This window comes from Polynucleobacter sp. HIN5 (assembly GCF_030297555.1).
GTDB lineage: Bacteria > Pseudomonadota > Gammaproteobacteria > Burkholderiales > Burkholderiaceae > Polynucleobacter.
This window is the reverse complement of the sequence record NZ_AP028136.1, coordinates 1-57,671: the sequence shown is the minus strand read 5'-3', so window position 1 is coordinate 57,671 and position 57,671 is coordinate 1. Positions and strand designations below refer to the sequence as shown.

55 protein-coding genes, 7 tRNA genes and 3 rRNA genes (1 of these 65 running past the window's edge) are annotated in these 57,671 nt (G+C 48.0%); 4 read left to right on the top strand and 61 right to left on the bottom strand.

Annotated features, from left to right (window positions below; translation table 11 throughout):
• The 38 genes from rplE to QUE61_RS00140 form a co-directional block, all read right to left on the bottom strand.
• On the bottom strand, positions 1-62 hold the start of the coding sequence (gene rplE / locus QUE61_RS00325) for a 50S ribosomal protein L5 (RefSeq protein ID WP_286225438.1). 481 nt of this gene lie to the left of the window's left edge; the window shows 62 of its 543 coding nt (coding positions 1-62); the start codon lies at positions 60-62; the stop codon falls past the left edge of the window.
• A gap of 14 nt (positions 63-76) precedes the next feature.
• Entirely contained in the window at positions 77-385 is a 309-nt protein-coding gene (rplX, locus tag QUE61_RS00320; RefSeq protein ID WP_286223777.1) for a 50S ribosomal protein L24, read from the bottom strand.
• 10 nt (positions 386-395) lie between these two features.
• Entirely contained in the window at positions 396-764 is a 369-nt protein-coding gene (gene rplN, locus QUE61_RS00315) for a 50S ribosomal protein L14 (RefSeq protein ID WP_108507591.1), read from the bottom strand.
• 220 nt (positions 765-984) lie between these two features.
• Positions 985-1,254, bottom strand: a complete 270-nt coding sequence (gene rpsQ / locus QUE61_RS00310; protein ID WP_108507590.1) for a 30S ribosomal protein S17 — start codon at positions 1,252-1,254, stop codon at positions 985-987.
• A 13-nt stretch (positions 1,255-1,267) separates the two neighbouring features.
• Entirely contained in the window at positions 1,268-1,462 is a 195-nt protein-coding gene (rpmC, locus tag QUE61_RS00305) for a 50S ribosomal protein L29 (protein ID WP_108507589.1), read from the bottom strand.
• A gap of 13 nt (positions 1,463-1,475) precedes the next feature.
• On the bottom strand, positions 1,476-1,892 hold the full coding sequence (gene rplP, locus QUE61_RS00300) for a 50S ribosomal protein L16 (RefSeq protein ID WP_108507588.1): 417 nt from the start codon (positions 1,890-1,892) through the stop codon (positions 1,476-1,478).
• Between the two features lie 2 nt (positions 1,893-1,894).
• Entirely contained in the window at positions 1,895-2,737 is an 843-nt protein-coding gene (gene rpsC / locus QUE61_RS00295) for a 30S ribosomal protein S3 (protein ID WP_286307011.1), read from the bottom strand.
• A gap of 8 nt (positions 2,738-2,745) precedes the next feature.
• Positions 2,746-3,078, bottom strand: coding sequence for a 50S ribosomal protein L22 (gene rplV, locus QUE61_RS00290; protein ID WP_199908528.1), 333 nt, complete (start codon positions 3,076-3,078; stop codon positions 2,746-2,748).
• Positions 3,079-3,085: 7 nt separating this feature from the next.
• Positions 3,086-3,364 carry a 30S ribosomal protein S19 gene (rpsS, locus tag QUE61_RS00285; protein ID WP_108507586.1) on the bottom strand — a complete coding sequence of 93 codons (279 nt, stop codon included), beginning with the start codon at positions 3,362-3,364 and terminating at the stop codon, positions 3,086-3,088.
• A gap of 18 nt (positions 3,365-3,382) precedes the next feature.
• Positions 3,383-4,213, bottom strand: coding sequence for a 50S ribosomal protein L2 (rplB, locus tag QUE61_RS00280; RefSeq protein ID WP_286307010.1), 831 nt, complete (start codon positions 4,211-4,213; stop codon positions 3,383-3,385).
• Positions 4,214-4,215: 2 nt separating this feature from the next.
• Entirely contained in the window at positions 4,216-4,530 is a 315-nt protein-coding gene (rplW, locus tag QUE61_RS00275; RefSeq protein WP_108507584.1) for a 50S ribosomal protein L23, read from the bottom strand.
• Positions 4,527-5,147: a 50S ribosomal protein L4 gene (rplD, locus tag QUE61_RS00270; RefSeq protein ID WP_108507583.1), complete on the bottom strand. Its 621-nt coding sequence runs from the start codon at positions 5,145-5,147 to the stop codon at positions 4,527-4,529. Before rplD ends, rplW begins: the two co-directional genes overlap by 4 nt.
• Positions 5,148-5,156: 9 nt before the next feature.
• Positions 5,157-5,807, bottom strand: a complete 651-nt coding sequence (gene rplC / locus QUE61_RS00265; RefSeq protein ID WP_286307009.1) for a 50S ribosomal protein L3 — start codon at positions 5,805-5,807, stop codon at positions 5,157-5,159.
• A 185-nt stretch (positions 5,808-5,992) separates the two neighbouring features.
• On the bottom strand, positions 5,993-6,304 hold the full coding sequence (rpsJ, locus tag QUE61_RS00260) for a 30S ribosomal protein S10 (RefSeq protein WP_108507581.1): 312 nt from the start codon (positions 6,302-6,304) through the stop codon (positions 5,993-5,995).
• 98 nt (positions 6,305-6,402) lie between these two features.
• On the bottom strand, positions 6,403-7,593 hold the full coding sequence (gene tuf / locus QUE61_RS00255; protein WP_108507569.1) for an elongation factor Tu: 1,191 nt from the start codon (positions 7,591-7,593) through the stop codon (positions 6,403-6,405).
• 39 nt (positions 7,594-7,632) lie between these two features.
• On the bottom strand, positions 7,633-9,735 hold the full coding sequence (gene fusA, locus QUE61_RS00250) for an elongation factor G (RefSeq protein ID WP_286307008.1): 2,103 nt from the start codon (positions 9,733-9,735) through the stop codon (positions 7,633-7,635).
• Positions 9,736-9,758: 23 nt separating this feature from the next.
• Entirely contained in the window at positions 9,759-10,229 is a 471-nt protein-coding gene (rpsG, locus tag QUE61_RS00245) for a 30S ribosomal protein S7 (RefSeq protein WP_108507579.1), read from the bottom strand.
• A gap of 117 nt (positions 10,230-10,346) precedes the next feature.
• The gene (rpsL, locus tag QUE61_RS00240; RefSeq protein ID WP_108507578.1) at positions 10,347-10,724 is read right to left on the bottom strand and encodes a 30S ribosomal protein S12; all 378 of its coding nucleotides are present in this window, start codon (positions 10,722-10,724) and stop codon (positions 10,347-10,349) included.
• 175 nt (positions 10,725-10,899) lie between these two features.
• Complete coding sequence (gene rpoC, locus QUE61_RS00235) at positions 10,900-15,168, bottom strand: DNA-directed RNA polymerase subunit beta' (RefSeq protein ID WP_286307007.1); 4,269 nt, start codon at positions 15,166-15,168, stop codon at positions 10,900-10,902.
• Between the two features lies 1 nt (position 15,169).
• Positions 15,170-19,270, bottom strand: a complete 4,101-nt coding sequence (rpoB, locus tag QUE61_RS00230; protein ID WP_286307006.1) for a DNA-directed RNA polymerase subunit beta — start codon at positions 19,268-19,270, stop codon at positions 15,170-15,172.
• Between the two features lie 225 nt (positions 19,271-19,495).
• Positions 19,496-19,873 (bottom strand): 50S ribosomal protein L7/L12, encoded by a 378-nt coding sequence (gene rplL, locus QUE61_RS00225; RefSeq protein WP_108507575.1) that lies wholly within the window; start codon positions 19,871-19,873, stop codon positions 19,496-19,498.
• 36 nt (positions 19,874-19,909) lie between these two features.
• The gene (gene rplJ / locus QUE61_RS00220; RefSeq protein ID WP_286307005.1) at positions 19,910-20,500 is read right to left on the bottom strand and encodes a 50S ribosomal protein L10; all 591 of its coding nucleotides are present in this window, start codon (positions 20,498-20,500) and stop codon (positions 19,910-19,912) included.
• Between the two features lie 221 nt (positions 20,501-20,721).
• The gene (rplA, locus tag QUE61_RS00215; RefSeq protein WP_286307004.1) at positions 20,722-21,420 is read right to left on the bottom strand and encodes a 50S ribosomal protein L1; all 699 of its coding nucleotides are present in this window, start codon (positions 21,418-21,420) and stop codon (positions 20,722-20,724) included.
• A 2-nt stretch (positions 21,421-21,422) separates the two neighbouring features.
• Positions 21,423-21,854 (bottom strand): 50S ribosomal protein L11, encoded by a 432-nt coding sequence (rplK, locus tag QUE61_RS00210; RefSeq protein ID WP_108507572.1) that lies wholly within the window; start codon positions 21,852-21,854, stop codon positions 21,423-21,425.
• 115 nt (positions 21,855-21,969) lie between these two features.
• Positions 21,970-22,527 carry a transcription termination/antitermination protein NusG gene (gene nusG, locus QUE61_RS00205; RefSeq protein WP_371817070.1) on the bottom strand — a complete coding sequence of 186 codons (558 nt, stop codon included), beginning with the start codon at positions 22,525-22,527 and terminating at the stop codon, positions 21,970-21,972.
• 21 nt (positions 22,528-22,548) lie between these two features.
• The gene (gene secE / locus QUE61_RS00200) at positions 22,549-22,926 is read right to left on the bottom strand and encodes a preprotein translocase subunit SecE (RefSeq protein WP_286307003.1); all 378 of its coding nucleotides are present in this window, start codon (positions 22,924-22,926) and stop codon (positions 22,549-22,551) included.
• 23 nt (positions 22,927-22,949) lie between these two features.
• A tRNA-Trp gene (locus QUE61_RS00195) sits at positions 22,950-23,025 on the bottom strand.
• Between the two features lie 9 nt (positions 23,026-23,034).
• Positions 23,035-24,225 (bottom strand): elongation factor Tu, encoded by a 1,191-nt coding sequence (gene tuf / locus QUE61_RS00190; protein ID WP_108507569.1) that lies wholly within the window; start codon positions 24,223-24,225, stop codon positions 23,035-23,037.
• A gap of 64 nt (positions 24,226-24,289) precedes the next feature.
• Positions 24,290-24,364: transfer RNA gene (locus QUE61_RS00185), tRNA-Thr, on the bottom strand.
• Between the two features lie 49 nt (positions 24,365-24,413).
• Positions 24,414-24,487, bottom strand: a tRNA-Gly gene (locus QUE61_RS00180).
• 73 nt (positions 24,488-24,560) lie between these two features.
• Positions 24,561-24,646 (bottom strand) — tRNA-Tyr (locus QUE61_RS00175).
• Between the two features lie 106 nt (positions 24,647-24,752).
• A 5S ribosomal RNA gene (gene rrf / locus QUE61_RS00170) occupies positions 24,753-24,866 on the bottom strand.
• 112 nt (positions 24,867-24,978) lie between these two features.
• Positions 24,979-27,850, bottom strand: a 23S ribosomal RNA gene (locus tag QUE61_RS00165).
• Positions 27,851-28,087: 237 nt separating this feature from the next.
• Positions 28,088-28,163: transfer RNA gene (locus tag QUE61_RS00160), tRNA-Ala, on the bottom strand.
• Positions 28,164-28,191: 28 nt separating this feature from the next.
• Positions 28,192-28,268, bottom strand: a tRNA-Ile gene (locus QUE61_RS00155).
• A gap of 58 nt (positions 28,269-28,326) precedes the next feature.
• A 16S ribosomal RNA gene (locus QUE61_RS00150) occupies positions 28,327-29,859 on the bottom strand.
• The 16S, 23S and 5S rRNA genes sit together here with 5 tRNA genes alongside, the layout of an rRNA operon.
• A 415-nt stretch (positions 29,860-30,274) precedes the next feature.
• Entirely contained in the window at positions 30,275-30,919 is a 645-nt protein-coding gene (locus QUE61_RS00145; protein ID WP_286307002.1) for a BON domain-containing protein, read from the bottom strand.
• A 1-nt stretch (position 30,920) separates the two neighbouring features.
• Positions 30,921-31,529 carry a phosphoheptose isomerase gene (locus QUE61_RS00140; protein WP_286307001.1) on the bottom strand — a complete coding sequence of 203 codons (609 nt, stop codon included), beginning with the start codon at positions 31,527-31,529 and terminating at the stop codon, positions 30,921-30,923.
• Positions 31,530-31,627: 98 nt separating this feature from the next.
• On the opposite strand from QUE61_RS00140, the gene rsmI reads away from it, so the two are divergent.
• On the top strand, positions 31,628-32,524 hold the full coding sequence (gene rsmI, locus QUE61_RS00135; RefSeq protein WP_286307000.1) for a 16S rRNA (cytidine(1402)-2'-O)-methyltransferase: 897 nt from the start codon (positions 31,628-31,630) through the stop codon (positions 32,522-32,524).
• On the opposite strand, the gene QUE61_RS00130 is transcribed toward rsmI, so the two are convergent.
• Positions 32,525-33,049, bottom strand: coding sequence for a c-type cytochrome (locus QUE61_RS00130; RefSeq protein ID WP_286306999.1), 525 nt, complete (start codon positions 33,047-33,049; stop codon positions 32,525-32,527).
• 98 nt (positions 33,050-33,147) lie between these two features.
• Here QUE61_RS00130 and QUE61_RS00125 point away from each other — a divergent pair.
• A tRNA-Arg gene (locus QUE61_RS00125) sits at positions 33,148-33,223 on the top strand.
• Between the two features lie 182 nt (positions 33,224-33,405).
• Positions 33,406-34,440: a fatty acid desaturase gene (locus QUE61_RS00120; RefSeq protein WP_286308356.1), complete on the top strand. Its 1,035-nt coding sequence runs from the start codon at positions 33,406-33,408 to the stop codon at positions 34,438-34,440.
• A gap of 220 nt (positions 34,441-34,660) precedes the next feature.
• Here QUE61_RS00120 and QUE61_RS00115 read toward each other — a convergent pair whose 3' ends face one another.
• Positions 34,661-35,305 carry an MBL fold metallo-hydrolase gene (locus QUE61_RS00115; RefSeq protein ID WP_286306998.1) on the bottom strand — a complete coding sequence of 215 codons (645 nt, stop codon included), beginning with the start codon at positions 35,303-35,305 and terminating at the stop codon, positions 34,661-34,663.
• Between the two features lie 43 nt (positions 35,306-35,348).
• Here QUE61_RS00115 and gcvH point away from each other — a divergent pair, with 43 nt between their 5' ends.
• Positions 35,349-35,741, top strand: coding sequence for a glycine cleavage system protein GcvH (gene gcvH / locus QUE61_RS00110; protein WP_286306997.1), 393 nt, complete (start codon positions 35,349-35,351; stop codon positions 35,739-35,741).
• Here gcvH and priA read toward each other — a convergent pair.
• The 21 genes from priA to dnaA all read right to left on the bottom strand — a co-directional run bounded on the left by priA (position 35,738) and on the right by dnaA (position 57,637).
• Positions 35,738-37,819, bottom strand: a complete 2,082-nt coding sequence (gene priA, locus QUE61_RS00105; protein WP_286306996.1) for a replication restart helicase PriA — start codon at positions 37,817-37,819, stop codon at positions 35,738-35,740. The two genes, gcvH and priA, sit on opposite strands and share 4 nt — an antisense overlap.
• A 260-nt stretch (positions 37,820-38,079) precedes the next feature.
• Positions 38,080-39,189: a uroporphyrinogen decarboxylase gene (gene hemE, locus QUE61_RS00100; RefSeq protein ID WP_286306995.1), complete on the bottom strand. Its 1,110-nt coding sequence runs from the start codon at positions 39,187-39,189 to the stop codon at positions 38,080-38,082.
• Positions 39,190-39,195: 6 nt separating this feature from the next.
• Positions 39,196-39,612 carry a F0F1 ATP synthase subunit epsilon gene (locus tag QUE61_RS00095; RefSeq protein WP_286306994.1) on the bottom strand — a complete coding sequence of 139 codons (417 nt, stop codon included), beginning with the start codon at positions 39,610-39,612 and terminating at the stop codon, positions 39,196-39,198.
• Positions 39,612-41,012, bottom strand: a complete 1,401-nt coding sequence (gene atpD, locus QUE61_RS00090; RefSeq protein WP_286306993.1) for a F0F1 ATP synthase subunit beta — start codon at positions 41,010-41,012, stop codon at positions 39,612-39,614. The genes QUE61_RS00095 and atpD overlap by 1 nt, the downstream gene beginning before the upstream one ends.
• Positions 41,013-41,049: 37 nt before the next feature.
• A complete protein-coding gene (atpG, locus tag QUE61_RS00085) occupies positions 41,050-41,919 on the bottom strand; it encodes a F0F1 ATP synthase subunit gamma (RefSeq protein WP_286306992.1) in 870 nt (289 codons plus the stop codon).
• An 11-nt stretch (positions 41,920-41,930) separates the two neighbouring features.
• Positions 41,931-43,472, bottom strand: coding sequence for a F0F1 ATP synthase subunit alpha (gene atpA / locus QUE61_RS00080; RefSeq protein ID WP_286306991.1), 1,542 nt, complete (start codon positions 43,470-43,472; stop codon positions 41,931-41,933).
• Between the two features lie 46 nt (positions 43,473-43,518).
• A complete protein-coding gene (locus tag QUE61_RS00075) occupies positions 43,519-44,055 on the bottom strand; it encodes a F0F1 ATP synthase subunit delta (protein WP_286306990.1) in 537 nt (178 codons plus the stop codon).
• Positions 44,056-44,526: a F0F1 ATP synthase subunit B gene (locus QUE61_RS00070; protein WP_286306989.1), complete on the bottom strand. Its 471-nt coding sequence runs from the start codon at positions 44,524-44,526 to the stop codon at positions 44,056-44,058. It lies immediately after the preceding gene.
• A gap of 52 nt (positions 44,527-44,578) precedes the next feature.
• Entirely contained in the window at positions 44,579-44,845 is a 267-nt protein-coding gene (gene atpE / locus QUE61_RS00065; protein ID WP_108468215.1) for a F0F1 ATP synthase subunit C, read from the bottom strand.
• Positions 44,846-44,885: 40 nt separating this feature from the next.
• A complete protein-coding gene (atpB, locus tag QUE61_RS00060; RefSeq protein ID WP_286306988.1) occupies positions 44,886-45,755 on the bottom strand; it encodes a F0F1 ATP synthase subunit A in 870 nt (289 codons plus the stop codon).
• 35 nt (positions 45,756-45,790) lie between these two features.
• Positions 45,791-46,291 (bottom strand): ATP synthase subunit I, encoded by a 501-nt coding sequence (locus QUE61_RS00055; RefSeq protein ID WP_286306987.1) that lies wholly within the window; start codon positions 46,289-46,291, stop codon positions 45,791-45,793.
• A gap of 59 nt (positions 46,292-46,350) precedes the next feature.
• Positions 46,351-47,259 carry a ParB/RepB/Spo0J family partition protein gene (locus QUE61_RS00050; RefSeq protein WP_286306986.1) on the bottom strand — a complete coding sequence of 303 codons (909 nt, stop codon included), beginning with the start codon at positions 47,257-47,259 and terminating at the stop codon, positions 46,351-46,353.
• A gap of 7 nt (positions 47,260-47,266) precedes the next feature.
• Entirely contained in the window at positions 47,267-48,037 is a 771-nt protein-coding gene (locus QUE61_RS00045) for a ParA family protein (protein ID WP_286306985.1), read from the bottom strand.
• A gap of 5 nt (positions 48,038-48,042) precedes the next feature.
• Positions 48,043-48,702 (bottom strand): 16S rRNA (guanine(527)-N(7))-methyltransferase RsmG, encoded by a 660-nt coding sequence (gene rsmG, locus QUE61_RS00040; protein WP_286306984.1) that lies wholly within the window; start codon positions 48,700-48,702, stop codon positions 48,043-48,045.
• A complete protein-coding gene (gene mnmG / locus QUE61_RS00035; protein WP_286306983.1) occupies positions 48,699-50,618 on the bottom strand; it encodes a tRNA uridine-5-carboxymethylaminomethyl(34) synthesis enzyme MnmG in 1,920 nt (639 codons plus the stop codon). Before mnmG ends, rsmG begins: the two co-directional genes overlap by 4 nt.
• A 96-nt stretch (positions 50,619-50,714) precedes the next feature.
• The gene (locus tag QUE61_RS00030) at positions 50,715-51,506 is read right to left on the bottom strand and encodes a sulfite exporter TauE/SafE family protein (protein ID WP_286306982.1); all 792 of its coding nucleotides are present in this window, start codon (positions 51,504-51,506) and stop codon (positions 50,715-50,717) included.
• Between the two features lie 24 nt (positions 51,507-51,530).
• Positions 51,531-51,758, bottom strand: a complete 228-nt coding sequence (locus QUE61_RS00025) for a DUF3717 domain-containing protein (RefSeq protein WP_286306981.1) — start codon at positions 51,756-51,758, stop codon at positions 51,531-51,533.
• 12 nt (positions 51,759-51,770) lie between these two features.
• Positions 51,771-52,256, bottom strand: coding sequence for an SET domain-containing protein (locus QUE61_RS00020; RefSeq protein ID WP_286306980.1), 486 nt, complete (start codon positions 52,254-52,256; stop codon positions 51,771-51,773).
• Between the two features lie 4 nt (positions 52,257-52,260).
• Positions 52,261-54,759 (bottom strand): DNA topoisomerase (ATP-hydrolyzing) subunit B, encoded by a 2,499-nt coding sequence (gyrB, locus tag QUE61_RS00015; RefSeq protein ID WP_286306979.1) that lies wholly within the window; start codon positions 54,757-54,759, stop codon positions 52,261-52,263.
• 36 nt (positions 54,760-54,795) lie between these two features.
• On the bottom strand, positions 54,796-55,911 hold the full coding sequence (gene dnaN / locus QUE61_RS00010; RefSeq protein WP_286306978.1) for a DNA polymerase III subunit beta: 1,116 nt from the start codon (positions 55,909-55,911) through the stop codon (positions 54,796-54,798).
• Between the two features lie 247 nt (positions 55,912-56,158).
• Positions 56,159-57,637 carry a chromosomal replication initiator protein DnaA gene (dnaA, locus tag QUE61_RS00005; RefSeq protein ID WP_286306977.1) on the bottom strand — a complete coding sequence of 493 codons (1,479 nt, stop codon included), beginning with the start codon at positions 57,635-57,637 and terminating at the stop codon, positions 56,159-56,161.
• Positions 57,638-57,671 lie beyond the last annotated feature (34 nt).

The following is a 57,671-nucleotide window of genomic DNA, read 5'->3' as shown; positions in this document are numbered from 1 at the left end:
AACTGCTGCATCAAGTTTGCAATGACTGTATTTTTGTAATGCTCTTGTAAACGGGTGCTCATAATTTCTCCGAACCTTAAGCGCTAAGCGTCGCGCCAGTGGTTTTTAAATAACGCACTTTTTTACCATCCACTAACTTAATGCCGACGCGGGATGGTTTGCCATTCGCATCAACTAATGCGATATTGGAAGCGGCAATGGGCATGGTCTTATCAACGGTTCCGCCAGTGGTTCCATCATTAGGATTGGGCTTTACATTCTTTTTATAAATGTTCACGCCCTCAACCACAAATTTGTTTTCAAGAATTCCGGTAACCGTGCCTTTTTTACCCTTATCACGCCCAGTAAGAACAATCACGGAGTCGCCTTTACGAATCTTTTTCATAGTGACCTCTTTAAATAACTTCTGGGGCAAGAGAAACAATTTTCATGAAACGCTCGGTGCGTAGCTCACGCGTAACTGGTCCAAAAATACGGGTACCAATCGGCTCAAGCTTTGCATTTAGCAAAACAGCAGCGTTCTCATCAAATTTAATTAAGGATCCGTCAGGACGACGAACGCCTTTCGCAGTCCGAACAACTACTGCGTTATAAATGTCACCTTTTTTAACTCGACCACGAGGAGCGGCAGCTTTTACGCTCACCTTAATGACATCACCAATATTGGCATAACGGCGCTTTGAGCCACCCAATACCTTGATGCACAAAACTTCGCTCGCGCCAGTGTTATCGGCGACTTGCAACCTGCTTTCAGTCTGAATCATTTTGTCTAATCCCCAACTTGTACGCCAATGGCGTCAGTCTTGGTTCCGTCTATGAGCCCATTGCATTGCTACAAAATGGCTCGGATTTAATAAAAATTACTTATAAATCAACAGCTTAATAAAACTATATGTTTCCGTCATTTGATCTATTTAATAACGGAAAGCTTTTGATTCTACTACAAAAAACTGTATCTTGACAATCTCTTGTCAAAATTTCAACTTAAATTCCTTTGGAAGCCTCAACCAGGCGGGTTACCACCCAAGCCTTCGTTTTGGCCATTGGTTTGCCCTCAGTAATTTCCACGGTGTCGCCCATCTTGTATTGATTGGTCTCATCGTGTGCGTGATACTTTTTTGACTTACCAACGTATTTGCCAATTACAGGATGCTTCACCTGACGCTCAACTTGAACAGTCACGGTTTTTTGCATCTTGTCGCTAACGACACGACCAACGAGGGTGCGGCGCAAGGGTTTGGAGATTTCTGTCATATCTCGATCCTAATTATTTCTGAATAGTCTTTTGGGTGATAAAGGTTTTAACGCGAGCAATATCACGCTTCACCTGTCCCAACTGACTGGTATTTTGAAGTTGCTGAGTTGCTTTTTGCATCCGCAGCTTGAAGTGGGTTTTTAGCAACTCAGACAGCTCTTGGTTAAGAGCGCCTAAATCTTTGCTTTGCAGTTCTTTGCTTTTCATGATGGGTTCCTGATTAAGCGCCGATTTGACGAATCACAAACGTGGTTTGAATAGGTAACTTGGATGCGGCCAGACGGAATGCCTCTCTTGCAAGAGTTTCATCAACTCCGTCCATTTCATACAAAACCTTACCTGGCTGAATCTCGGCTACATAGTATTCAGGGTTCCCTTTTCCGTTACCCATACGCACTTCAGCAGGCTTTTGTGAAATTGGCTTGTCTGGGAAAATACGGATCCAGATTCTTCCACCGCGTTTGATGTGACGGGTCATTGCACGTCGTGCAGACTCAATTTGACGTGCCGTTAAACGACCGCGACCAACCGCCTTCAAACCAAAATCTCCGAAGGCAACCGAACTGCCGCGTGTTGCGACACCGGTATTGCGACCTTTTTGTTCTTTACGATATTTGCGACGCTTTGGTTGCAGCATGCTTACTCTCCTGCCTTCTTCGTTTCTGTGCTGGCGATGGCTTTACGAACCCGCTTTACAGTGGGCTTCACCGCTGGCTTCTCTTCACCGGGCTTCGCTGACGAATCAGCGCCGGCTACACGCCGCACAGTCTTAGCAGGTGCGCGACGTGGTTTTTTCTCCTCGGCTACCGGGGCCTCTGGTGCTGCATTTTGAGTCAATTGCGCATCTGCGCCACGACCCAAGGTGTCGCCCTTATAAACCCAAACCTTGACGCCAATAATGCCGTATGTTGTTTCTGCCTCTGATGTGGCGTAATCAATGTCCGCCTTCAAAGTGTGGAGTGGAACGCGGCCCTCGCGATACCATTCGCGGCGCGCAATTTCAGCACCATTCAAACGACCAGAGGACATAATCTTGATGCCCTGAGCACCAAGACGCATGGCACTTTGCATCGCACGCTTCATGGCACGACGGAACATAATGCGTTTTTCAAGCTGCTGAGTAATTGAATCCGCAATCAACTGGGCATCGACTTCGGGCTTACGAATCTCTTCAATGTTGACATGGACAGGTACACCCATCCGTTTTTGCAATTCTTTACGGAGAACTTCAATGTCCTCGCCCTTCTTACCAATTACGACACCAGGACGCGAACTAAAAATAGTGATTCGTGCATTTTTAGCAGGACGTTCAATTAAAACCTTGCTAACAGAAGCATTCTTTAGCTTCTTCTTCAAGTAATTACGAACCTCAACATCCTCTTTGAGCATGTTGGCAAAGTCATTACTATTGGCATACCAGCGGGATGTCCAGTTACGGCTTACCGATAGACGAAATCCATTTGGATTAATTTTTTGGCCCATGTCTTTCCTTAATTACTCAAGGTCACGCTAATGTGACAACTTTGTTTCTCAATACGGTTACCACGGCCTTTGGCGCGAGCAGTAAAACGCTTTAATGATGTTGCTTTGTCAACAATTACAGCGGACACTTTGAGTTCATCAATGTCGGCACCTTTATTGTGCTCAGCATTAGCGATGGCAGACTCAACCACCTTCTTCATGATGAAAGCAGCTTTTTTGGGGCTGAAATTCAAAATGTTCATAGCGCGTGAAATCGGCAAACCACGAATTTGATCTGCCACTAAACGTGTTTTTTGGGCAGAAATTCGTGCACCGCGGTGAATAGCTTTAACTTCCATCATCATCCCCTTACTTCTTCACAACTTTCTTGTCGGCAGAGTGTCCTTTGAACGTGCGCGTCAAAGCAAACTCACCAAGCTTGTGTCCAACCATGTTTTCAGAAACATAGACCGGAACGTGCTGTTTACCGTTGTGAACAGCAATTGTTAATCCAATGAAGTCAGGAAGAATGGTCGAACGACGTGACCATGTCTTAATTGGCTTCTTATCTTTATTGGCCTGAGCGGTCTCAACCTTTTTCACAAGGCTGGCATCGCAGAAAGGACCTTTTTTCGCAGAACGAGTCATTTATCTATTCCTTATCCATTAACGCTTTTGACGACGCTGAACAATCATGGTCGTTGTACGTTTATTGCGACGGGTACGATAGCCCTTCGTTGGGGTTCCCCATGGAGAGACGGGTACACGACCTTCGCCAGTTCGTCCTTCGCCACCACCATGTGGGTGGTCGATTGGGTTCATGGCTACACCGCGAACTGTTGGGCGAATACCGCGCCAACGGGTTGCACCTGCTTTACCAATCTGACGCAAGCTATGCTCTTCATTGCCAACTTCACCAATGGTGGCACGGCAATCGATCAAAATACGACGTACCTCGCCGGAGCGCAAACGAACCTGGCCATACACGCCTTCGCGTGCCAACAAAACCGCCGAACTACCAGCGGAGCGAGCGATTTGCGCACCCTTTCCAGGCAACATCTCAACACAATGGATCGTGCTACCAATTGGAATGTTACGAATCGGTAAATTGTTTCCTGCTTTGATCGGAGCCTCAGCACCGTTCATTACCTGCTGTCCAACCGTCATCCCCTTGGAAGCAATGATGTAACGACGCTCACCGTCCGCAAAGACTAGGAGAGCAATATTTGCACTACGGTTTGGATCGTATTCTAGGCGCTCAACCTTGGCAGAAATACCATCTTTGTCGTTGCGCTTAAAGTCAACCATGCGGTAGTGATGCTTGTGACCACCGCCTTTGTGGCGCGTCGTAATGTGGCCATTATTGTTACGACCAGCTTTTTGGAACTGTGGCTCAACCAAGGCTGCAAAAGGCTTACCTTTATGCAGGTCAGGATTGACTACCTTGACCATTGAACGACGACCTGGTGAGGTCGGTTTGGTTTTCATGAGCGGCATAATTAATTTGCCTCCGCTTCAAAGTTAATTTCTTGACCAGGCTTCAGATTGACATAGGCCTTCTTGGCGTGATCGCGTCGACCCTCAAATCGGCCAAAGCGCTTTGGCTTACCTTTTTGATTAACGATTTGCACAGACTCCACTTGAACTTTGAAAAGCAATTCAACGGCTTGCTTCACATCGAGCTTATTTGCATCGCGCGCAACTTGGAAAATCACTTGCTCATTCTTTTCGGCGACCATGGTTGCTTTTTCAGAAACAATGGGTCCAAGCAAAATTTGCATGAGACGATGATCGTTTTTACGTGTTTGGCTCATTTCAGCAACTCCTCCATCTTGGCGATCGCTGCTTTGCTCACCAATACTTTTTGAAACTGAACTAATGACAAGGGGTCTGCATGCTGAGGTTCAACCACAGCAACTTTGTGCAAATTGCGCGATGCAAGATAAAGATTCTCGCTAACCTCATCCAAAATAATTAATACCGACTCAAGACCCATACCCTTGACTTTCTCAGCCAACAACTTGGTCTTGGGCGCATCCAAATTAAATTGGTCGACCACATTTAAACGACCTTCGCGTGCCAACTGAGAAAGGATCGAGCGCATACCAGCGCGATACATTTTCTTGTTGACCTTGTGCGAAAAATTTTCTTCTGGAGAGTTCGGGAATATCCGACCGCCTCCACGCCACAATGGCGAAGAGCTCATACCAGCACGAGCACGGCCGGTACCTTTTTGGCGCCATGGTTTTTTTGTGCTGTGCTTTACTTGCTCACGATCTTTTTGTGCACGATTACCACTACGTGCATTTGCTTGATACGCAACCACGATCTGATGAACAAGTGCTTCGTTGTACTCACGCTCAAATACTTCGGGTGAAGCTTGTACACCAGCACCTAGCTGGCCGTTGTCTTGGAGAAGTTTCAGTTCCATGTCCTCTCCTTATTTCTTAGCTACAGCTTTAACAGCTGGAGTAACAAGTACTTTTCCACCAGGAGCGCCGGGAATAGCGCCCTTGACCATAATGAGATTGCGCTCCGCATCAATGCGAGCAATCACCAGATTCTGAACGGTACGGGTTACATCACCCAAATGACCGGTCATGCGCTTACCAGGAAAAACACGGCCTGGATCTTGCGCCATACCAATAGAGCCTGGAACATTGTGTGAACGGGAGTTACCGTGACTCGCGCGACCAGACGCAAAGTGATAGCGCTTAATTGTTCCAGCGTAGCCCTTACCAATCGTAACGCCTTGTACGTCTACCTTTTGGCCAGCTGCAAAAACATCAACGCCAACGATTTGGCCAGGCTTCATCTCGGCCAATTTTTCAGCATCCACATGAAATTCATTTAAGGCATTGCCAGCCATCACACCTGCTTTTGCAAAGTGTCCGGCCATCGCCTTGGTTACGCGGCTAGCGCGGCGTGTTCCGTGAGCCAACTGAACGGCATCATAGCCATCCGTTGCCTGGGTTTTCACTTGAGCAACCCGGTTATCGCTCACATCAATCACGGTGACAGGAATTGCTTCCCCTTCATCCGTAAACAGACGGGTCATGCCGACCTTACGGCCGATCAAGCCTAAGCTCATATTCTTACTCCAATGCTGACTTCGATTGGTCAGCGGAAATTTAATTTAACCTGTTTTAAATAAAAATGTTTATATAAAACAAGCACTTACAATTTATATACTACAAAATATACTCTTCAAAACTACGAAAAGCCTTCAATTCTAGCCTAAAAAGGCAAAACTAACAAACTTTTATGCAATCTAGCTTACTGCAGCTTGATTTCAACATCCACGCCAGCAGGCAAATCCAACTTCATCAGGGCGTCTACCGTTTTCTCGGTAGGATCGACAATATCCATCAAACGGAGGTGCGTACGGATCTCCATCTGATCCCGTGAAGTCTTGTTCACATGGGGAGAACGTAACAAATCAAAACGCTCAATGCGAGTTGGCAAAGGAATTGGGCCCTTGACAACGGCGCCAGTGCGCTTCGCAGTATCGACAATCTCGGCAGCGGATTGGTCGATCAATCGATAATCAAATGCCTTCAAACGAATTCTAATTTTCTGGTTTTGCATAGTTATTCCAAAGAGCAGTGCGGTGCTGCCGCGTTAATCATCCAACTAAAGAACAAGGGAATATCTGCAGCACAAATATTCCCAATCGTGCAAAACAATTAAGCCAAAATCTTCGCAACCACACCCGCACCGACGGTACGACCGCCTTCACGGATTGCAAAGCGCAAGCCCTCTTCCATCGCGATGGGGGCAATGAGCTTTACGGTGATGGTGACGTTATCGCCAGGCATCACCATCTCCTTGTCCTTTGGCAACTCAATCGAGCCAGTGACATCGGTGGTACGGAAGTAAAACTGAGGACGGTAGTTGTTAAAGAAGGGGGTATGACGACCGCCCTCATCTTTGGACAATACATAAACCTCAGCGGTAAAGTGGGTGTGGGGGGTAATCGAGCCGGGCTTAGCTAATACTTGGCCACGCTCCACTTCCTCACGCTTGGTACCGCGTAAGAGGATACCGACGTTATCACCGGCTTGACCTTGATCGAGCAGTTTACGGAACATCTCGACGCCAGTGCAGGTGGTCTTCAGCGTTGGCTTAATACCGACGATCTCAATCTCTTCACCGACTTTCACAATGCCGCGCTCGACACGACCGGTCACCACCGTGCCACGACCGGAGATCGAGAACACGTCTTCGACTGGCATCAAGAATGCGCCATCAATCGCCCGCTCGGGATTGGGGATATAACTATCTAAGGCTTCGGCAAGCTTCATGATGGCGCCCTCACCGAGCTCACCCTTGTCGCCTTCTAAGGCGAGCTTGGCAGAGCCCTTGACGATGGGGGTATCGTCGCCTGGGAACTCGTACTTGGAGAGCAGCTCACGTACTTCCATCTCCACGAGCTCTAAGAGTTCAGCGTCATCCACCATATCGCATTTGTTCATAAACACGATGATGTAAGGCACGCCCACTTGGCGGGCCAAGAGGATGTGCTCACGGGTTTGGGGCATGGGGCCGTCAGCGGCCGAGACCACCAAAATGGCGCCGTCCATCTGCGCTGCACCGGTAATCATGTTCTTCACGTAGTCGGCGTGGCCTGGGCAATCGACGTGCGCGTAGTGACGATTCTTGGTCTCATACTCGACGTGGGCGGTATTGATCGTAATACCACGGGCCTTCTCTTCAGGGGCCGCATCGATCTGATCGTAGGCTTTGGCTTCACCACCAAAGAGCTTGGAGAGCACGGTGGTAATTGCTGCAGTTAAGGTGGTCTTACCGTGGTCGACGTGACCAATGGTGCCAACGTTCACATGGGGTTTAGTCCGTTCAAATTTTTCTTTTGCCATTTTGGGTGCCTTTTATTTAGCTAATCAATGTTCAAAAAATTACTTTGCTTTTGCTGCAATGACAGCATCAGCGACGTTCTTAGGTGCTTCTGAATAATGCTTAAATTCCATGGTGTAAGTTGCGCGGCCTTGCGTTAATGAGCGCAAACCGGTTGAGTATCCAAACATTTCTGCAAGGGGGACCTCAGCGCGCACAATCTTGCCGCCACCAGGGATGTCATCCATGCCTTGCATGATGCCGCGGCGAGACGATAAATCGCCCATCACGTTACCCATGAAATCTTCAGGCGTCTCAACCTCTACCGCCATCATTGGCTCAAGCAGAACCGGAGTCGCTTTACGCATCCCGTCTTTAAACGCCATCGACGCCGCCATCTTGAATGCATTCTCATTCGAGTCAACATCGTGGTAGGAACCAAAGAACAAAGTTGCCTTAACGTCCACCACTGGATATCCAGCAAGAACGCCGGCGTTCAGGGTTTCAACAATACCCTTTTCAACAGCAGGTATGTATTCACGTGGCACGACGCCGCCTTTGATTGCATCGACAAACTCAAAGCCCTTGCCCGGATCTTGTGGCTCAAGTTTCAATACCACGTGACCATACTGGCCACGGCCACCAGATTGCTTAACAAACTTGCCTTCGATTTCGTCGCAAACTTTACGAATGGTTTCACGATAAGCAACTTGTGGTTTACCAACCGTTGCCTCAACGCCGAACTCGCGCTTCATGCGATCCACAATAATTTCAAGGTGTAGCTCGCCCATTCCAGAAATAATCGTCTGACCAGATTCTTCGTCGGTCTTCACGCGGAATGATGGATCTTCTTGTGCAAGGCGATTGAGCGCTAAGCCCATCTTCTCTTGGTCAGCCTTCGTTTTTGGCTCAACAGCCTGAGAGATCACGGGCTCTGGGAACACCATGCGCTCTAAAATCAAAATATTATCTGGGTCGCAAAGAGTTTCGCCAGTGGTGGCTTCTTTTAAACCAACTGCAGCGGCGATATCGCCAGCACGAACTTCTTTAATTTCTTCGCGTTGATTAGCGTGCATCTGTAAAAGACGACCAATCCGCTCTTTCTTGCCCTTAATGGGGTTATAGATGGTGTCACCAGAATTCACAACACCAGAGTAGACGCGGAAGAAAATTAACTGACCCACAAATGGATCGGTCATGATCTTAAATGCGAGTGCCGAGAACTTTTCATCATCACTGGCTTTACGACTGGTTTCGCTTCCGTCTTCTTTTTCGCCTTTGACCGGAGGAATATCAACGGGTGACGGCAAGAAATCAACTACTGCGTCCAGCATGGCTTGAACGCCTTTATTTTTAAAAGCGCTGCCACAAAGCATGGGAACGATTTCACCTGCAATGGTCCGTTGACGGAGTGCCTTCTTAATGTCTTCTTCTGTCAGAGTTTCGCCGCCAAGGTATTTGTCCATCATTTCCTCAGAGCTCTCAGCCGCAGCCTCGAGCATTTTCTCGCGCCACTCTTCAGCGGCTTCTTTCAATTCAGCAGGGATGTCACCGTAAGTAAATTTGGTCCCTTGGGAGGCATCATCCCAAATGATGGCTTTCATTTTGATCAAATCGATCACGCCCTGGAAATTTTCCTCAGCGCCAATTGGAACCTGGATCGGAATTGGGTTCGCCTTAAGCCGAGCTTTCATTTGGTCGTAGACCTTAAAGAAATTCGCGCCGGTACGATCCATTTTGTTTACAAAGGCCAATCGAGGAACTCTGTATTTGTTTGCTTGACGCCAAACGGTTTCGGATTGTGGCTGAACTCCGCCCACCGCACAGTAAACCATGCAGGCACCATCCAATACGCGCATTGAGCGCTCCACTTCAATCGTGAAGTCAACGTGTCCTGGTGTATCAATGATGTTGATGCGATGCTCCGGATAATTACCAGCCATACCTTTCCAGAAGGCGGTGGTAGCAGCTGAAGTGATGGTAATTCCACGCTCTTGCTCTTGCTCCATCCAGTCCATCGTGGCAGCGCCATCATGAACTTCGCCGATTTTGTGATTTACGCCGGTATAAAACAACACACGCTCGGTTGTGGTTGTTTTGCCAGCATCGATGTGTGCAGAGATACCAATATTTCGATAGCGCTCAATGGGGGTTTTACGTGCCACTTTTTCCTCTTTCGGTTAGAGCGTTAGAAACGGAAATGCGAGAAGGCTTTGTTGGCTTCAGCCATACGGTGTACCTCTTCACGCTTCTTCATTGCGCCGCCACGACCTTCGGCAGCTTCTAGTAATTCGTTTGCCAAACGCTGTGCCATGGATTTCTCACCACGTTTCTTGGCAGCCTCTCTTAGCCAGCGCATTGCCAACGCGGATCGACGCGATGGACGAACTTCAACAGGTACCTGATAGTTGGCACCGCCAACCCGGCGACTTTTAACCTCAACCATGGGTTTAACATTTCCCATGGCAGTCGAAAAAATCTCAAGTGGTTCTTTATTGGCTTTTTTCTCAATGTGTTCAAAGGCACCATAGACGATGCGCTCTGCAACAGACTTTTTGCCGTCAAGCATTAAGACGTTCATGAACTTAGCAACTTCCACATTCCCAAATTTTGGGTCAGGAAGAATTTCCCGTTTCGGGACTTCGCGACGACGCGGCATAACAACTCCTATCTATTCAGTTAGGGAACATTCCCTTAGTTACTTAACAACTTTAAAAAAAGCGAAGTAACCACTTACTTGCCAAAATGGCCTTTACATCAAAACTACTACCTCAAATTACGCTTTCTTAGCGCGCTTTGCACCATACTTGGAACGCGCCTGCTTACGGTCTTTAACACCCTGTAAGTCAAGAGATCCGCGAACAATGTGATAACGCACACCAGGCAAATCCTTCACACGACCGCCACGAATCAGCACAACCGAGTGCTCCTGGAGGTTATGGCCTTCACCGCCAATGTATGAGATCACCTCAAACCCGTTGGTTAAGCGCACCTTTGCCACTTTACGCAATGCCGAATTTGGCTTTTTTGGCGTCGTCGTGTAAACACGGGTGCAAACACCGCGGCGCTGGGGGCTATTCTGCAACGCTGGGCTTTTGCTCTTGATCACTAGTCGTGAGCGCGGCTTACGCAGCAGCTGATTAATTGTTGGCATAAATTTATACTCGCTTATTACTTTTATCTTTAAAATCAATAACTTATGAAATTAGCCTGCTATTCTCTTAAGTAATTGATTTTCTTATGAATCAGTAGAACTCAGCATTCTAGCTTGACCAGCCCTTCCCGTCAACTTCTTGGGCAAAGACTGGTCAATATGCTGAATACAACCCTTAACTTTGCTCGGCCCCACCTTCAGGCGTCGCTGCAGCCTCAACTTGCTCCGCTACATCACCGGCCTCCAAAGCTAAAGCCTCCTCGGCAGCAATCATCTGAGCACGATCGCGTTCAAATTGCTCACGTACTTTTCTCGCCCGACGATAAGCCAATCCAGTTCCAGCAGGAATCAGACGCCCAATAATGACGTTTTCCTTAAGGCCCCTTAAGGTATCAACTTTGCCCATAATGGCTGCCTCAGTTAATACACGAGTGGTCTCTTGGAAGGATGCCGCCGAAATAAAGCTGTCGGTTGACAAGGATGCCTTGGTAATTCCGAGCAGAATGTTCTCGAACTGAGCTGGTTGTTTCCCTTCTGCGATGACTCGATCATTCTCGTCATACAGCTTGGAGCGCTCCACTTGCTCACCGGTGATGAAGTTCGTATCGCCAGGATTGGTGATCTGAACACGACGCAACATCTGACGCACGATTACCTCAATGTGCTTGTCATTGATCTTTACGCCCTGCAGTCGATAAACGTCTTGTACCTCATCAACAATGTAGATCGCTAACTCTTCAATTCCTTTGAGATGCAAAATATCGTGGGGATCGGCTGGACCCTCCACAATCATTTCGCCCTTGTTCACCACTTGACCATCATGAACTAAGACCTGCTTCTCTTTTGGAATGAGGAATTCGCTGCTCTCACCATCCATATCAGTAATCACCAAGCGCTGCTTACCTTTAGTTTCCTTACCGAACGAAACGGTTCCGGTCACCTTGGCCAAAATGGCAGCATCTTTCGGTGACCGAGCTTCAAAGAGTTCAGCAACCCGTGGCAAGCCGCCAGTAATATCACGCGTCTTTTGTGACTCAATTGGAATACGTGCCAATACCTCACCAACCTCGATCTTCTGGCCATCTTTTACGGTAATCAATGCACCGACTTGAAGACCGATCGTTACGGGATGATCAGTTCCAGTAATCTTGGTTTGATTTCCCTGATCATCGAGCAACTGAATGACCGGACGCAAACCTTTGCTAGCTGCAGAACGGCGCTTACCATCGATCACCACCAAGGTTGATAAGCCAGTGACTTCATCAACTTGCTTGGCAACCGTTACGCCCTCTTCAACATTCTCAAAGCGTGCGATACCTGCATACTCAGAAATAATCGGACGGGTTAATGGATCCCACGTTGCAATGCTGGTTCCAGCTTTTACGCTTGCGCCCTCTTTCACCAGCAAGGTCGCTCCATACGGAATCTTATGACGCTCGCGCTCGCGACCGTTGTCATCCAAGACTAAGGCCTCGCCCGAACGAGAAATCACCACTTGCTCGCCCTTGGCGTTGGTTACAAAACGCATGGTGGAAGAGAACTTCAAAGAACCATTCGACTTCACTTCGACGTTACTTGCAACCAGGGCGCGTGATGCGGCTCCACCAATGTGGAAAGTACGCATCGTTAACTGGGTGCCAGGCTCGCCAATCGACTGAGCGGCGATTACACCAACCGCTTCACCCACGTTGACGAGGCCGCCACGACCTAGATCGCGTCCATAACACTTGGCGCATAGACCATAACGCGTTTCGCAGGTAAGTACCGTACGTACCTTGACTTCATCAATACCCAAATCAACGATTCGATCAACATGATCTTCTTCGAGCAAGGTATCGTGGGGAACAATGACCTCTTGAGTGTCTGGATGCAAGACATCGCCAATGCACACGCGGCCTAAAATACGATCGCGCAGGGCTTCAATAATTTCACCGCCCTCCACCAAGGCGCGCATCGTTACACCATTACTTGCGCCGCAATCCTCTTCAACCACAACCAGATCTTGCGTCACATCGCACAAACGACGCGTCAAGTAGCCGGAGTTTGCAGTCTTCAAAGCGGTATCCGCAAGACCCTTACGAGCGCCGTGCGTAGAAATGAAGTACTGCAATACATTCAAGCCTTCACGGAAGTTCGCTGTAATCGGTGTTTCAATGATTGAGCCATCGGGCTTCGCCATCAAGCCTCGCATACCAGCAAGCTGACGAATCTGCGCTGCTGAGCCACGCGCTCCAGAATCAGCCATCATATAAATCGAATTAAAGGACTCCTGACGTACTGACTTGCCGTTGCGATCCGTAACATCGACATGGGATAACTCATCCATCATCGCCTTGCCAACCTGATCACCAGCAGCACCCCAAATATCGACGACGTTGTTGTAACGCTCTTGGTTGGTTACCAAGCCTGACATAAATTGCTTGTCATACTCTTTTACTTTGCCGGCGGCTTCGTTAATGATCCCGTCTTTCGAGCTTGGAATCAACATGTCGTCAATCGCAATCGAGATACCTGCCTTGGTTGCCAAACGGAAACCTGCCTGCAACAAGCGATCGGCAAAAATAACGGTTTCACGTAAGCCGCACTTACGGAAGGAGGTATTAATCAGCCGTGAGATTTCTTTTTTCTTGAGAGGCTTGTTAATTTCCGCAAATGCCATACCTTTTGGCAAAATCTCAGACAAAATTGCACGGCCCACGGACGTATGCTGAACCGATGTCTTGGCAGCAAAACGCTCATCGCCCTCAGCGTTTTTGTTCACGACTTCATATTCAGTGACACGTACTGCAATCCGCGATGCAAGCTCAACGGTTCCAGCCTCATACGCCCGAATCACTTCAGGGATATCAGCAAATACCATGCCCTCACCCTTGCCGTTAATCTTGTCGCGCGTCGCGTAATACAAACCTAGCACCACGTCTTGTGACGGGACAATTGATGGCTCGCCGTTAGCGGGGAACAATACGTTGTTCGATGCCAACATTAAGGTGCGGGCCTCCATTTGCGCCTCGAGTGAGAGCGGAACGTGAACAGCCATTTGGTCGCCGTCAAAGTCGGCATTAAACGCAGCGCAAACTAAGGGGTGCAACTGAATCGCTTTACCCTCAATTAACATCGGCTCAAACGCCTGAATACCAAGACGATGCAAAGTCGGGGCACGATTTAACAGAATCGGATGCTCCCGGATCACCTCTTCCAAAATATCCCAAACGATTGGGGTTTGGCTTTCCACTTCTTTCTTGGCGGCCTTGATGGTGGTTGCAATACCAAGTGTCTCGAGCTTATTAAAAATGAATGGCTTGAATAGCTCCAATGCCATCAACTTTGGCAAACCGCACTGATGCAACTTAAGCGTTGGGCCCACTACGATCACAGAACGACCCGAGTAGTCAACGCGCTTACCTAACAAGTTCTGACGGAAACGGCCACTCTTACCTTTAATCATTTCAGCAAGTGACTTCAACGGACGCTTATTCGCACCCGTCATTGCCTTACCACGACGACCGTTATCCAATAATGAATCAACTGCTTCTTGCAACATGCGTTTTTCATTACGAACAATAATCTCGGGGGCGCGGAGTTCTAACAGGCGGCGCAGACGATTATTACGATTGATGACGCGACGATAAAGGTCGTTCAAATCCGAGGTTGCAAAACGACCACCATCTAATGGAACCAAAGGACGCAGCTCAGGAGGCAATACTGGTAGAACCTCCATGATCATCCAGTCAGGCTTGATGCCCGAGCTTTGGAAAGCCTCTAGAACTTTGAGACGCTTAGCGTATTTTTTAATCTTGGCATCACTACCAGTAGCCTTCAACTCTGAACGAATCGACTCTACTTCGCGATCGATATTAATTGTGCGCAATAACTCCCGAATGCCTTCAGCGCCCATAATGGCCGTAAAGGCACCCTCGCCAAACTCTTCCACCTTAGCGTTGTACTCATCCTCGGACATAATTTGACCGCGCTTCATCGCGCCCTCAGGCGTTAAGCCAGGATCAACAACGACGTATGCTTCAAAGTACAGAACGCGCTCAATATCACGCAAGGTCATGTCCAATACCATTCCCAGGCGGGATGGCAGAGACTTTAGAAACCAAATATGCGCAACGGGAGCGGCGAGTTCAATATGTCCCATGCGCTCACGACGCACTTTGGCTAAAGTGACCTCAACGCCGCACTTTTCACAAATAACACCGCGGAACTTGAGGCGCTTGTACTTACCGCACAAGCACTCATAGTCTTTAATCGGTCCAAAGATCTTGGCACAAAAGAGGCCGTCTCTCTCGGGTTTGAATGTGCGGTAATTAATCGTCTCAGGCTTACGAACTTCACCAAACGACCACGAACGAATCTTCTCAGGGGAAGCTAGGCCAATTTTGATGGCATCGAACTGCTCCTCGCCGGAGGTTTGCTTAAATAGATCGAGTAACGCTTTCATATCAGTTGCGCTCCATGTCAATGTCAATACCCAACGAACGGATTTCCTTCACCAGAACGTTGAACGATTCGGGCATGCCAGCATCAATCGTGTGCTCACCCTTGACGATGTTTTCATAAACTTTGGTTCGACCAGTGACGTCATCAGACTTCACCGTGAGCATCTCTTGTAAGACATAAGAGGCGCCATATGCCTCTAAGGCCCAAACTTCCATCTCACCAAAGCGCTGTCCACCAAACTGGGCTTTTCCACCTAAAGGTTGCTGCGTGACCAAAGAGTATGGTCCAGTTGAGCGAGCATGCATCTTGTCATCAACCAAATGATGCAATTTCAAGACGTGCATTACACCAACGGTGACTGGGCGCTCAAATGCATCGCCAGTACGTCCGTCATACAGGGTAATTTGTTGACGCGACGGGGTCATATGCAAGCTCTTGGCCTGATCATCGGGATAAGCAAACTCCAGCATCTTGCCAATCTCGTTCTCGGTAGCTCCATCAAAAACAGGAGTTGCAAATGGCAAGCCATTCTTCAGATTGCTCGCAAGCTCCAGAATCTGCTCATCGCCAAACTCATCAATGTTTTCTTGACGACCCGTTTCGTTATAAAGCGTCTTGAAGAACTTTCTAAGATCAGCTATCTTGGCTTGCTCTTTGAGCATGGCATCAATACGTTTGCCTATGCCCTGCGCAGCCCAACCCAAATGGGTCTCTAGAATTTGGCCAACGTTCATCCGTGATGGGACACCCAAGGGATTCAGCACAATATCAACAGAACGACCATCGGCCATGTAGGGCATATCTTCCACTGGAACAATCTTGGATACGACGCCTTTGTTACCGTGACGTCCTGCCATCTTGTCACCAGGCTGCAAGCGGCGCTTCACCGCCAAGTACACCTTGACCATCTTGGTAACGCCTGGAGGCAACTCATCGCCTTGGGTCAGCTTCTTACGCTTTTCCTCAAACGCTGCATCAAATTGCTTACGCTTTGCCTCAATCGAAGCTTTAATCGCCTCAACCTGTGTAGCGATCTCTTCATCCGCCGGACGAATATCAAACCAGTGATAACGATCCAATTCCGACAAATACTCTTTCGTAATCTTGCTGCCTTTAGCTAATTTCTTAGGTCCGCCATTCGCAGTTTTGTTCAAGAGTAATTTTTGTAGACGATCAAATGCATCGCCCTCAACAATACGCAACTGGTCATTCAGATCTAAACGATAGCGTTGGAGCTCTTCGGCAATAATCGATTGAGCACGTGCATCTCGTTCAATACCCTCACGCGTAAACACTTGAACATCGATGACAGTTCCGCTCATACCCGATGGCACACGCAAGGAAGTATCTTTAACATCAGAGGCTTTTTCACCAAAGATTGCGCGCAATAGCTTCTCTTCTGGGGTCAGAGTGGTCTCACCTTTTGGTGTTACCTTACCGACCAACACATCGCCTGCCTCAACCTCGGCACCGATGTACACAATACCGCTTTCATCAAGGCGCGCCAATTGGGATTCGGCCAAATTGGAAATGTCCCTTGAGATCTCTTCCGAGCCTAACTTGGTATCTCGCGCTACAACTGACAACTCCTCAATATGAATCGAGGTATAGCGATCATCCGCTACAACCTTCTCAGAAATCAAAATAGAGTCTTCGAAGTTGTAGCCGTTCCAAGGCATAAAGGCGACGGTCATATTTTGACCCAAAGCCAATTCACCTAAATCGGTTGAGGCGCCGTCTGCAACCACATCGCCACGCTTGACATGATCACCCACTTGAACGATTGGGCGTTGGTTAATGTTGGTATTTTGATTCGAACGAGTGTATTTCGTGAGGTTATAAATATCCACGCCTACCTCACCAGCTGCGGTCTCATCATCATTCACACGAATCACGATACGGTTTGCATCGACGTAATCAACCACACCACCACGCGTTGCCATCACCACAGTTCCAGAGTCGAGCGCCACAATACGCTCAAGGCCCGTACCAACCAATGGCTTGTCAGGACGTAAACAAGGCACGGCTTGACGCTGCATGTTTGCGCCCATCAATGCGCGGTTTGCATCGTCATGCTCCAAGAACGGCACAAGGGAAGCTGCCGCAGAAACAATTTGACTTGGCGCGACATCAATGTAATCAATCCGCTCTGGACCAACCATCATGGTCTCGCCCGCTTGACGAGCCGACACTAATTCGTCTGCCAACTTACCATTTTTATCAATGGTCGCATTCGCCTGAGCAATCGTGTACTTTGCCTCTTCAATCGCCGACAAATACTCAACCTGATCGGTTACCTTGCCATTACTTACCTTACGGTATGGTGTCTCAAGAAAACCGTGCTCATTTAGTCGGGCAAATAAGGCGAGTGAGTTAATCAAACCAATGTTTGGTCCTTCTGGTGTTTCAATTGGGCAAACACGGCCATAATGGGTTGGATGCACGTCGCGTACCTCAAAGCCGGCACGCTCACGCGTTAGTCCACCAGGTCCCAATGCTGAGATACGCCGCTTATGGGTAATCTCAGACAATGGATTAGTTTGATCCATAAATTGCGATAGCTGCGATGAGCCAAAGAACTCACGAATCGCCGAAGAAATCGGCTTGCTATTGATTAAATCATGGGGCATTAAATTCTCAGTCTCGGCTTGACCAAGGCGCTCTTTAACAGCGCGCTCGACACGCGATAAACCAGCACGAAACTGGTTTTCTGCTAACTCACCAACGCACCGCACGCGACGATTGCCGAGGTGATCGATATCGTCAACCTCGCCTTTACCATTGCGCAAATCAACCAAAATTTTGATGGTATCCATGATGTCTTCGTTAGAGAGCACCATGGGGCCTTCCATCTCACTGCGCCCCAAACGACTATTGACCTTCATGCGACCAACGCGCGATAAGTCATAAGAATCTTCGCTATAAAACAGGCGCTGGAACAAAGCCTCAACCGCATCTTCAGTGGGTGGCTCACCAGGACGCATCATGCGATAAATAGCGATGCGAGCAGCCGTTTGATCAACTGTCTCATCCATACGCAAGGTCTGCGAAATATAAGCACCGCAATCTAAGTCATTGGTGTAGATGGTTTCAAATTGCTTAATGCCGCTTTCACGGAGTTTGGCTAAAAGCTCTTCGGTAATCTCATCGTTCGCACTTGCCAATACTTCACCAGAGTCCGGATCAACAATATTTTTAGCGATTACGCGACCGATTAAAGAATCATCCGGGACGGCGATAATTTTGGTTTTGGCAGCCTCAAGCTCACGAATATGCTTTGCATTGATGCGCTTGTCTTTTTGAACAACGACAACGCCGTTCTTATCAACAATATCAAATCGAGCAACTTCACCACGCAAACGCTCTGGAACAAATTCCATCGATGCACCGGATTGCGAGAGTGTGAAATGGTCAAAATTGAAGAAGTTCGCCAAAATTTGCTCATTGTTTAAGCCAATCGCTTTGAGCAAAATAGTGACAGGCATCTTGCGACGACGGTCTACCCGGAAGTACAAAATATCTTTAGGATCAAACTCGAAATCCAGCCACGAGCCACGGTAAGGAATAATGCGAGCAGAGAACAAAAGCTTCCCTGAACTATGGGTTTTGCCTTTGTCATGCTCAAAAAATACACCGGGTGAACGATGCAGCTGAGAAACAATCACACGCTCGGTGCCATTGATCACAAATGAGCCGGTATCGGTCATCAAAGGGATTTCACCCATGTAGACTTCTTGCTCCTTAACCTCTTTTACTTTTTGGGGCGCCTCGCGATCATTAATGATCAAGCGGACTTTGGCGCGCAAGGCGGAGTGGTAGGTCAAGCCACGCTGTTGACACTCTTTGACATCAAATGGTGGTGGCGATAATTGATATGAAACATATTCCATGCGCGCATATCCATTGTTGGATACGATCGGGAATATCGACGTAAATGCAGACTGAAGTCCTTCATTCGCTCTTGCGGTTACAGGTTTATCAGCCTGCAAAAATTTAGCGTAGGACTCGAGCTGGGTTGTAAGCAGGTATGGAACCTGGTGATTATTGGGTCGCTTAGCAAAACTCTTACGGATGCGCTTGCGTTCGGTGAAGCTATAGTTCATTTCATCTCCGATGGCAGCGACTGAGCAAAGATTTGGCGGCTGGCCTCTACCAGCCTCTGGCGGACAGCAAAACAATATTAATTGTCATGCCCGACCAAACTTGTCTTCTGCAGTCGTATCAGAAGGCAAACCAGATTTCAGACTTACATCAGTAAATGTGAGATCTGGTTTGACCACTGAGGATCAAACCGCGGAGAGCCCGTAAGCCCTCCGGCAATCTCAAAATTACTTGAGCTCGGCTTTTGCGCCAGCGTCTTCGAGCTTTTTCTTAGCCTCTTCCGCTGTTTTCTTGTCAACGCCTTCTTTAATTGGTTTTGGTGCGCCATCAACTAAATCTTTTGCTTCTTTCAAGCCAAGGCCAGTGATTTCGCGAACTGCCTTAATCACGCCAACCTTGTTGGCACCAGCCTCAAGGAGGTTTACGGTGAACTCGGTCTTTTCTTCAGCAGCAGCCGCACCACCGCCACCACCAGCAGGTCCGGCGACAGCCATTGCAGCCGCAGAAACACCAAACTTCTCTTCGAATGCTTTAACCAAGTCATTCAAATCCATTACGGACATATTGCCAACTGCTTCAATAATTTCTTCTTTAGTAATTGCCATTTTTAGCTCCTAAACTATATTAGTTAATCCTACGCATTAAGCCGCAGGAGTTGGGTTGTCTTGCTCGGGTGTAGCACTAACTTCAGGTGCTGGCTCAGCGGCAGCTTCGGCAACTGGTGCGGCCGCTACAGCTGGCGCTCCACTTGCTTTTTGTTCTGCCACAGCACCAAGAACACGAGCCATTGCCGATACAGGCGCCTTCATCACTCCCAATAGCTTCGAGAGTAATTCTTCGCGTGACGGAATCGTCGCTAGTTCTTTAACACCGTTTACATCCAGTACTTTGCCGTTATAAAAGCCTGCCTTGATGACCAGTTGATCTTGACCTTTAGAAAACTGATGCAATACCTTTGCCGGAGCAACAGGATCAGCAGAGATTCCATAAATCAAAGGTCCAACCATTGAGTCGCCAAGTTGCTCAAACGGTGTTCCCTGCGCAGCACGACGCGCCAAAGTGTTCTTCAATACACGAAGATAAACACCTTGGGAACGTGCATTGGCACGCAAGGTGGTCAACTCGCCCACGGGAATCCCGCGATACTCGGCAAGCACCACTGTTTGAGCCGCAGCCAATTGAGCGCCGACATCAGCCACAATCGCTTTTTTGTCTTCTACATTCAAAGGCACGGTTTAACTCCTTCTCATTCCGACTGTTTCCAATCGGGGTTACACACCAGCGTCTGATTTGTCTATTACGGGGTGTGCCCGAAATATCCTTACAGGGTCGCCATCTAGGTTGGTTGTCGCTCTCGCAACAATTAAGAACTCGTCAAACAACACTTTGTTCACCAACGGTCTTTGATGTTCGAGTGCCAAGGCACTCGACCCAAAGTTTGTTTACTACAGGCTTATGCAGCCTGTAGTGAAGCTTGATCGACACGCACACCAGCGCCCATCGTACTGCTGAGTGCGATCTTTCTTAAATAAATCCCTTTTGATGCGCTTGGCTTGGCCTTATTTAAAGCCTCAAGCAAGGCCAATAAATTGGTCTTAAGGGCGGTTGGCTCAAAAGAACGGCGGCCGATCGAAGCGTGCACAATTCCGGCCTTGTCAACTCGGAACTGGACTTGACCTGCCTTCGCATTCTTAATCGCAGTGACTACGTCAGGGGTCACGGTGCCAACTTTGGGATTGGGCATCAAACCACGTGGGCCCAATACCTGTCCCAAGGTTCCAACAATCTTCATCGTGTCTGGAGATGCAATCAGCACATCAAAGTTGATGTTGCCGCCCTTGATCTGTTCGGCCAAATCTTCCATGCCTACGATTTCGGCTCCAGCCGCTTTTGCTTGCTCGGCCTTTTCGCCTTGAGCAAACACGGCAACACGTACATGCTTACCGGTACCTGCGGGCAGCACAACTGCGCCACGAACAACCTGGTCAGATTTCTTTGCGTCGATACCTAGCTGAACAGCAACATCGATTGACTCATCAAACTTCGCCGTTGCGCACTCTTTTACCAATGCTAAAGCATCATCTAATGGATAGAATTTATTACGATCAACCTTGGACTGAATCGCTTTCACGCGCTTTGATAATTTAGGCATGTTTAGACTCCTTCCACAGTAATGCCCATCGAACGGGCGCTGCCTGCCACAGTGCGTACGGCGGCATCTAAATCAGCAGCCGTTAAATCAGGCATTTTTAACTTAGCAATCTCTTCAGCCTGGGCGCGAGTAATCTTGCCAACCTTATCGGTATGAGGCCGGGGTGAACCCTTCTCAATTTTTGCTGCCTTCTTAATCAAAATGGTTGCGGGGGGAGTCTTCATCACAAATGAGAAGCTCTTGTCCGCAAAAGCAGTAATTACGACCGGAATTGGTAAACCAGGCTCCATGCTCTGAGTTTGAGCATTAAACGCTTTACAGAATTCCATAATATTGAGACCGCGCTGACCTAATGCAGGACCAACGGGTGGGGATGGATTTGCTTTACCAGCAGGAATCTGCAGCTTGATAAAGCCAATAATTTTCTTTGCCATACTTGCTCCAAAAAAGCGCGCTAACCAATTGTGTTAACCGCTGTTGAGTAAACGCTTCACCAGAATTGGCGTGTTCTAGATCCGCTCCTCGATAACTACTTGATACCTCTATAAATTACATCTTCTCCACTTGGCCAAATTCAAGCTCAACGGGAGTACCGCGACCGAAAATTGTAACAGAAACGCGGAGTTTTGACTTCTCATAGTTCACTTCTTCCACATTTCCATTGAAATCGGTAAATGGGCCCTCTTTGACACGAACCATCTCACCCACCTCAAATAGGGTCTTAGGCTTAGGTTTATCTACCCCGGCCTGCATTTGATCCATGATTTTGCTGACTTCTGCAGTTGAAATTGGGGATGGGCGATTACGAACACCGCCTACGAAACCAGTGACTTTAGGCGTATTTTTGACCAAATGCCAGGTCTCATCGGTCATTTCCATCTCAATTAATACATAACCGGGGAAAAATCGGCGCTCAGAAACGGCCTTTTGGCCTGATTTAACTTCTACCACTTCCTCCGATGGAACCAATATGCGGCCAAACTTATCGGCCATTCCGGAGCGAGCAATCCGCTCCTCAAGTCCCTTCTTTACGCTCTTTTCCATACCAGAATAGGCATGGATCACATACCAGCGCATATTTCCAGTTGCCTGAGGGTTGGAAACCATATCAGCATCAACCATATTGCCTCACTTCCAGCCTAAAAAGATTGAGAACACAAGCCATTCGACCAATTTATCAATTAGCCATAAAAAGAGCGCCATGATTAGAACGAAGCCAAACACCACAAGAGTCATACGAGTTGATTCTTGGCGGGTCGGCCAAACTACTTTTTTTACCTCTAACCAAGAGTCTTTGCTATAGGCTATAAAACGCTTACCATCGGATGAAAATGCCATCAAAATAACTGCGAGAGCAATTCCGCCCAATAATGCACCAAGACGAACCCAATAGCCTTGGTCAATCAGGGTGTAATAGAGAACCAACGCAGCGATCACAATAGCAACCGCTACAAGGCTAACCCAACCTGATTTCTGCTCCGAGCTATCTATCGTTTGTTGTGACATTTACAAATCCGCTTACTTAATGCTGGCAGGGGCGGAGGGCATCGAACCCCCAACCTTTGGTTTTGGAGACCAACGCTCTGCCAATTGAGCTACGCCCCTAATTCGTTCTTAAGCCAAAATCTTCGCAACCACACCCGCACCGACGGTACGACCGCCTTCACGGATTGCAAAGCGCAAGCCCTCTTCCATCGCGATGGGGGCAATGAGCTTTACGGTGATGGTGACGTTATCGCCAGGCATCACCATCTCCTTGTCCTTTGGCAACTCAATCGAGCCAGTGACATCGGTGGTACGGAAGTAAAACTGAGGACGGTAGTTGTTAAAGAAGGGGGTATGACGACCGCCCTCATCTTTGGACAATACATAAACCTCAGCGGTAAAGTGGGTGTGGGGGGTAATCGAGCCGGGCTTAGCTAATACTTGGCCACGCTCCACTTCCTCACGCTTGGTACCGCGTAAGAGGATACCGACGTTATCACCGGCTTGACCTTGATCGAGCAGTTTACGGAACATCTCGACGCCAGTGCAGGTGGTCTTCAGCGTTGGCTTAATACCGACGATCTCAATCTCTTCACCGACTTTCACAATGCCGCGCTCGACACGACCGGTCACCACCGTGCCACGACCGGAGATCGAGAACACGTCTTCGACTGGCATCAAGAATGCGCCATCAATCGCCCGCTCGGGATTGGGGATATAACTATCTAAGGCTTCGGCAAGCTTCATGATGGCGCCCTCACCGAGCTCACCCTTGTCGCCTTCTAAGGCGAGCTTGGCAGAGCCCTTGACGATGGGGGTATCGTCGCCTGGGAACTCGTACTTGGAGAGCAGCTCACGTACTTCCATCTCCACGAGCTCTAAGAGTTCAGCGTCATCCACCATATCGCATTTGTTCATAAACACGATGATGTAAGGCACGCCCACTTGGCGGGCCAAGAGGATGTGCTCACGGGTTTGGGGCATGGGGCCGTCAGCGGCCGAGACCACCAAAATGGCGCCGTCCATCTGCGCTGCACCGGTAATCATGTTCTTCACGTAGTCGGCGTGGCCTGGGCAATCGACGTGCGCGTAGTGACGATTCTTGGTCTCATACTCGACGTGGGCGGTATTGATCGTAATACCACGGGCCTTCTCTTCAGGGGCCGCATCGATCTGATCGTAGGCTTTGGCTTCACCACCAAAGAGCTTGGAGAGCACGGTGGTAATTGCTGCAGTTAAGGTGGTCTTACCGTGGTCGACGTGACCAATGGTGCCAACGTTCACATGGGGTTTAGTCCGTTCAAATTTTTCTTTTGCCATTTTGGGTGCCTTGTAATCTACTTAAATCAAATTGAGTCACACTAAAAAAATTAACCACAAAAACTGGTGCCCATGGGCAGGATCGAACTGCCGACCTCTCCCTTACCAAGGGAGTGCTCTACCACTGAGCCACATGGGCAGCGCTCTTACATCACACTGCATCGATACTGCACATGAACTACAAAAGCTGGAGCGGGTGAAGGGAATCGAACCCTCGTCATAAGCTTGGAAGGCTTCAGCTCTACCATTGAGCTACACCCGCAGTAAAAACTGCTTAGTTACATCCACTCATACTTCACTTATTCCGCTCTTACTTCTTTTACTACCCATTCATCTGGTGGAGAGAGTTGGATTCGAACCAACGTAGGCGTAAGCCAACAGATTTACAGTCTGCCCCCTTTAGCCGCTCGGGCATCTCTCCGAGAACCGTACATTTTCTCTTGTTCGGTCACTGCTGTCAATCTGCAAGTCCTTCTTCCACAAGTGAAAACGCCCAGACCGTAGGGGTCTGGGCGTCACACATTGGTGCCCGGCAATTACCTACTTTCACACGGGTAATCCGCACTATCATCGGCGTTGAGTCGTTTCACGGTCCTGTTCGGGATGGGAAGGGGTGGTTCCAACTCGCTATGGTCACCGGGCGTAGATGGTAGGTTGTTTCCAAAGAAACAACCCAATTTGAGCAAGCAATGTATTACTTAATATCGATAGTGACTTGAATCACGCAAACTTCAGCACAATGGTGCTGGTTATAGGATCAAGCCTAACGGGCAATTAGTATCAGTTAGCTTAACGCATTACTGCGCTTCCACACCTGACCTATCAACGTTGTGGTCTTCAACGACCCTTTATGGAGGTTAAACCTCCGGGAGATCTTATCTTCAGGCAAGTTTCCCGCTTAGATGCTTTCAGCGGTTATCTCTTCCGTACATAGCTACCCTGCGATGCTTCTGGCGAAACAACAGGTACACCAGCGGTACGTCCACTCCGGTCCTCTCGTACTAGGAGCAGCCCCCGTCAAATCTCCAACGCCCACGGCAGATAGGGACCAAACTGTCTCACGACGTTTTAAACCCAGCTCACGTACCTCTTTAAATGGCGAACAGCCATACCCTTGGGACCGGCTACAGCCCCAGGATGAGATGAGCCGACATCGAGGTGCCAAACACCGCCGTCGATATGAACTCTTGGGCGGTATCAGCCTGTTATCCCCAGAGTACCTTTTATCCGTTGAGCGATGGCCCTTCCATACAGAACCACCGGATCACTATGACCTGCTTTCGCACCTGCTCGACTTGTCGGTCTCGCAGTTAAGCACGCTTTTGCCATTGCACTTTAGGCACGATGTCCGACCGTGCCAAGCGTACCTTCGTACTCCTCCGTTACACTTTGGGAGGAGACCGCCCCAGTCAAACTGCCTACCATGCACTGTTCCCGACCCGGATAACGGGCCAAGGTTAGAACCTCAAATAAATCAGGGTGGTATTTCAAGGTTGGCTCCACCAGAACTAGCATCCTGGTTTCAAAGCCTCCCACCTATCCTACACAGACCGATTCAAAGTCCAATGCAAAGCTACAGTAAAGGTTCATGGGGTCTTTCCGTCTAGCCGCGGGTAGATTGCATCATCACAAACATTTCAACTTCGCTGAGTCTCAGGAGGAGACAGTGTGGCCATCGTTACGCCATTCGTGCAGGTCGGAACTTACCCGACAAGGAATTTCGCTACCTTAGGACCGTTATAGTTACGGCCGCCGTTTACTGGGACTTCAATCAAGAGCTTGCACCCCATCATTTAATCTTCCAGCACCGGGCAGGCGTCACACCCTATACGTCCACTTTCGTGTTTGCAGAGTGCTGTGTTTTTATTAAACAGTCGCAGCCACCATTTTATTGCAACCCTTTTGCCCTTCTGTTGTTCACAGTTAAGCTACTTGGGCGTACCTTATCCCGAAGTTACGGTACCAATTTGCCGAGTTCCTTCTCCTGAGTTCTCTCAAGCGCCTTAGAATACTCATCTCGCCCACCTGTGTCGGTTTGCGGTACGGTCTCGTTAGACTGAAGCTTAGAGGCTTTTCTTGGAACCACTTCCAATTGCTTCGTGAGCAAGCTCACTCGTCCCACACCCTTGATTTACGCTACCGGATTTACCTAATAGCCATCTCCAATGCAGGAACCGGGACATCCAACACCCGGACAACTCTCCGCGATCCGTCCCCCCATCGCATCTAACGACGGTCAAGGAATATTAACCTTGTTCCCATCAGCTACGCATCTCTGCCTCGCCTTAGGGGCCGACTCACCCTACGCCGATGAACGTTGCGTAGGAAACCTTGGGCTTACGGCGAGGGGGCTTTTCACCCCCTTTATCGCTACTCATGTCAGCATTCGCACTTCTGATACCTCCAGCATGCTTTACAACACACCTTCGCAGGCTTACAGAACGCTCTCCTACCATCACTTACGTGATTCGCAGCTTCGGTAACTGGCTTAGCCCCGTTACATCTTCCGCGCGGGACGACTCGATCAGTGAGCTATTACGCTTTCTTTAAAGGGTGGCTGCTTCTAAGCCAACCTCCTGACTGTTTTAGCCTTCCCACTTCGTTTCCCACTTAGCCAATTTTAGGGACCTTAGCTGGCGATCTGGGTTGTTTCCCTCTTGACACCGGACGTTAGCACCCGATGTCTGTCTCCCGTGCTGACACTCAAAGGTATTCGGAGTTTGCTATGGCGCGGTAATCCGCAATGGACCCCACAACCATTACAGTGCTCTACCCCCTTTGGTGATACACGAGGCACTACCTAAATAGTTTTCGGAGAGAACCAGCTATTTCCAGTTTTGTTTAGCCTTTCACCCCTATCCACAGCTCATCCCCTAACTTTTCAACGTTAGTGGGTTCGGTCCTCCAGTACGTGTTACCGCACCTTCAACCTGGCCATGGATAGATCAACTGGTTTCGGGTCTACACCCAGCAACTAACGCCCTATTCGGACTCGCTTTCGCTACGCCTTCCCTATGCGGTTAAGCTTGCTACTGAATGTAAGTCGCTGACCCATTATACAAAAGGTACGCAGTCACCCCTTACGGGGCTCCTACTGTTTGTATGCATGCGATTTCAGGATCTATTTCACTCCCCTCCCGGGGTTCTTTTCGCCTTTCCCTCACGGTACTTGTTCACTATCGGTCGATTACGAGTATTTAGCCTTGGAGGATGGTCCCCCCATATTCAGACAGGATTTCACGTGTCCCGCCCTACTTGTCTCTAGCCTAGTACCACACATCATTTTTCGCATACGGGGCTATCACCCTTTATTGCCGGACTTTCCATTCCGTTCTGCTAAATGTTGTGCTATCACTAGAAGGCTGTTCCCATTTCGCTCGCCACTACTTTGGGAATCTCGGTTGATGTCTTTTCCTCTCGCTACTTAGATGTTTCAGTTCACGAGGTTCGCTCCACACACCCTATGTATTCAGATGTGGGTGCCGCAAAAGCGGCGGGTTTCCCCATTCGGAAATCTTCGGATCAAAGCTTGTTTGCCAGCTCCCCGAAGCTTATCGCAGGCTACAACGTCCTTCATCGCCTGTAATCGCCAAGGCATCCATCACATGCACTTATTCACTTGATCCTATAACGAGCACCATTACTGATACTGGTTACAGGTTTTACTTCTGACATGTTTGCCGTAATCCAAACTTGATAAAACTCATTTGTATTACTGATGATTCAATCACTACCCATACTACTTGTTGTTTGATGCACTCTCAAAGATGCATCAAACGCATTGCTTACTCAAATTGTTAAAGAACAGCCATAAATGGCAAAACAAAACACTGCAGCAATGCTTTGTTTTGACATTTAATGATGGTGGAGGATGACGGGATCGAACCGACGACCCCCTGCTTGCAAAGCAGGTGCTCTCCCAGCTGAGCTAATCCCCCATCGACCGCAATCTGTACCGCCGCTTGATGGTGGGTCTGGTAGGACTTGAACCTACGACCCCCGCCTTATCAAGACGGTGCTCTAACCAGCTGAGCTACAGACCCGTGGCGTTTTTTGTCAACCGATAAGTGTGGGCACTAAAGTTTTAGCATCATTCTCTAGAAAGGAGGTGATCCAGCCGCACCTTCCGATACGGCTACCTTGTTACGACTTCACCCCAGTCATGAACCCTGCCGTGGCAATCGCCCTCCTTACGGTTAGGCTAACTGCTTCTGGCAAAACCCACTCCCATGGTGTGACGGGCGGTGTGTACAAGACCCGGGAACGTATTCACCGCGACATGCTGATCCGCGATTACTAGCGATTCCAGCTTCACGTAGTCGAGTTGCAGACTACGATCCGGACTACGATGCGTTTTAAGAGATTAGCTCCCCCTCGCGGGTTGGCAACCCTCTGTACGCACCATTGTATGACGTGTGAAGCCCTACCCATAAGGGCCATGAGGACTTGACGTCATCCCCACCTTCCTCCGGTTTGTCACCGGCAGTCTCTTTAGAGTGCTCTTGCGTAGCAACTAAAGACAAGGGTTGCGCTCGTTGCGGGACTTAACCCAACATCTCACGACACGAGCTGACGACAGCCATGCAGCACCTGTGTTCACTTTCCCTTACGGGCACCTAATGTATCTCTACTTCGTTAGTGACATGTCAAGGGTAGGTAAGGTTTTTCGCGTTGCATCGAATTAATCCACATCATCCACCGCTTGTGCGGGTCCCCGTCAATTCCTTTGAGTTTTAATCTTGCGACCGTACTCCCCAGGCGGCTGACTTCACGCGTTAGCTACGTTACTGAGAATGTAAATTCCCAACAACTAGTCAGCATCGTTTAGGGCGTGGACTACCAGGGTATCTAATCCTGTTTGCTCCCCACGCTTTCGTGCATGAGCGTCAGTGTTATCCCAGGGGGCTGCCTTCGCCATTGGTGTTCCTCCACATATCTACGCATTTCACTGCTACACGTGGAATTCCACCCCCCTCTGACACACTCTAGCTATACAGTCACAGACGCCATTCCCAGGTTAAGCCCGGGGATTTCACGCCTGTCTTGTATAACCGCCTGCGCACGCTTTACGCCCAGTAATTCCGATTAACGCTCGCACCCTACGTATTACCGCGGCTGCTGGCACGTAGTTAGCCGGTGCTTATTCTTCAGGTACCGTCATTCGCAGACTGTGTTAGAGCTGCTGTTTCTTCCCTGACAAAAGAGCTTTACAACCCGAAGGCCTTCTTCACTCACGCGGCATTGCTGGATCAGGGTTGCCCCCATTGTCCAAAATTCCCCACTGCTGCCTCCCGTAGGAGTCTGGGCCGTGTCTCAGTCCCAGTGTGGCTGATCGTCCTCTCAGACCAGCTACTGATCATCGCCTTGGTGAGCTTTTACCTCACCAACAAGCTAATCAGACATCGGCCGCTCTAATCGCGCGAGGCCTTACGGTCCCCCGCTTTCCCCCTCAGGGCGTATGCGGTATTAGCGCAACTTTCGCTGCGTTATCCCCCACGATAAGGTACGTTCCGATGTATTACTCACCCGTTCGCCACTCGCCACCAGGTGCAAGCACCCGTGCTGCCGTTCGACTTGCATGTGTAAGGCATGCCGCCAGCGTTCAATCTGAGCCAGGATCAAACTCTTCAGTTCAATTCCTGTGAACCTTGCGGTTCGTCGCACTCATTTAAGAAATTGACTTGGTAAAAAACCAAATCATTTTTACTGTCTATGAGTACTGTTTATATACATCTGTCCCGAAGGACTGGATGCCTCTACTCAGTACCCACAATTATCGGTTGACTAATTTTTAAAGAAGGCCGTCCCCAGAGACAATTCATGGAAATTCAGCGAAGTCCATAACTATGACATACCCTTAGAGGGATGTCAACACCTTCTTACAAATATTTTTATGCTGCCGGACCCCAAAATTAGCCCTGTAAACTTGGGCCACAATAAAATCAATAGGTTAGAAAATCTCTTTGGCCAACTCTTTGAATTTATAGAAAGCGGGGGGGCCAGATATTAGGGTAAATACTAATTATTTGGGATCAAAACACATCCAAATTCAGTTTGGGGCTGGATTGGTGTCTGGCTGCGAGGTTCTTGCCTTACCTTCTTGCTCAAGGCGCCGCTTCTCCGCTTCCGAAATAATGTCAAAAAAGGCAAATACCTGCTTCACACCGCTTACCTTGCTAACAATTTGCTTAGCCTTGTCGGCCTCTTGCTGGGTCAATATCCCCATTAAATAAACTTTGCCACTCTCAACCGAGATGTTCATGGAATTTGAGGGAATATCAGGGCTAAAAATGAGTTGGGTTTTGATAGTTGAGGCCAGATAGGTATCACTTGCCCTTTGACCCAATGAGCTATTGGGCCCGATCGCAATTTCATTGAACAAGGAGCGGACATTCTTCATCGCCTTCACATCATTGCCTGCCTGAGTCTTGATGGTCTCGTCTTTCGCCTCGCCGATTAGAAGAACTTTTTGGTTAAAAGAGACAACGACGATGTGCGCAGAATCCCCAAACTTTTTGGAGAGCTGACTATTAGCTTCAATCTCAATTCCTAAATCAATTGCCTGGACCGCGGGCGTTCTACGATCAGCCAAGATTGTTACGCCACCCACCATGCCACCAACCACTAAAACACCGCAAGCAGATAGCTGCAGTGCTAGTAGGGCCATACAAACTATTTTGACGAGTCGCTTCATTTCAATCCTCGCTAAACAAAACGTGATCCACGCCATCACAAAGGCAGTGCAACAAAAGTAAATGGGTTTCTTGAATGCGTGCAGTACGGGTTGCTGGAACACATAAATGAACATCTTTGTCGCTTAGTAATGTAGCAATTTTTCCCCCGCCATTGCCTGTCATCGCAACAATATGAATACCAATCTTTTTGGCTGCTTCAATCGCCTTGACAACATTCTTTGAGTTCCCGGATGTTGATATCGCAATCAAGACATCGCCTTGGCGCCCGATACCGCGCACCTGCTTGCTAAATACATCCTCATAACTGTAATCATTTCCGATGGCTGTCAATATGGACGAGTCGGTTGTGAGTGCGAGCGCAGCAAGCTCGCGACGCTCACGTTCAAAGCGACCCATTAGTTCAGCTGCAAAATGTTGTGCGTCTGCTGCGGATCCACCATTCCCGCAGGCCATTATTTTTCCGCCGGCTTCAATCGATTGTGTGATCAAAAGAATGGCGCGCGCAATTTCTAAAGGTAAGACTTGGGCCCCCAACTGCTTTGTCGCAATACTATCAACAAAATGCTGTTGTGCCCTGGCTTTTAGCTCATCGACTGGTTTTGTTTTCATCACAATATTATGCTCTGTTTTGCAATCCCCAAATCCTGTTCCGTGTGATTTTCGTTTCGATTCATTTACAGGGATAATTGATTCTAAAGGGGTTCTTCATGCTGGAAATACCATCACTCGACGCATTGCAAAAGCAAGACTTTCCAAGTGCCAGTTTGTATGTCGTTGCCACCCCCATCGGAAATCTGGGGGACATTACATTCAGAGCATTGCATGTGCTGAGCCTTGTCGACGGCATTGCCTGTGAGGACAAACGTCATAGCCTATTACTTCTCAAGCATTATGGAATTACCAAACCAATGGTGGCCATTCATGAGCACAACGAACTTGAGGCGGCAAAAAAACTGATGGTCCGTCTTGAAGCGGGAGAACGCTGGGCCTATCTATCAGATGCTGGTACCCCAGGAGTCTCCGATCCTGGGGCTCGTTTGGTCACCGAAATTCAAATGAACGGCTATCGAACCATTCCCATTCCAGGCGCAAGCGCACTGACTGCCATGCTTTCGGTTACGGGAGGAGCATTGCTAACAGGTCGCGGGCAATTTCAGTTTCTGGGCTTTTTGCCCACCCCCAAAAATGAGTTAGAAGAGGTGCTTCGTTTCATGATTGAAAGCCCCATTCCAACCCTGTTTTACGAGAGCCCCCATCGCTTAACTAAAACCTTAATTCGATTGAGTAAGCTTCTCGATAGTGATCGACGAATAATCATTGGGCGAGAGCTAACTAAAAAATTTGAGGGCCTTTTTTCATTAAGGCCTAACGAAATCCCAGCCTGGTTGGAAAACCCCAATCACTTAAAGGGGGAATTTGTCTTTGTCCTTGAGGGGAGGGATCGCAAAATTGTTACTGAAAGCGACGAATCTTTACGCTTAGCCCATTTGCTCAGTGAGCAATTGAGTAGCAAAGATCTTTGTGCAGTTTTGCAATCGATGTATGGCCTTCAAAAAAATGAGGCCTATGAACTTGCCCTTAAAGTAAAGAAGGGGGGCAGCTAGTTACTTTGCTGGCTCTGCTGGTGCCGGTGCGGGAGCGGGGGCCTTGGGCTCAGCAAATTTTCCACCGGCCGAATTCGCTAGGTAAACAACCGATCGAGCAATTTCATAATCGCTGACATCTGCAGGGCTTGCGCCGCCACGGGCTGGCATAGCGCCTTTGCCCTTCATGACCGATGCATAGAGGGCGTCATAGCCTTTGGCGATTCTGCCGCCCCAGGCGGATGAATCCGCATACTTTGGAGCGCCAGCAGCGCCGGAGTTATGGCAAGAAGCGCATACTGCTTTGTAAACCGCCTCGCCCGTTTGAACTTCGCGGGGAGCGCTGGCATCCTTGAAATTCAATTTACCAACCGGCTTAATCAAGGTCTCGGTGCTTTTTTCTGAGGCCACATTTTCTTTATTTTTTCCACTACTGACATAAACAATCAACAAGAAAATAATGATTAGGGGTACAAAAAAACTAGCAATTACCGCAATACTCAATTGCTTTGTATTTTTGATTAAATTACCGTGCTCTTCACTCATAATGGCTCGAAAAAGGGTGGTTAACTAAGAATGCCATGAATTATACCGAGAGCAAGCTGGTCTCAGGCACTTACAATACATACTGATTTATTTTGAATGCGCCCGTAGCTCAGTGGATAGAGTATTGGCCTCCGAAGCCAAGGGTCGCAGGTTCGATTCCTGCCGGGCGCGCCAGTTTCATCATGCTGTAATACTGAAATCCCAAAAAACCACTATGATTCAGGCATCCAAAGAAAGTTACTGTGTCAGAGTTCAATAGCGCCCTTCACTCCAATCAAGTATTGGTTAATCCGGCACCCCTAAGCCCAGATCTTCCCCTTCCTCACCGCAAGGTTATTCGGTCATGGCTAAGCCCAATGACCGAGGCAAGCACAGTCCGGGCCATTTCTCTTTTGATACTCGATTCGCTCTTGTGGATACTCAGTATTGCCGCTACCGTTTATTTTGAGAATATTCTGATCAAAATTCTATTTGGCGTGATCGCCGGCTTTGTGACTGGACGAATCTTTATCCTGGGTCACGACGCCTGTCATCAAAGTTTTACCGCCCATCGCTCCTTAAACAAAGTGCTTGGTCGCATTGCTTTTTTGCCCTCCCTTACTCCATACAGCCTTTGGGATATTGGGCACAACGTAGTCCATCATGGACAAACTAATCTCAAAGGCTTTGATTTTGTTTGGGCACCCCTTTCAAAATCAGAATATGACGCCCTTCCCAAATGGCGACAATTTCTAGAGCGGCACTATCGAAGTGGTTGGGGTCCCGTCACATACTATTTGATTGAAATTTGGTGGAACAAGATGTTCTTCCCCAATAAAAAATACCGCCCTGCGGACCGTTCTATTTTTATAAAAGATAACGTTCTGGTGAGCGCCTTTGCACTGATCTGGATTGGGCTCTTAAGCTTTTTTGCTATCAACACAGGGCAATCCGTTCTGATCGCCATACTGTGTGGCTTTGTGCTTCCTTATTTATTTTGGAACGGAATGATTGGGTTTGTGGTCTATGTACACCATACCCACCCAGCAGTTTGTTGGTACGACAATAAATCAGAGTGGTTAAGGGCGCAGCCTTTTGTATCGACCACGGTTCACTTAACCTTTGGTTTCTATTGGGGAGCCTTGATGCATCACATCATGGAACATACCGCGCATCACGTTGATATGAGCGTTCCCCTTTATAACCTTCCGGCCGCCCAAAATCGACTGGAAACCCTTCTGCCAGAGAGAATTATTGTTCAGCCGTTCTCATGGAAATGGTATTTTGATACTGCCAAAACCTGCAGACTCTATGACTTTGCGGAGAAGGCTTGGCTTGATTTTGATGGCAATAAAACTGCGAATTCCGTTCGGGTTCTACTTACCCCCTCTAACAATGGGGAAACGAGGTAAAATAATGGTTTCGAGAAGATTTATCAGATTCCGTTATGACCACGTCAACCACCCCAACCCCCACCCAAGAGACTTCTCCTAGCCTTAAGTTTTGCTCTTCATGCAGCCGGGAAAAAAGGTTAGAAGGGGGCACTTGGATTCCTACGAGCAATCGTAAACAGCGTTGGATTTGTGCGAGCTGCCTATACAACCGCACCCACCGCACAGGCTCCGCTAAAACCTAGGCGCCATCCCCAACATAGGGGTTGCTTTGTCTCTCCCGGCCAAATGTCGACATCGGGCCGTGGCCTGGAACAAAATGCACATCGTTGCCTAGCGGCCATAACTTTGTTTTGATGGCATGTATAAGATCCGCGTGATTACCTTTTGGAAAATCGGTGCGGCCAATCGATCCGGCGAATAAGACATCGCCAACAAAAGCAAGACGGGTAGGCTCGTCATAGAACACGATGTGACCCGGCGTATGTCCTGGACAATGAAACACCTTTAATTCATGCTCTCCGAGATGAACCGTATCCCCATCGAGCAACCAACGGTCCGGCTCAAACGGCTCGGCCTCCCCAAACCCAAATCGGACCGTTTGCTCAGGAAGTTGATCAAGCCAAAATTTTTCAAGAGGGTGAGGGCCCTCAATCGGAACCTGCCATTTTCTCGCAAGCTCTTTTGCTCCAGCGCAATGATCCAAATGACCATGAGTTAACAGCACCTTACTGAGTTTGACATTCAGTTTGGATAAGGCGTCTTCAATTTTTTCTAAATCTCCACCTGGGTCGACAACTGCCGCTTCTTTGGTTTTGTCACAAAACACGATTGAGCAATTTTGTTCAAACGGAGTCACAGGAACAATTGCGAGCTTTAGGGTCATGTCGATATGATCAATTCTTGATTACTGTCGTTAAAATATTCTAATGAATATATCAAACGATCTTTTATTTGCACAAACCCATGAATGGGTTAAACGTGGTGATGACGGCCAATATTGGGTTGGCATTAGTAACCATGCTCAAGAGGCGCTTGGAGATATCCTTTTTCTGAAGCTTCCTGAACTTGGGTCTTCAGTGAAACGGGGTGAGGCTTGCGCTACGATTGAATCGCTCAAAGCGGCGAGCGATATTCATGCACCAATTAGTGGGATCATCAGTGAAATTAATGCCGCTGCGGCTGAAAAACCGGAGAGCGTCAACGCACAACCCTATGATGTTTGGCTCTTTAAAATTCAAGCGAAAGATGAATCACTATCTGTTGACGAACTTGCGTTATTACAAAGCGCCGGTCAATACGAGTCTGGCGCTAGCAACTAAACAAATAATGGATCCCGCTCTATGGACCAGCGCACTTTACCCACCTTTGACAATCGTCCGACCGATTGTTGGCGTAAGTAGTTTTCAAGCTCATTAAGTAAGGCCTGAAGCGGCGCCCTATGCCGCGACTCAATTAACAGCTGCGATCGCTCCCATCCGCCTAATCGAGCGATTGATTTGGGCACCGGATCAAAGACCGTGATCCCCATTTGTAAATGAGCGGTTTTCTGCAAAAATTCTTTTGCGTGATTTAGCCACGTCAATGCTTCTTTTTTCTGCTTTGCCTCCGCATGCACTAAAGCTTGATAACTAAATGGTGGCAAGCCCGCCTCCTGACGAATAGACATTAAATGCTCCATAAACCCAGTCAGATCAAATGTTTTTATATATTGATACACAGGATCATCGGGATATCGAGTTTCAATCAATATCTGGGTAGGCTCACCACTAAACCGACCAGCTCGGCCAGCCACCTGAACGAGTTGAGCAAATAAATGTTCCGGCGCCATATAGTCATTGGAATACAGTCTTGAATCTGCATCCAGGACACAAACTAGGCCGATATTTTGATAATCGTGCCCCTTCGCCAACATTTGTGTACCAACGATGATTTGTGCCGTACCAGCGTGTATTTCTTGAAACAGCGCCTCAGTCTTTTTGCTCGTGCGGGCAGTATCGGCATCAACGCGCAATACCGTTGTCTGTGGAAACAATGTTTGCAATTGATCCTCAACTTTTTGGGTCCCCCTACCCAGCGGCTGCAAATCAACATCGCCACACCTTGGACACCCCTGAGGAATGGCTTTCACTAGGCCGCAATGATGGCAACACAGCATGGGCGTTTTAAAGTGGCCCAACTGACGATGCATCACCATGTAACTAGAGCAATGATCGCACTCGCTTAACCAATCGCACGATGAGCAACTAATCACCGGCGCCATACCCCGCCGATTGATCAATATTAGACTCTGTCGACCTTTGTGAAGATTCTGTTCAAGCGCCCGGATCATCACAGGGCTGATAGTGATTGACCGCGAGGATTTATCGGGGGCCACCAGCTCAACATTGGGCATTTGAAACCCCCCAGCTCGATTATTCAATTGAATTTCCTGATACCGACCTTCTCTTACTGCGTGCCAGGTTTGTGAGGAGGGCGTTGCCGAAACCAAAACAATTGGCAAGCGTTCATTTTTTGCACGCCACACCGCTAAGTCGCGTGCTGAATAAGCCATACCTTCTTGCTGCTTAAAGGAGCCATCGTTTTCCTCATCGACCACAATCGCAACCAATTTTGGCAAGGGGGTCATGATCGATAATCGTGTTCCTAATACAATGCGCGCCACCCCTGTCATTGCCCGATACCAAGCAATGCCGCGTTGCTTCTCCGTTAACCCACTGTGAAGTACTGCCAACGCCTCTTCGGGAAAATACTCTTGAATCCGTCTTTGTAATTGCGGAGTTAAATTAATTTCGGGCAGCATGATTAATACTTGGGCGCTGGGATCTTGCTTGAGCAGGACTTCGATAAACCTAAGATAAACAGCTGTTTTGCCACTACCGGTTACCCCGTTGAGAAGGAACGCATTAAATGTCCCTGGTTTATGACCATTTAGGATTTCAATTGCTCGTCTTTGATCAGCATTAAGCGCTTCAAGGGAAAGTCTTTTCTCCTCTGCTTTTGTTTCAGTTACACCCTTTGTTTCGAGTTTTAATTGATCAAGCGACTTACTCCAATTGCTCGCAGTACGCCACCATTTTGGTATTGCTGAAACGATCGTTTCACCAAGTCCATGAACATAGTATTGGGAGGCAAAATGCGCCAACTCCATCAAGTGGCTATCCAATGGGTTTATGGGTGCGGCCTGAAGAACTTTCTTTAATTTTGATACATTTAAATGAGAGTAAGTAGTTACTTCAATAACTAAACCTGGCAGATTGGTTCGTCCAAAAGGAACCTCAACCAACATCCCGACCTGGGGCATGGCGCGAAGCATTTCTTTATCCCAAAGGTAGTCAAAGGCCTCGGGAAGGGGCCGATCAACAACTACTTTAACAATGATTGGTGTTGATTGATTCAATGAAGTAGTGTGTTATTTAATCTGTGGATAACTTTGTGGACAACCGCTTCTTGGGCTCGTAAATAAGAAAGGGGATAGCGGATCCTAACTTCCTTGAAGCAAATGAATAGTAAGGAATATTTAATTAAATCAATAATTTGTCTTATAAACTCAAACCTTAAGGTTCGGTCTATTAACAATCTCCATGAAATCCAATGGGCCGATATCATTTGTGCATAAGTCTACCCCCAAACCCAGCAAAACAAAGGGGGGAAGCTAAATCACGCCCTACGCAAATATTCTGAATGCTCGATTACGGTCTTGGCTAAAACAGTAACGCTATCTGGATTCGTAAATTGAGAGATTCCGTGCCCTAAATTGAAAATATGGGCATCCAGGGGGTGGAGATCCGCTTTCAGAGCAGGGGCCTTGCTAAGACCATCCAAAATTTTCTTAGCCTGTGCCTCAATTTGATCTGAATTGGCAAATAAGGCTAGGGGGTCAAGATTGCCTTGGAGTGCAATGGATTTATTTTTTTCGACCAGCTGGGCTCTTGCTTTAGCTACTGACATTGTCCAGTCAAGCCCAATCACATCGGCTCCGGATTCTGCCATGTCATTGAGCCATAGACCGCCGCCCTTTGTAAAAATAATAACTGGTACCTTTTGGCCGTTTAACTCGTGAGGAAGCTGGTCAATTACCTTACGCATACTTGCCAATGAAATGTCTTGATACCAACCGTCAGGCAGCAGCCCACCCCAGGTATCAAAAATCATGAGCGCCTGAGCGCCCGATCGCAATTGCTCCGTTAAGTAGGCTGCCACAGACTGAACATTGATGTCCAGGATGTGCTTTAGCAAATCGGGGCGATTAAACATCATGGTCTTCGCATGTCGAAAATCATCTGATCCTGAGCCATCGACCATGTAACAAGCTAAGGTCCATGGACTACCCGAGAATCCAATCAGCGGAACGCGCTGCTTACCATCTTGAATCAACGACTTCCGAATTTGTGCCACCGCATCAAACACGTATTGCAGTTGATGGAGGTCTGCGGGCCTTAAGTTTTTTACAGCCTCTTCGGTTCGCAGGGGATGGGCAAAACTTGGGCCCTCGCCCGCAGCAAACTGAAGGCCCAGACCCATTGCATCTGGGATCGTCAAAATGTCAGAAAACAAAATAGCCGCATCTAAAGGGTAGCGATCTAAGGGCTGTAATGTAACCTCTGTTGCATACGCGGGATTTTTAGCAAGGCCCAAAAAACTGCCAGCTTTCGCACGGGTTGCATTGTATTCAGGTAAATATCGGCCAGCCTGACGCATGAGCCACAAAGGCGTACGATCTGTTTTTTGACCCAAACAGGCCCGTAGGAAGCGATCGTTTGCTAACAATTACGATTACTTTTTACGACGCAAGCGTGCAATAGCGGCCAACTGTGCTGCTGCCATTGCGAATTCAGACTGAGCGTAGGCAATATCAAAATCACCAGCACGATTTTGCATCGCCTCTTCTGCACGCTTTTTTGCCTCAAGCGCTTTGGCTTCATCAAGATCATGCCCACGGATTGCCGTATCCGCTAAAACCGTAACACGGTCTGGCTGAACTTCTAAATAGCCGCCGGCAACAAATACAAACTCTTCATCGCCGTCCGCCTTTTCAATCCGCACTGAGCCAGGCCGAATACGAGTAATCAGGGGGGTGTGGCCATGCAGGATTCCAAGCTCGCCGGATTCGCCCGGTAGGGCCACAAATTTAGCCTCACCGCTAAAAATTGACTGCTCTGCACTCACCACATCAACATGAATGGTTGCCATTAGAGTTTCTTCGCCTTCTCAATAGCCTCATCAATCGAACCAACCATGTAAAAAGCCTGTTCTGGCAAATGGTCAAGCTCGCCACTCACAATCATCTTAAAGCCACGAATTGTCTCTTTCAATGGAACGTATTTTCCAGGCGAGCCAGTGAAAACTTCCGCGACGTGGAAGGGCTGCGACAAGAAACGCTGGATCTTACGAGCACGGGCAACGGCTAACTTATCTTCAGGGGAGAGCTCATCCATGCCCAAAATCGCAATGATGTCCCGCAACTCTTTATAACGCTGCAAGGTCATTTGCACGCCGCGAGCAACTTCATAATGCTCGCTTCCTACCACCTGCGGATCAAGCTGCCGGCTCGTTGAGTCCAAAGGATCAACCGCAGGATAAATACCCAAAGCTGCAATGTCTCGGGATAGCACGACCGTGGAATCTAAGTGCAAGAAGGTGGTAGCTGGTGACGGATCGGTTAAGTCGTCTGCAGGAACATAAACGGCTTGAATCGATGTAATCGAGCCTGTTTTGGTTGAAGTAATTCGCTCTTGAAGCTTTCCCATCTCTTCGGCCAAGGTTGGCTGATATCCCACGGCTGATGGCATGCGGCCCAATAGAGCAGACACTTCAGTGCCCGCAAGAGTGTAGCGGTAAATGTTGTCAACGAAGAACAGGATGTCACGGCCTTCGTCACGGAATGCTTCGGCCATCGTCAAGCCGGTTAACGCAACCCGCAAACGGTTGCCTGGAGGCTCATTCATCTGACCAAAAACCATGGCCACTTTATCGATCACGTTTGACTCTTTCATTTCATGATAGAAGTCATTACCTTCACGAGTACGCTCACCGACTCCCGCAAACACTGATAAACCAGAATGCTGTTTCGCAATATTGTTGATGAGTTCCATCATGTTCACGGTTTTTCCAACACCAGCGCCCCCGAAGAGTCCGACCTTGCCGCCCTTAGCAAATGGGCAGACGAGGTCGATCACCTTAATACCAGTTTCAAGCAAATCCACCGATGGTGAGAGCTCATCAAACTTTGGTGCAGATTGATGAATTGAGCGGCGATCTTGGGTCGCAATTGGACCTGCGTCATCGATCGGACGACCTAATACATCCATGATGCGGCCTAAGGTTGCGGGACCAACCGGTACAGAAATTCCCGCGCCAGTCGCCTTCACCTCCATGCCACGACGCAGACCATCACTAGCTCCCATCGCAATCGCGCGAACCACGCCATCGCCAATTTGCTGTTGAACCTCAAAGGTCAACCCTTTTTCAGCAAATGAGGCTTCATTGCTTTCAACCAAGGTTAATGCGTCATAGATATTGGGCATTTTGTCTCGGGGGAACTGAATATCCACCACTGCACCAATACACTGAACAATATTTCCGATGCTCATCACATTTCTCCGCTATTTAATCTTTAAAAATCTTTACTTAAACCGCTGCTGCGCCGCCAACGATTTCGGAAAGCTCCTTGGTAATTGCTGCTTGACGGGTTTTGTTATAAACCAGCTGCAATTCACCGATCACATTCTTTGCGTTATCAGACGCAGCCTTCATGGCGACCATCCTTGCTGACTGCTCTGACGCCATATTTTCTGCAACTGCCTGATAAATCAGCGCCTCAATATAGCGCTTCAAAAGACCGTTTAGCACTGATTCGGCGTCAGGCTCATAGATGTAATCCCAACCATAGCCAGAATTTGACTCTTGGCTTAAGTCATCAGCCTCGAGCGGCAAAAGCTTCTCTAAAACAGGCTCTTGTTTCATGGTGTTAATAAATCGGGTATAGGCTAAATACACCGCATCCACTTCGCCACGCTCAAATGCATCGAGCTGCGCACTGATTGCCCCAATCAAGCTATCCATGTGTGGGGTATCGCCCAACAAAACAGATTGGGACAAAAGCTTTGCCTTGGTTCGATTTAAAAACTGCAAGCCCTTCGAACCAATTGCAGTGAACTCAACAGAAATATTCTTCTCGCTAAAGTCGCGCATCTGATTTGTAACTAAACGAAGGACATTGGTATTTAAACCGCCACACAATCCCTTATCGGTACTTACTAAAATTAGACCCGCCTTCTTTATCTCGCGTACCGCCATGTACACCGGACGGTATTCTGGATTTGCTTTTGAGAGATTGGCGGTGATTGTCCGAATTTTTTCAGAATAAGGTCTTGCTGAACGCATGCGCTCTTGAGCGCGCCGCATCTTGGAAGCGGCGACCATTTCCATCGCTTTAGTGATCTTGCGCGTATTTTGAACGCTCTTGATCTTGGTGCGTATTTCTTTTGTGCCGGCCATGATTGCCTATCTTAAAAAGTGCCAGCGCGTTTAAAGTCTTCAATAGCTGAGCGAAGAGCAGCCTCATCGTCTTTGCTTAAATCTTTGGTGTCCTCAATACGGCCAACCAAATCAGCATACTTTGACTTTAAATGCTCATGCAGGCCCTTTTCGAATGGCAGAACCTGTTTGATTTCTAAGTCATCAAAAAAGCCGTTATTCACCGCGTACAAAGAGGCGGCCATTTGCCATACTTGCATAGGCAAATACTGGGGCTGCTTAAGCAACTCGGTAACTCGACGACCGCGCTCTAATTGTTTACGGGTCGCTTCGTCAAGATCAGAAGCAAACTGGGCAAAAGCTGCTAATTCGCGATATTGGGCAAGGTCTGTACGAATACCGCCTGAAAGTTTTTTGATAACTTTGGTTTGTGCTGCACCGCCTACGCGCGATACTGAAATACCGGCATTAATTGCGGGTCGAATGCCTGCGTTGAACAAATCGGTTTCCAAGAAGATCTGACCGTCCGTAATCGAAATCACATTGGTTGGCACGAAAGCAGATACGTCACCAGCCTGAGTCTCGATCACGGGCAAAGCAGTTAATGATCCGGTTTTTCCTTTAACAGCACCGTTTGTAAATTTCTCTACATACTCTGCATTAACTCGAGCAGCGCGCTCTAAGAGGCGGGAGTGTAAATAGAAAACATCGCCAGGATAGGCCTCGCGACCGGGTGGACGACGTAGCAGAAGCGAAATTTGACGATAAGCAACAGCCTGTTTAGTTAAGTCGTCATAAATAATCAGGGCATCTTCACCGCGATCACGGAAATACTCACCCATGGTGCAACCAGCGTAAGCGGATAAATACTGCATCGCGGGCGATTCCGATGCGCTTGCTGCAACCACAATGGTGTATTCCATCGCACCAAGTTCGGTCAACTTGCGAACCACGTTCGCAATTGTCGATGCCTTCTGGCCGATCGCAACATAAATACAGTAAACGCCCTTACCCTTTTGATTAATGATGGCATCCACAGCAACGGCGGTTTTACCAGTTTGACGATCGCCAATAATGAGCTCGCGCTGACCGCGGCCAATCGGCACCATCGCATCAATCGCTTTTAGGCCAGTTTGCAACGGTTGACTAACTGATTGACGAGCAATCACGCCGGGAGCGACTTTTTCAATAAAGTCTGTCAGCTTAGTATTTACAGGGCCCTTGCCATCGATAGGCTGACCAAGTGCATTAACAACTCGACCGAGCAGTTCTGGTCCAACTGGAACTTCAAGAATGCGGCCGGTACATTTAACGGCGTCTCCTTCTTTAATGTGAGTGTATTCACCCAATACCACGGCACCGACGGAGTCGCGCTCTAGATTCAATGCCAAACCAATGGTGCCGCCAGGAAACTCGAGCATCTCTCCTTGCATAACTCCAGATAAACCATAAATTCGGCAAATACCGTCGGTTACCGAAATCACGGTTCCCTCATTACGAATCTTTGAATCAACGCCTAATTCGTTAATTCGGCTTTTGATCAGTTCGCTGATCTCGGAAGGGTTTAGTTGCATCAATTACTCCTAGATATAAATCGAATATTCTTAATAAGTCCCTGCGTTAAGCAATCAACCGATCGTGCAAGTGGCCAAGTTGGGCTCTTACGGAGCCATCCAAAACCTCGTCGCCCACTTGGACGCGTACCCCGCCAATTAAATTAGGATTGATCACTACCGTTGGGCGCAATTCTTTTCCACCAAAACGTTTTTTTAGGGCAACAAGTAAATCATTCAAAGCGGCGCCCTCGAGAGGGAAGGCTGAGGTAATGAGAGCCTCTGCAGCACCCTCGCTTTTATTCTTCATCGCCGTAAATTGCTTAGCAATCTCAGGCAAAATAATTAGGCGATGATTATTGGCCAAAAGCTTAATAAAGGCACTCATTGACTCATCGGGCTTTGATTTAAGAAAACTCAAAACCAACTTGGCAAGATCGTCGGCACCTAATTTTGGATTACTGACGAGCGTTGCAAGCTCGTTGTTTTCCAAATATTTGGCAAGCTCATCGAGCTGCTTTTCCCATGATGACAAATCATTTGGCTTGGCACTTGCAAACAAGGCCTCAGCATAAGGGCGGGCAATGGTGGCAATGTCAGCCATTTAAAGTTCTGCCTTTAGTTGGTCAAGCAGTGCCGCATGCGCCTTAGGATCAACCTCGCGTCGCAAAATTTGCTCCGCACCCCTGACAGCCAAACTAGCAACCTGTTGGCGCAGCTCGTCGCGAGCCTTGCCCACTTGTTGTTCTGCGTCAGCCTTAGCCTGCGCAATAATTCGTGCGGCTTCCGCTTGGGCATTTGCTTTAATTTCCTCGGCCGCCAATTGAGCGCGCTTTTCAGCTTCCGCAACACGCTGAATACTCTCTTGGCGAGCGGAACTCATTGCCTCTTCTGCCTTTTTCGTCGCACTTTCAAGATCTAATTTTCCCCGCTCAGCTGCAGCAAGACCTTCTGCCACTTTAGAGGCCCGCTCATCGAGCGCCTTCACCAATGGGGGCCACACAAATCGCGCCACGACCCACCATAAGACGAAGAAAACGATCATTTGCGCGAATAAAGTCGCGTTTAAATTCACGATATTCCTTTCAAAACTTGTTGCAGTGATGGGTCATCGACCCACAACTAAATTACTTAATAACAGCAAGTAATGGGTTGGCAAATGCGAACAGCATCGCAACACCAACGCCGATGAGGAAAGCCGCGTCAATCAGACCAGCCAATAAGAACATTTTGGTTTGAAGTTCATTCATTAACTCAGGTTGGCGTGCAGCACCCTCAATGAACTTTCCGCCCATCAATCCAATACCCAAACAAGCGCCTAATGCGCCAAGGCCAATGATCAAACCGATACCGATTGCAGTAAGGCCTTGAATGTTTGCGAGAAATTCTTGCATGTTGTTAACTCCTAAAGTTTAAGTGTGTAAAAAATAAAAATTAATGATGGCTATGTGCCTGACCGATGTAGACCAATGTCAACATCATAAAAATAAAAGCCTGCAAAAGAATGACCAAAATATGAAAGATGGCCCAGGCAGACCCAGCAATCACATGTCCAACCAAACCTAAAGCACTCAAGTCCAAACTAAACGTCCAAATACTCCCTAACAGAGCAATTAATAAGAAAATCAATTCGCCCGCGTACATGTTTCCAAACAGCCGCATCCCCAAAGATACGCCTTTTGCAATGTACTCAATAATGTTCAAAATCAAATTAAAGGGAGCCAAATACCATTTGGCTCCAAATGGGGCCGATAAAAGCTCGTGCACAAAGCCACCAACGCCTTTTATTTTGAAGCTGTAAAAGAAGACTAGAAGAAGAACGGCGAACGACATTCCTAGGGTTGCGTTTAAGTCGGTGGTTGGTACCAACTTATGATGAGGAACATGAATTCCAAAGTTTTCTAAGAAATGATTTACTCCGACAACCCAATCAACAGGAACCAAATCAAGGGTGTTGAGAAGCACAATCCAGCAAAAAACAAAGAGGGCGAGAGGAGCGATATAGCTTCGGTCACCATGCACAATGCTCTTGGATTGAGTCTCAACCATTTCAACTAACATCTCAACCAAGGCCTGAAATCGACCCGGGACACCAGGTGTAGCGCGTCTTGCTGCAATCAATAAAAAACCGACTGCCAAGAGCCCCATGATCAGGGTCCAAAAAAGTGTATCAAGATTAATTACGCTGAAGTCAATAATCGACGGCTGAGCACCACCAATATTATTAAGATTTTGCAAATGCTCAGCAATATATGCTGTGGGTGTTAAGGGTTCGCTTGAAGCCCCGTGCGCTGCGCTTGCCATCGTTTAGCAATTCCTATTGTTACTAAAAAAGCTGCTCACCGCCAAAGCCACGCAAGTAAATAGCACTTAAGTGTGACCAAGTAAGTGACCAGCAACGGTATCCACTGCAGATCTGGGATGCTCAAAGCAACCCACACAAACAAAGCAATCGTTCCGGCAATCTTTATAAACTCGCCAGAAACCACTGCCGCTAACAGACTTCCTGGACTCTGATTTCTTTGCTTCTTGCTAACGCTCAAACGGAGCGCAAACAGCGTCGCAGGGAAAAATCCAATAAATCCACCCAAAAGAGCTGAAAAAAAACAAAGTCTCGACTCTTGTGGGTTCGCAAAAACAAACCAAACCATTGCCATTGCAAGCGTTGTTGCTACTTGAAAGCCAATAATTGCCCAGGGCGACAAAGAGAAGAAGGCCTTTCGGTTCGCCCTTTTCAGAGCATCCATTTCTTCTCTGGAGTACACCTTGAAAGCATTTTCTTGCTCGTCAAGCACATCCCAAGATTGCGATGGCGCTGATTGATTTTTTTTGGGAATCAATTAAGCCTCAATATTTTAGTATTTACCCTAGAAAATATCAATTAATTTAGACACTTTTATTAGGAATGGTCGGTAATTTCCAATTTTTTTAATAGGGAATCAAGCTCATCAAAGTGACTAAAGTAAAAACGCAGCTCCCCGCCCTTCTTGTTGGTCTTAAAAACTGCTTCCAGACCAACTAAATCAGCCAAGGTTTGAGCAAGGCGCTTGTAATCTTGGTCTTGGCTAATCGGGTGCCTTGATTTTCCTTTTACGGAGGCCTTGCGAGATAGATCACCGGCCACCAGGGCCGCCGAACTCGCCAATCGCTCTGCCTCACGAACCGAGAGGCCTTGAGCAATAATTTTTTGGGCCAAGGCAACTTGACTTGCGCCTGGCAGGGTCAAAAGTGCCCTTGCATGGCCCATATCCAAATCGCCAGACAAAAGCATTGCTTGAACCGCACCTGAAAGTTGCGATAAGCGAAGCAGATTGGTAATGGCGCTCCTCGATTTGCCCACAGCCTTTGCGGCCTGCTCATGAGTAAAACTAAATTCATGGATCAGACGAGATAGTCCACGAGACTCTTCAAGCGGATTTAGGTCCTCCCGCTGCATATTCTCAATCAGAGCAATGGCGGCGGCGGCCTGATCGTCGACCTCCAAAATTCGCACGGGCACCTCATCAAGGCCCGCAAGTGTTGCGGCTCGAAAACGTCGTTCGCCCGCAATAATCTCGTAACGCCCATCATCAATTTCACGAACCAAAAGGGGCTGCATCACACCGCGCTCTCGAATGCTATCGGCCAATTCTTTAAGGGGCTCATCGGCCATGATCGTACGAGGCTGGTATTTGCCCGCTTGCAAACGCTGCAGCGGTAGCGACTGCAATACCTTATCAGCAACAAAGCCTGCTTTATCTGCTTTGCTACTGGCGCCCAATAATGCGTCGAGGCCACGCCCCAATCCCTTTTTTTTATTTACACTCATCGTTCACCTACATCGTTTTAATTCGTTGAACCATTTCACCCGCAAACTCAATATAGGCCTGTGCGCCTCGAGATGATTTGTCAAAAATTACGCCTGGCAAACCAAAGGAGGGGGCTTCAGCTAAGCGCACATTGCGCGGAATAATTGTTTTAAACACTTTGTCGCCAAAGTGCGTATTGAGCTGTTCGGAAACCTGTTGTTGTAAGGTAACTCGGGTATCAAACATGACCCTCAGAAGCCCAATGATTTTTAAGTCTGGATTTAAGTTGGCATGTACTTGTTTGATGGTATTAACCAAATCAGAAAGCCCCTCTAGAGCAAAGTATTCGCACTGCATGGGGACCACTACGCCATTCGCTGCACACAAACCATTGAGGGTTAATAAAGACAGTGCGGGAGGGCAATCGATCAATATGAAATCGTATTGATCGGCAACCTCATTTAGTGCGTTTTTTAGTCTTGCCTCGCGACCTTCCAAATCAACCAACTCAACTTCTGCACCAGCCAATTCTCGATTTGCAGGCAAAACGCTATAGCCAGATTCTGATGCGAACTGGATTGCCTCACTTGCGGAGGCAATCCCAATCAACACGTGATAAACGCCGCTTTTAATCGTCGACTTATCAATACCTGAGCCCATAGTTGCATTTCCCTGGGGGTCCAAATCCACCAAAAGCACGCGCTGTCTTTGAGCAACCAACCCGGCAGCCAAATTAACTGCGGTGGTTGTTTTTCCTACCCCGCCCTTTTGGTTTGCAATGCAGAATGTTTTGGCCATAATATTTATTGTTGATATTGAAAAACTAAGAGTCGGCGATCAAGCGCTTGCCCAGGCAAAGAGAGCTGGCACTCCTCAAGAAGCGTCCAGTCTTTGCTCGATACCTCTGAAATTTCTTCTTCGCTTTGTTGACTCTTCATCGCAAATACAAAACCGGATGATTTTAATAAAGGGGCCGATAGATCAAGCAGCCTATTAAGGCGCGTAAATGCTCTTGCAGTAATGGCATCAAAAAATGCCCGATGGGTCTGGGCGACATTCTCAACTCGACTTGACATAACCTGAAGATGACTAAGGCCCAAGCCACCACGAACATGTTGCAGAAAAGCGGCTTTTTTCTTGCTCGCCTCAATTAGACTAAAAACCCAAGCGGGCTGAAGAATGGCCAAGGGTATGCCCGGTAGACCGCCCCCCGACCCCAAATCAGCAATTTGAATCGGTGCCTCATTGACCCGCAAGGGTGTTTGCAAATACCGCCGCAAGATCGGCAAAACAACAATTGAATCAATCAGATGCAAATGAAATGCCGCCTCCGTTTCATCAATAGCGGTGAGATTATGGACCCGATTCCAGCGCAGCAGCTCAGCTAGAAAATATTGCATCGCAGCAGCCTCTTGGGGGAACAAGCCCGCTGCTTTTAGGCCCTCATCAACCTCAAGACTCATGACAATAGTTGGGTTTTTCCAATACCCTTTTTTAAGTGAACCAAAAGTAATGAGATGGCGGCGGGCGTTACCCCAGAAATGCGCGAAGCCTGGCCGAGGGTTTCAGGTTGATGCAAGTTTAGCTTTTGCCAAACCTCAACCGATAGGCCCTTAACCAAGGAATAGTCCAAATCCCCGGGCAAACGAAGGGTTTCGTAATGCTCATGGCGCTCGATTTCAATTCGTTGCCGCTCAATATAGCCCTCATATTTAATCGAAACCTCGACTTGGTCAAAAACCTGACGCTCTAGGTGAGGGTCTTCAAGACTTGGGGAGTTCTGCGTAAAAACAGGATCAACCCGAATCAGAGAGCGGTAGTCAACCTCGGGACGTCTTAAGACCTCCGCTAAGCTGCACTCGTGTGCCAAAGCTTGGCCTAGAAAAGCCTCCAGCTGTTGAGCAGTGTGATGTTTTGGGCCAACCCGGAAGGAGCGCAGGCGTAATGTTTCACGTGAAACATGCTCCTGCTTTCGTTGAAAAAACTCCCACTGCTCATCGCCCACGAGACCAAGACTCCGTCCAATTTCAGTAAGTCTTGCATCGGCATTGTCCTCGCGCAAACTTAAACGATACTCGGCGCGACTGGTGAACATTCGATAGGGCTCTTGAACGCCCCTTGTAATTAAATCGTCAACCAAAACGCCAATATATGACTCGCTTCTTTTTGGCAGCCAGGGCTCCTGGCCCCCCGCCAACAGGCTTGCATTGATCCCGGCGAGCAAACCCTGGGCCGCGGCCTCTTCATAGCCAGTTGTTCCATTAATCTGCCCAGCAAAAAATAAGCCGCCAATCGCCTTGGTTTCTAAGCTGTGCTTCAGCTGCCGCGGGTCAAAATAGTCATACTCGATGGCATACCCTGGGCGGACGATATCTGCGTTCTCAAGCCCACGAATACTGCGGACTAGAGCCATTTGAATATCAAACGGCAGACTGGTTGAAATTCCATTGGGGTAAAACTCGTTGGTTGTTAAGCCCTCCGGCTCCAGGAAGATTTGGTGACTCTCTTTGGCAGCAAAGCGATGAATCTTATCTTCAATAGAAGGGCAGTAGCGCGGGCCAACTCCCTCGATCACGCCCGTATACATCGGTGAACGATCCAATCCGGAGCGAATAATGTCGTGTGTCTGGCTATTGGTATGGGTGATCCAACACGGCACCTGGGGGGGGTGTTGTTCAGGTCTGCCCATAAATGAAAAACATGGAATGGGATCTAAGTCGCCCGCTTGTTCTTGCATGACAGAGAAATCCATAGTCCTACCATCAATGCGGGGCGGGGTACCGGTTTTTAGGCGCCCCTGAGGCAATTTCAACTCTTTTAAGCGGGCCGAAAGGGTGGTTGCGGCAGGGTCTCCGGCACGGCCTCCGCTGTGGTTCGTTAGGCCAATATGAATTTTTCCATCCAAAAAAGTTCCCGCGGTCAATACAACACTTTTTCCTTCAAACTGAAGGCCGCTCTGGGTTCTAACCCCCCGAACCTGATCGCCGACAGCAATTAAATCATCAACGGCGGCCTGAAATAGGGTGAGGTTTGCTTGGTTCTCGAGGCGCCGACGAATGGCAGCCTTATATAAAATACGATCGCCTTGCGCCCGCGTTGCACGAACCGCTGGGCCCTTGCTTGAATTCAAAATTCGGAATTGAATGCCAGCCTCATCGGTTGCGGCGGCCATGGCGCCGCCCAAGGCGTCGATTTCCTTCACTAAGTGGCCTTTACCAATACCCCCAATTGACGGGTTACAGCTCATTGCCCCCAGCGTTTCAATGCTGTGAGTTATTAAAAGGGTGTTTGATCCCCTGCGAGCAGACGCGAGCGCGGCTTCGGTACCAGCATGACCGCCGCCGACCACAATCACATCAAATTTCTTGAAATAAAGCATGGATTTACCCAATTAGGGCGTTGATCATAGCATTTTTACTGTTTCACGTGAAACAATCTGGGGGCTGGATGTGCCTTAAGAAGACAAGCTATTGATTTAATTAGAAAAAAATGCTGAATAGGCTGATCTAGCAATGAGGGCCAGCACCACAATTAAGAATATTTTCCGAACAAATTGGCTGCCATGTGCAATTGCCAACATGCTCCCCACTTGACTACCAAGAATATTGGCTACCATTAGGCTCAAACCAAGGGGCCAATCAATAAAGCCGAGGCTTGTAAGCATGATGATGGTGGCCAGATTGGTGGTGACATTAACTAATTTGGTCGCCGCAGAAGCGTGCAAAAAGTCAAAATAAAAGATTCGCACAAAAGCAAACAGAAAAAAACTTCCGGTTGCCGGGCCAAAGAACCCATCATAAAATCCTATGACCAGCCCCATCACCACCGCCTTGGGGACCTCATGACGGCCTATTTTGTTAGCAGGGCGATTCTCAAGCCCCATGCTCGGGGCAAACCAAGTGTAGGCGAGTAAGATCGCCAACATAAATGGCAAAGCCTTTCGAAGGGGCTCAGGCGGAAAAACACTAACTGCCAGTGCGCCCAATAGCGCACCAATAAATCCAGCAATGATGGCTGGGCCTAAAATGTTCCAAGGTAACCTTGCGTGGCGCAAATAACGCCTTGCTGCATTGATTGTTCCGCCAATCGAAGACACTTTGTTGGCACTCAAAAGGGTTGCCGGGTGAGCATCTGGGTAGGCGGAAAATAAGGCTGGCACCTGTATTAGCCCCCCGCCACCAGCAATTGCATCAACCAAGCCCGAGGCAAAGGCCGCCACCAGCAGCAAAAGCCACACATAAGAACTGAAATCGACTACTGTTTCCACGGTATAGCTTAAAAAAATAGATAGTTACCTAGCCTGTGACTTCCAGGCTACAAACTTGGCAAGCGACTCTTTACAAACCTCATCGAGCATATCCAGTGGGATTCGTTGCGCACCTTGGATAATCATGAGCGCATAGGGCTTTGCTAATGCACTGGCCTCTTTAGACAAAATCAGTTCGTCACCCCTAGAGGGCGACTGAGAGCGCCAATAATTGATGGCGGCCTCTAGCTCTTGAATGGAAACAAACAACATATCGACAACCGATCAATCGATGTCGAGCATCGTGCCTCGGCACTTTTTATTGCCACAATGACAGGCGTATTCCTTCAGTAACTTTTTAGTGGGCTTTTCGTCCAAATTTAACGAATAATCATAGAAAAGCTCTTCGCCAGGAAGAAGATTACGCTTTGCAAAAATAAAAACGCGGCCCTCACCATCGACCACGATTTCGTCGGCTTTGCAATTTGGTTTACAGGAATGATTAATCCAGCGAGCTGCATTACCGCCAACGTTTGCATCAATGACCCGACCATCTTCCAACGAGAAATAAAAAGTGTGGTTCGGCTGCTCTGGATCGTGAGGGTGGCGACGCAGGGCCTCTTTCCAACTAATGCGCTCTCCAATGTACTCAATAATGGCTGAACCCTTTGCAATTTCTTTTTTTACAAAAACTCCGCGTCCATGGATTTTTGAGTTTTTAACCGCAATAGATGATTTCGCCACGGTTTTCGGGGCTTTGTTTTTTTTCATGGGATTAGATATCTAAATTGCGTGCGATTAAAGCGTTCTTTTCAATAAAAGCACGTCGAGGATCAACCTCGTCGCCCATTAGGGTTGTAAAGACCTGATCGGCCATGATGGCGTCTTCGATTTGAACGCGCAACAGCCTTCTGGTGCTTGCGTCCATAGTGGTTTCCCAAAGCTGTTGGGGGTTCATTTCACCCAAGCCCTTATAACGCTGGCGACTGATGGAACGCTCAGCCTCGGAAAGCAACCACTCAAACGCCCCACGAAAATCAGCAACCACACTCTCCTTATTTGATTTCTCAGGATCTCCGCGCCGCACGCGGCTGCCTGGAGGAACTTTTCCAGAAAGTGACAAGGCGGCATTCATTAGGCTTTGATAATCATCGCTTGCGACAAAATCAGAGCTAATCACCGAAATTTTTAAATTCCCGTGAACGCGTTTGGACAACAGAAGTCGATAGCGCTCCGTTCTTTCTTCCTTTTGAACCACAATATCGGTAGGGGTCGAAAGAGGATTCGTATTTTGTGAAAACGCCTCTCGCAGGCGTTGCGCGGAATCTTTGGCTAAAGCCTCTGTATCAAAATTAAGGCTTACGCCCGCAGCCACGGCCCTAAGAGCATCTTCATCCATTGTTCTTGATAGTCGATCAACCACCGCCTGAATGTTTTGATAGTGCTTCGCAAGGCCCTCTAACTCTTGGCCGGAGATCTTTTTTCCTACCGGAGTTTCAATAAAAGCCTGCTCAAGGGCAATTTTGAACAATAACTGATTTAGTTCGGCATCGTCCTTAATGTACTGTTCGCTTTTACCAAACTTAACCTTATAGAGCGGGGGCTGAGCAATATAGACATGTCCGCGCTCAATCAATTCTGGCATTTGGCGATAAAAGAAGGTTAAGAGCAGTGTGCGGATGTGGCTGCCATCCACGTCGGCGTCGGTCATGATGATGATCCGGTGATAGCGCAATTTATCGGCTTTATATTCTTCGGCACCAATCCCGGTACCCAAAACCGTAATTAAAGTAACCACCTCTTGGCTACCCAGCATCTTGTCAAAACGCGCTTTTTCAACATTTAAGATCTTGCCCTTAAGGGGTAAGATCGCCTGAAATTTTCGGTCGCGTCCCTGTTTGGCTGAGCCGCCGGCGGAGTCACCCTCAACAATAAATAATTCTGATTTAGCGGGATCCTTTTCCTGACAATCCGCAAGCTTACCGGGGAGACCAATGCCATCGAGAGCGCCTTTGCGGCGGGTCATTTCACGAGCCTTGCGGGCAGCTTCGCGCGCTTTCGCAGCATCAACAATCTTGCCACATAAAATTTTTGCGTCTTGCGGTTTTTCGGCTAAATATTCTGCAAGCGCCTGCGCAACCACCTCTTCAACGGGGCCGCGAACCTCACTTGATACCAACTTATCTTTGGTTTGGCTTGAAAATTTTGGCTCCGGCACCTTAACGGAGAGAACGCAGGTAAGCCCCTCCCGCATATCGTCACCAGAAATTTCAACCTTTGCCTTTTTTGCAACCTCATTTTCATCAATGTATTTGTTGATGACACGGGTCATTGCCGCACGCAGGCCTGTTAGGTGAGTGCCGCCATCGCGCTGAGGGATGTTGTTTGTGAAACACAAAACTTGTTCGTTATAACCATCATTCCATTGCATCGCAACCTCAACGGTAATTTGACCGCCAAGGTCCGACGGGCGCTCAGCTAATGCATGAAAGATGTTTGGGTGTAAGACGGTTTTTGTTTGATTGATGTACTCCACAAAACCCCGCACACCGCCCGAAAAAGCGAAGTCCTCTTCCTGGCCGCTGCGTTGATCAACAAGGCGAATATGAACCCCGTTATTTAAGAACGAAAGCTCACGTATTCGCTTTACGAGAATTTCATAGTGATACTCAATGTTGCCGAAAATCTCTTCATCTGCCAGAAAATGAACCTCTGTGCCACGCAGATCCGTTTCCCCCGTGATCGAGATTGGGGAAATCTCAACCCCATTTTCTGTTTGGATGTTTCGGTTTTGAACAACGCCGCGAGCAAACTCCATGTGATGAACTCTACCGTCGCGTCGAATGGTCAAGCGTAACCATTTTGAGAGAGCGTTTACGCAACTAACTCCGACACCGTGAAGCCCGCCGGATACCTTATAAGAGTTCTGATCAAATTTGCCGCCTGCATGAAGCTCTGTCATTACGATTTCGGCAGCGCTACGCTTGGGCTCATGTTTATCATCAAATTTAATGCCGGTAGGAACGCCTCGGCCATTGTCGATGATAGAAATAGAGTTATCGGTATGAATCACAACCGATATTTCGGTACAGTAGCCCGCTAGCGCCTCATCAATCGAATTATCAAGAACCTCAAATACCAAGTGATGTAAACCGGTTCCATCGGAAGTGTCGCCAATGTACATTCCTGGTCGCTTACGTACCGCCTCCAACCCCTCCAAGATTTGAATGGATGAGGCGCCGTACTGCTCATTGGTTTGATTTTCTAAAGACATGAATTTTCTAGTTTGAACTTACAAAGACAGCAAGACTTAGATGCGCATCGGCATTACAACGTACTTAAATGCCTCCGATCCAGGTAATGTAATAACAGCGCTACTATTGGCATCCCCAAGACTAATTTGAATTTCTTCGTTTTTAATGTTGGCCAAAACATCAAGAAGGTAGCTAACGTTAAAACCGATATCGACAGCATCACCACTATATTTAGTTTCTATTTCCTCTTGAGCCTCTTCTTGTTCAGCATTTGTGGACTGTATAGTAATTTTATTGTTTGTTAATGAAAATCGAACGCCTTTGAATTTCTCGGTTGTCAAAATAGCGGCTCGCTGTAACGCGGCTTGTAAAGTTTCGCGGTTTATAGAAAGGGAGTTTTTGTGCCCTTTGGGAATCACGCGCTGATAATCCGGAAACTTGCCTTCAACTAACTTTGAAATTAATTCAATATCGCCAAAATTAAACTTGATTTGATTGTTGCTAATACTGATATCAACCAGCTCGTCCGTATCCTGCAATAAATGCTGGCACTCTAAAATTGTTTTACGAGGAATAATAACTTCTTGCTTTTGACCATTGCCGGTGGGGCTTGCATCAAGCTCAATATGACTGTAAGCCAAGCGATGACCATCGGTTGCAACCGCAATCACATCTTTCCCTTCCACAACCAAAAGCATTCCATTTAGGTAATAGCGGATATCCTGCTGAGCCATCGCAAAATAAACTTGACTAATAAGTTGGCGGAATTTTCTTTGACTCATACCCCAGCTTGAATGGACCTCAGAGTGGGATTGCATGACCGGAAACTCGTTAGCAGCTAAAGTTTGAAGAGAAAAACGACTCTTACCGCTTTGCACCACCATCTTGTTATCTTTGAGATTAAGACTGACGGGACCCTCGGGTAGGGCTCGCAGAACATCCAAAATCTTCCGAGCGCCAACCGTTGTAGTGACATCGCCATCACCAACCCCAAAATTCGCCTTGGTTGTAATTTGTATCTCAATGTCCGTAGAAACAAAAGATACCGAGGACCCTGTTTTCTTAAAGAGTAAATTTGCTAAGATCGCTAACGTGTGCCGACGCTCAACAATGCCACTGACCACCTGTAAAGGCTTTAATAATTCATCTCGGGTCGCGTTGATTAGCTGCATTATTCTTTAATTCCTTTTTATATTTATATCGTAGTAATAATAAGGGCGTCTTTTTCTGTTGATAGGTTAAATTTTATAGTGAAATCAAGCTCTTTTCGAGAAATATTGGTGTGGATAAGTGCGGTATAACCCATGAATAAATTGTGAACAAGGCTCACATTACAAAAACCGAACCACCTATTCACAAATCTATTAAACACCAATTAACACGCTTATCCCACGGGCCGTCCACAGGCTTATCCACAGCTTAGTTTTTTAAGCTTTGCTCGAGAACATGCAACTCGTGGTTAAGGTGTGAGTCGTGCTGGCGCTCCTCGGTAATTTTGCGAACCGCATGTAAAACCGTGGTGTGGTCTCTACCACCAAAGAGCTCACCAATTTCAGGCAAGCTTTTTTGGGTTAATTCCTTCGCGATAAACATTGCAATTTGCCTGGGACGGGCAATGTTGGCCGGGCGCTTTTTGGAATACATGTCGGCAACCTTGATGTTGTAAAAGTTAGCAACCGTTTTTTGGATGCTTTCAACTGAAATTTGTCGATTTTGGATCGACAAAAGATCTTTAAGCGCGCTGCGAGCCACCTCAATATTGACTTCTTTGCCGTGAAAGTGAACGTAAGCCAGGATCTTTCTTAGCGCCCCTTCGAGCTCACGAATATTGGAGCGCAAGTGTTTGGCGACAAAAAACGCAACATCTTCGCTCATTGGAATGCCCTCAATTGCCGCTTTTTTCATCAAAATAGCGACCCGCATTTCTAGTTCCGGCGGCTCAATGGCCACGGTTAGCCCAGAATCAAACCGGGAAATTAGGCGCTCATCGATGCCCTCCATCTCTTTTGGATAGGTATCGCTGGTAATAATTACTTGAGCCCCATTGCTGATAAGGGCCTCAAAGGCATAAAAGAACTCTTCTTGAGTGCGCGATTTTCCACCAAAAAATTGAATGTCATCAATTAGCAACAGGTCTAGAGAGTGGTAATAACGCTTAAACCGATCAAACGCCTTTTGTTGATAGGCCCTAACCACATCCGACACATATTGTTCAGCATGGATATACCGAATCTTGGCGTCCGGCCTCTCTTTGAGAAGATGATTACCAATCGCATGGATTAGGTGTGTTTTGCCAAGACCAACACCACCATACAAGAACATGGGGTTATAGGACGCCCCGGGGTTGTGGGCAACCTGTATGGATGCGGCGCGCGCCAACTGATTCGCTTTGCCGGTGACGAAGCTTTCAAAGGTAAGACCGGGATTCAGTTTGGAGTGTTCTCGATCAGCAAGCACGGCCCCGAGGTTGGTCTCGGGCCCTTCCTCAAACTCAACCTCTAAATTCCCTGGATTCAATGCGGGGTCTGGTGAGGAGCGGGGACCAACCTCTTCCACCAATGCTTCTGGGTTCGCGCCCGGACTGGGTGCTTTGGCAACACCTTTTGATGAATCAGCGCCGAGCGTAAATTGAAGGTTAATAGGGCTCCCATAATAAGAGGAGGCAATTTCATGAAGTCTTGAAGAGAAGGTACGCTTAATCCAATCAAGCTTAAATGGGTTTGGCGCCCCAATTAATAGTAATCGCTCACTTTCGTCATAACCCCTTATTTTAAGGGGTTGAATCCAGGTCTTGAATTGTTGTGGGGAAAGCTCCTTGGCCAGAGTTTCCAATGCCAAGTCCCAAAAACCAAGCGGATTCGGGTGTATAAGAAGGGGTGGTAGATCAGGTTTGCTCATACGAAATTTAGGATTTGATTGTAGCGAGTCTTAA

Coding starts and splice junctions, on each gene's coding strand:
- rplC (WP_286307009.1), bottom strand. CDS start 5,807: ATGAGCTTAGGCTTGATCGGCCGTAAGGTCGGCATGACCCGTCTGTTT.
- gyrB (WP_286306979.1), bottom strand. CDS start 54,759: ATGTCTTTAGAAAATCAAACCAATGAGCAGTACGGCGCCTCATCCATT.
- QUE61_RS00140 (WP_286307001.1), bottom strand. CDS start 31,529: ATGAAAACAAAACCAGTCGATGAGCTAAAAGCCAGGGCACAACAGCAT.
- dnaA (WP_286306977.1), bottom strand. CDS start 57,637: ATGAGCAAACCTGATCTACCACCCCTTCTTATACACCCGAATCCGCTT.
- rplA (WP_286307004.1), bottom strand. CDS start 21,420: ATGCCTAAATTATCAAAGCGCGTGAAAGCGATTCAGTCCAAGGTTGAT.
- QUE61_RS00115 (WP_286306998.1), bottom strand. CDS start 35,305: ATGACCCTAAAGCTCGCAATTGTTCCTGTGACTCCGTTTGAACAAAAT.
- nusG (WP_371817070.1), bottom strand. CDS start 22,527: ATGGTTTCCAACCCTCAGGCAACTGGAAATATGCGCTGGTATGTGATC.
- atpE (WP_108468215.1), bottom strand. CDS start 44,845: ATGCAAGAATTTCTCGCAAACATTCAAGGCCTTACTGCAATCGGTATC.
- tuf (WP_108507569.1), bottom strand. CDS start 24,225: ATGGCAAAAGAAAAATTTGAACGGACTAAACCCCATGTGAACGTTGGC.
- QUE61_RS00120 (WP_286308356.1), top strand. CDS start 33,406: ATGACCGAGGCAAGCACAGTCCGGGCCATTTCTCTTTTGATACTCGAT.
- rplN (WP_108507591.1), bottom strand. CDS start 764: ATGATTCAGACTGAAAGCAGGTTGCAAGTCGCCGATAACACTGGCGCG.
- rplW (WP_108507584.1), bottom strand. CDS start 4,530: ATGAGCCAAACACGTAAAAACGATCATCGTCTCATGCAAATTTTGCTT.
- rpsJ (WP_108507581.1), bottom strand. CDS start 6,304: ATGCAAAACCAGAAAATTAGAATTCGTTTGAAGGCATTTGATTATCGA.
- rpmC (WP_108507589.1), bottom strand. CDS start 1,462: ATGAAAAGCAAAGAACTGCAAAGCAAAGATTTAGGCGCTCTTAACCAA.
- rpoC (WP_286307007.1), bottom strand. CDS start 15,168: ATGAAAGCGTTACTCGATCTATTTAAGCAAACCTCCGGCGAGGAGCAG.
- rplL (WP_108507575.1), bottom strand. CDS start 19,873: ATGGCAATTACTAAAGAAGAAATTATTGAAGCAGTTGGCAATATGTCC.
- rpsG (WP_108507579.1), bottom strand. CDS start 10,229: ATGCCGCGTCGTCGCGAAGTCCCGAAACGGGAAATTCTTCCTGACCCA.
- rpoB (WP_286307006.1), bottom strand. CDS start 19,270: ATGAACTATAGCTTCACCGAACGCAAGCGCATCCGTAAGAGTTTTGCT.
- rplD (WP_108507583.1), bottom strand. CDS start 5,147: ATGGAACTGAAACTTCTCCAAGACAACGGCCAGCTAGGTGCTGGTGTA.
- QUE61_RS00095 (WP_286306994.1), bottom strand. CDS start 39,612: ATGGCAACCATTCATGTTGATGTGGTGAGTGCAGAGCAGTCAATTTTT.
- atpB (WP_286306988.1), bottom strand. CDS start 45,755: ATGGCAAGCGCAGCGCACGGGGCTTCAAGCGAACCCTTAACACCCACA.
- atpG (WP_286306992.1), bottom strand. CDS start 41,919: ATGGCCGGCACAAAAGAAATACGCACCAAGATCAAGAGCGTTCAAAAT.
- QUE61_RS00025 (WP_286306981.1), bottom strand. CDS start 51,758: ATGTTGTTTGTTTCCATTCAAGAGCTAGAGGCCGCCATCAATTATTGG.
- QUE61_RS00020 (WP_286306980.1), bottom strand. CDS start 52,256: ATGAAAAAAAACAAAGCCCCGAAAACCGTGGCGAAATCATCTATTGCG.
- QUE61_RS00145 (WP_286307002.1), bottom strand. CDS start 30,919: ATGAAGCGACTCGTCAAAATAGTTTGTATGGCCCTACTAGCACTGCAG.
- rsmI (WP_286307000.1), top strand. CDS start 31,628: ATGCTGGAAATACCATCACTCGACGCATTGCAAAAGCAAGACTTTCCA.
- rpsS (WP_108507586.1), bottom strand. CDS start 3,364: ATGACTCGTTCTGCGAAAAAAGGTCCTTTCTGCGATGCCAGCCTTGTG.
- QUE61_RS00050 (WP_286306986.1), bottom strand. CDS start 47,259: ATGAGTGTAAATAAAAAAAAGGGATTGGGGCGTGGCCTCGACGCATTA.
- rpsL (WP_108507578.1), bottom strand. CDS start 10,724: ATGCCAACAATTAATCAGCTGCTGCGTAAGCCGCGCTCACGACTAGTG.
- rplK (WP_108507572.1), bottom strand. CDS start 21,854: ATGGCAAAGAAAATTATTGGCTTTATCAAGCTGCAGATTCCTGCTGGT.
- rpsC (WP_286307011.1), bottom strand. CDS start 2,737: ATGGGCCAAAAAATTAATCCAAATGGATTTCGTCTATCGGTAAGCCGT.
- QUE61_RS00130 (WP_286306999.1), bottom strand. CDS start 33,049: ATGAGTGAAGAGCACGGTAATTTAATCAAAAATACAAAGCAATTGAGT.
- atpA (WP_286306991.1), bottom strand. CDS start 43,472: ATGCAACTAAACCCTTCCGAGATCAGCGAACTGATCAAAAGCCGAATT.
- rplB (WP_286307010.1), bottom strand. CDS start 4,213: ATGCCGCTCATGAAAACCAAACCGACCTCACCAGGTCGTCGTTCAATG.
- rplP (WP_108507588.1), bottom strand. CDS start 1,892: ATGCTGCAACCAAAGCGTCGCAAATATCGTAAAGAACAAAAAGGTCGC.
- atpD (WP_286306993.1), bottom strand. CDS start 41,012: ATGAGCATCGGAAATATTGTTCAGTGTATTGGTGCAGTGGTGGATATT.
- rplX (WP_286223777.1), bottom strand. CDS start 385: ATGAAAAAGATTCGTAAAGGCGACTCCGTGATTGTTCTTACTGGGCGT.
- rsmG (WP_286306984.1), bottom strand. CDS start 48,702: ATGAGTCTTGAGGTTGATGAGGGCCTAAAAGCAGCGGGCTTGTTCCCC.
- rplV (WP_199908528.1), bottom strand. CDS start 3,078: ATGATGGAAGTTAAAGCTATTCACCGCGGTGCACGAATTTCTGCCCAA.
- rpsQ (WP_108507590.1), bottom strand. CDS start 1,254: ATGACAGAAATCTCCAAACCCTTGCGCCGCACCCTCGTTGGTCGTGTC.
- dnaN (WP_286306978.1), bottom strand. CDS start 55,911: ATGCAGCTAATCAACGCGACCCGAGATGAATTATTAAAGCCTTTACAG.
- QUE61_RS00075 (WP_286306990.1), bottom strand. CDS start 44,055: ATGGCTGACATTGCCACCATTGCCCGCCCTTATGCTGAGGCCTTGTTT.
- tuf (WP_108507569.1), bottom strand. CDS start 7,593: ATGGCAAAAGAAAAATTTGAACGGACTAAACCCCATGTGAACGTTGGC.
- QUE61_RS00045 (WP_286306985.1), bottom strand. CDS start 48,037: ATGGCCAAAACATTCTGCATTGCAAACCAAAAGGGCGGGGTAGGAAAA.
- mnmG (WP_286306983.1), bottom strand. CDS start 50,618: ATGCTTTATTTCAAGAAATTTGATGTGATTGTGGTCGGCGGCGGTCAT.
- gcvH (WP_286306997.1), top strand. CDS start 35,349: ATGAATATATCAAACGATCTTTTATTTGCACAAACCCATGAATGGGTT.
- secE (WP_286307003.1), bottom strand. CDS start 22,926: ATGTCACAACAAACGATAGATAGCTCGGAGCAGAAATCAGGTTGGGTT.